43 protein-coding genes, 1 tRNA gene and 1 pseudogene are annotated in these 53,873 nt (G+C 43.3%); 29 read left to right on the forward strand and 16 right to left on the reverse strand.

Annotated elements, in window-relative coordinates; genetic code table 11:
* Both BLS65_RS18185 and BLS65_RS19000 read left to right on the forward strand, forming a co-directional pair.
* Positions 1–309, forward strand: a pseudogene (locus tag BLS65_RS18185) (transposase); the annotation flags it as partial.
* Entirely contained in the window at positions 310–486 is a 177-nt protein-coding gene (locus tag BLS65_RS19000) for a DUF6252 domain-containing protein (protein ID WP_394331452.1), read from the forward strand.
* A gap of 31 nt (positions 487–517) precedes the next feature.
* Here BLS65_RS19000 and BLS65_RS06200 read toward each other — a convergent pair whose 3' ends face one another.
* Entirely contained in the window at positions 518–1,486 is a 969-nt protein-coding gene (locus BLS65_RS06200) for an IS30 family transposase (protein WP_092437017.1), read from the reverse strand.
* A gap of 396 nt (positions 1,487–1,882) precedes the next feature.
* Between BLS65_RS06200 and BLS65_RS06205 the strand changes: the two genes are divergently transcribed.
* The 6 genes from BLS65_RS06205 to BLS65_RS06230 all read left to right on the forward strand — a co-directional run bounded on the left by BLS65_RS06205 (position 1,883) and on the right by BLS65_RS06230 (position 10,369).
* On the forward strand, positions 1,883–3,793 hold the full coding sequence (locus tag BLS65_RS06205; RefSeq protein WP_092437021.1) for a methyl-accepting chemotaxis protein: 1,911 nt from the start codon (positions 1,883–1,885) through the stop codon (positions 3,791–3,793).
* A 409-nt stretch (positions 3,794–4,202) separates the two neighbouring features.
* Entirely contained in the window at positions 4,203–5,090 is an 888-nt protein-coding gene (gene era / locus BLS65_RS06210; RefSeq protein WP_092437122.1) for a GTPase Era, read from the forward strand.
* A gap of 21 nt (positions 5,091–5,111) precedes the next feature.
* A complete protein-coding gene (der, locus tag BLS65_RS06215; RefSeq protein ID WP_092437023.1) occupies positions 5,112–6,425 on the forward strand; it encodes a ribosome biogenesis GTPase Der in 1,314 nt (437 codons plus the stop codon).
* Positions 6,426–6,437: 12 nt separating this feature from the next.
* A complete protein-coding gene (locus tag BLS65_RS06220) occupies positions 6,438–7,025 on the forward strand; it encodes a hypothetical protein (protein ID WP_092437026.1) in 588 nt (195 codons plus the stop codon).
* Positions 7,026–7,086: 61 nt separating this feature from the next.
* Positions 7,087–7,596, forward strand: coding sequence for a YfiR family protein (locus tag BLS65_RS06225; RefSeq protein ID WP_092437029.1), 510 nt, complete (start codon positions 7,087–7,089; stop codon positions 7,594–7,596).
* A 145-nt stretch (positions 7,597–7,741) separates the two neighbouring features.
* Positions 7,742–10,369 (forward strand): valine--tRNA ligase, encoded by a 2,628-nt coding sequence (locus BLS65_RS06230; RefSeq protein ID WP_092437031.1) that lies wholly within the window; start codon positions 7,742–7,744, stop codon positions 10,367–10,369.
* A 575-nt stretch (positions 10,370–10,944) separates the two neighbouring features.
* On the opposite strand, the gene BLS65_RS06240 is transcribed toward BLS65_RS06230, so the two are convergent.
* Positions 10,945–11,259 carry a hypothetical protein gene (locus BLS65_RS06240; RefSeq protein WP_092437035.1) on the reverse strand — a complete coding sequence of 105 codons (315 nt, stop codon included), beginning with the start codon at positions 11,257–11,259 and terminating at the stop codon, positions 10,945–10,947.
* A gap of 77 nt (positions 11,260–11,336) precedes the next feature.
* Between BLS65_RS06240 and BLS65_RS06245 the strand changes: the two genes are divergently transcribed.
* Positions 11,337–12,842, forward strand: a complete 1,506-nt coding sequence (locus BLS65_RS06245; RefSeq protein ID WP_092437037.1) for a glutamine synthetase family protein — start codon at positions 11,337–11,339, stop codon at positions 12,840–12,842.
* A gap of 35 nt (positions 12,843–12,877) precedes the next feature.
* Here BLS65_RS06245 and pdxH read toward each other — a convergent pair whose 3' ends face one another.
* From pdxH to nadC, 3 genes are all read right to left on the reverse strand, one after another.
* Positions 12,878–13,519 carry a pyridoxamine 5'-phosphate oxidase gene (pdxH, locus tag BLS65_RS06250; protein WP_092437039.1) on the reverse strand — a complete coding sequence of 214 codons (642 nt, stop codon included), beginning with the start codon at positions 13,517–13,519 and terminating at the stop codon, positions 12,878–12,880.
* Positions 13,520–13,695: 176 nt separating this feature from the next.
* Complete coding sequence (locus BLS65_RS06255) at positions 13,696–14,649, reverse strand: YihY/virulence factor BrkB family protein (RefSeq protein ID WP_092437041.1); 954 nt, start codon at positions 14,647–14,649, stop codon at positions 13,696–13,698.
* Positions 14,650–14,651: 2 nt separating this feature from the next.
* Positions 14,652–15,500 (reverse strand): carboxylating nicotinate-nucleotide diphosphorylase, encoded by an 849-nt coding sequence (gene nadC, locus BLS65_RS06260; protein ID WP_092437043.1) that lies wholly within the window; start codon positions 15,498–15,500, stop codon positions 14,652–14,654.
* Positions 15,501–15,783: 283 nt separating this feature from the next.
* Here nadC and rlmH point away from each other — a divergent pair, with 283 nt between their 5' ends.
* Both rlmH and BLS65_RS06270 read left to right on the forward strand, forming a co-directional pair.
* Complete coding sequence (gene rlmH, locus BLS65_RS06265; RefSeq protein WP_092437045.1) at positions 15,784–16,257, forward strand: 23S rRNA (pseudouridine(1915)-N(3))-methyltransferase RlmH; 474 nt, start codon at positions 15,784–15,786, stop codon at positions 16,255–16,257.
* A gap of 2 nt (positions 16,258–16,259) precedes the next feature.
* Positions 16,260–19,892 carry a sensor histidine kinase gene (locus BLS65_RS06270; protein ID WP_092437047.1) on the forward strand — a complete coding sequence of 1,211 codons (3,633 nt, stop codon included), beginning with the start codon at positions 16,260–16,262 and terminating at the stop codon, positions 19,890–19,892.
* A 115-nt stretch (positions 19,893–20,007) separates the two neighbouring features.
* Here BLS65_RS06270 and BLS65_RS06275 read toward each other — a convergent pair whose 3' ends face one another.
* From BLS65_RS06275 to BLS65_RS06295, 5 genes are all read right to left on the reverse strand, one after another.
* Entirely contained in the window at positions 20,008–20,577 is a 570-nt protein-coding gene (locus BLS65_RS06275; protein ID WP_092437049.1) for a hypothetical protein, read from the reverse strand.
* A 207-nt stretch (positions 20,578–20,784) separates the two neighbouring features.
* A complete protein-coding gene (locus BLS65_RS06280) occupies positions 20,785–21,288 on the reverse strand; it encodes an RNA polymerase sigma factor (RefSeq protein WP_092437051.1) in 504 nt (167 codons plus the stop codon).
* Between the two features lie 264 nt (positions 21,289–21,552).
* The gene (locus tag BLS65_RS06285) at positions 21,553–22,422 is read right to left on the reverse strand and encodes a MerR family transcriptional regulator (protein ID WP_092437053.1); all 870 of its coding nucleotides are present in this window, start codon (positions 22,420–22,422) and stop codon (positions 21,553–21,555) included.
* A 57-nt stretch (positions 22,423–22,479) separates the two neighbouring features.
* Complete coding sequence (locus tag BLS65_RS06290; RefSeq protein WP_092437055.1) at positions 22,480–23,121, reverse strand: O-methyltransferase; 642 nt, start codon at positions 23,119–23,121, stop codon at positions 22,480–22,482.
* 5 nt (positions 23,122–23,126) lie between these two features.
* On the reverse strand, positions 23,127–24,350 hold the full coding sequence (locus BLS65_RS06295) for a M16 family metallopeptidase (RefSeq protein ID WP_092437057.1): 1,224 nt from the start codon (positions 24,348–24,350) through the stop codon (positions 23,127–23,129).
* Between the two features lie 243 nt (positions 24,351–24,593).
* Here BLS65_RS06295 and BLS65_RS06300 point away from each other — a divergent pair.
* The 9 genes from BLS65_RS06300 (at position 24,594) to pyrF (ending at position 36,241) form a co-directional block, all read left to right on the forward strand.
* Positions 24,594–24,666: transfer RNA gene (locus BLS65_RS06300), tRNA-Phe, on the forward strand.
* A gap of 189 nt (positions 24,667–24,855) precedes the next feature.
* Positions 24,856–26,379, forward strand: a complete 1,524-nt coding sequence (gene gpmI, locus BLS65_RS06305; RefSeq protein WP_092437059.1) for a 2,3-bisphosphoglycerate-independent phosphoglycerate mutase — start codon at positions 24,856–24,858, stop codon at positions 26,377–26,379.
* On the forward strand, positions 26,380–26,973 hold the full coding sequence (locus BLS65_RS06310) for a DUF3109 family protein (RefSeq protein ID WP_092437061.1): 594 nt from the start codon (positions 26,380–26,382) through the stop codon (positions 26,971–26,973). It abuts the gene before it with no gap.
* A gap of 4 nt (positions 26,974–26,977) precedes the next feature.
* Positions 26,978–28,348: a dipeptidase gene (locus BLS65_RS06315; RefSeq protein ID WP_092437063.1), complete on the forward strand. Its 1,371-nt coding sequence runs from the start codon at positions 26,978–26,980 to the stop codon at positions 28,346–28,348.
* A 184-nt stretch (positions 28,349–28,532) separates the two neighbouring features.
* On the forward strand, positions 28,533–30,722 hold the full coding sequence (locus BLS65_RS06320; protein ID WP_092437065.1) for a glutamine synthetase III family protein: 2,190 nt from the start codon (positions 28,533–28,535) through the stop codon (positions 30,720–30,722).
* Positions 30,723–31,001: 279 nt separating this feature from the next.
* Positions 31,002–33,011, forward strand: coding sequence for a PorE family type IX secretion system protein (gene porE, locus BLS65_RS06325; protein ID WP_092437067.1), 2,010 nt, complete (start codon positions 31,002–31,004; stop codon positions 33,009–33,011).
* A 69-nt stretch (positions 33,012–33,080) separates the two neighbouring features.
* The gene (locus BLS65_RS06330; protein WP_092437070.1) at positions 33,081–34,253 is read left to right on the forward strand and encodes an AIR synthase related protein; all 1,173 of its coding nucleotides are present in this window, start codon (positions 33,081–33,083) and stop codon (positions 34,251–34,253) included.
* A gap of 53 nt (positions 34,254–34,306) precedes the next feature.
* Positions 34,307–35,392: a peptide chain release factor 1 gene (prfA, locus tag BLS65_RS06335; protein WP_092437072.1), complete on the forward strand. Its 1,086-nt coding sequence runs from the start codon at positions 34,307–34,309 to the stop codon at positions 35,390–35,392.
* Between the two features lie 15 nt (positions 35,393–35,407).
* Positions 35,408–36,241 (forward strand): orotidine-5'-phosphate decarboxylase, encoded by an 834-nt coding sequence (gene pyrF, locus BLS65_RS06340; protein WP_092437075.1) that lies wholly within the window; start codon positions 35,408–35,410, stop codon positions 36,239–36,241.
* 171 nt (positions 36,242–36,412) lie between these two features.
* Here pyrF and BLS65_RS06345 read toward each other — a convergent pair whose 3' ends face one another.
* From BLS65_RS06345 to BLS65_RS06360, 4 genes are all read right to left on the reverse strand, one after another.
* Positions 36,413–38,392 carry a caspase family protein gene (locus BLS65_RS06345; RefSeq protein WP_092437078.1) on the reverse strand — a complete coding sequence of 660 codons (1,980 nt, stop codon included), beginning with the start codon at positions 38,390–38,392 and terminating at the stop codon, positions 36,413–36,415.
* 11 nt (positions 38,393–38,403) lie between these two features.
* Entirely contained in the window at positions 38,404–39,468 is a 1,065-nt protein-coding gene (locus BLS65_RS06350) for a hypothetical protein (protein WP_125869790.1), read from the reverse strand.
* Positions 39,469–39,588: 120 nt separating this feature from the next.
* Positions 39,589–40,185, reverse strand: coding sequence for a response regulator transcription factor (locus BLS65_RS06355; RefSeq protein WP_092437082.1), 597 nt, complete (start codon positions 40,183–40,185; stop codon positions 39,589–39,591).
* Positions 40,182–40,919, reverse strand: a complete 738-nt coding sequence (locus BLS65_RS06360) for a hemerythrin domain-containing protein (protein WP_092437084.1) — start codon at positions 40,917–40,919, stop codon at positions 40,182–40,184. Before BLS65_RS06360 ends, BLS65_RS06355 begins: the two co-directional genes overlap by 4 nt.
* A 327-nt stretch (positions 40,920–41,246) precedes the next feature.
* Here BLS65_RS06360 and BLS65_RS06365 point away from each other — a divergent pair, with 327 nt between their 5' ends.
* The 4 genes from BLS65_RS06365 to BLS65_RS06380 all read left to right on the forward strand — a co-directional run bounded on the left by BLS65_RS06365 (position 41,247) and on the right by BLS65_RS06380 (position 45,585).
* Positions 41,247–41,654 carry a DUF1573 domain-containing protein gene (locus tag BLS65_RS06365; protein WP_092437087.1) on the forward strand — a complete coding sequence of 136 codons (408 nt, stop codon included), beginning with the start codon at positions 41,247–41,249 and terminating at the stop codon, positions 41,652–41,654.
* Positions 41,655–41,688: 34 nt separating this feature from the next.
* A complete protein-coding gene (locus BLS65_RS06370) occupies positions 41,689–42,888 on the forward strand; it encodes a pyridoxal phosphate-dependent aminotransferase (RefSeq protein ID WP_092437089.1) in 1,200 nt (399 codons plus the stop codon).
* A gap of 81 nt (positions 42,889–42,969) precedes the next feature.
* On the forward strand, positions 42,970–43,245 hold the full coding sequence (locus BLS65_RS06375) for an SDR family NAD(P)-dependent oxidoreductase (RefSeq protein WP_092437091.1): 276 nt from the start codon (positions 42,970–42,972) through the stop codon (positions 43,243–43,245).
* A gap of 267 nt (positions 43,246–43,512) precedes the next feature.
* Positions 43,513–45,585 carry a M3 family metallopeptidase gene (locus BLS65_RS06380; RefSeq protein WP_092437124.1) on the forward strand — a complete coding sequence of 691 codons (2,073 nt, stop codon included), beginning with the start codon at positions 43,513–43,515 and terminating at the stop codon, positions 45,583–45,585.
* 65 nt (positions 45,586–45,650) lie between these two features.
* On the opposite strand, the gene BLS65_RS06385 is transcribed toward BLS65_RS06380, so the two are convergent.
* The gene (locus BLS65_RS06385; RefSeq protein ID WP_170830016.1) at positions 45,651–47,816 is read right to left on the reverse strand and encodes a tetratricopeptide repeat protein; all 2,166 of its coding nucleotides are present in this window, start codon (positions 47,814–47,816) and stop codon (positions 45,651–45,653) included.
* 303 nt (positions 47,817–48,119) lie between these two features.
* Between BLS65_RS06385 and BLS65_RS06390 the strand changes: the two genes are divergently transcribed.
* The 4 genes from BLS65_RS06390 to BLS65_RS06405 all read left to right on the forward strand — a co-directional run bounded on the left by BLS65_RS06390 (position 48,120) and on the right by BLS65_RS06405 (position 51,417).
* Positions 48,120–48,812, forward strand: coding sequence for a uracil-DNA glycosylase family protein (locus BLS65_RS06390; RefSeq protein ID WP_092437096.1), 693 nt, complete (start codon positions 48,120–48,122; stop codon positions 48,810–48,812).
* 202 nt (positions 48,813–49,014) lie between these two features.
* Positions 49,015–49,623, forward strand: a complete 609-nt coding sequence (locus BLS65_RS06395) for a TetR/AcrR family transcriptional regulator (protein ID WP_092437099.1) — start codon at positions 49,015–49,017, stop codon at positions 49,621–49,623.
* Between the two features lie 139 nt (positions 49,624–49,762).
* Positions 49,763–50,410 carry an HAD family hydrolase gene (locus BLS65_RS06400; RefSeq protein ID WP_092437101.1) on the forward strand — a complete coding sequence of 216 codons (648 nt, stop codon included), beginning with the start codon at positions 49,763–49,765 and terminating at the stop codon, positions 50,408–50,410.
* A 188-nt stretch (positions 50,411–50,598) separates the two neighbouring features.
* Positions 50,599–51,417 (forward strand): hypothetical protein, encoded by an 819-nt coding sequence (locus BLS65_RS06405; RefSeq protein ID WP_092437103.1) that lies wholly within the window; start codon positions 50,599–50,601, stop codon positions 51,415–51,417.
* A 39-nt stretch (positions 51,418–51,456) separates the two neighbouring features.
* On the opposite strand, the gene BLS65_RS06410 is transcribed toward BLS65_RS06405, so the two are convergent.
* Positions 51,457–51,933 (reverse strand): CYTH domain-containing protein, encoded by a 477-nt coding sequence (locus tag BLS65_RS06410; protein WP_092437105.1) that lies wholly within the window; start codon positions 51,931–51,933, stop codon positions 51,457–51,459.
* A gap of 218 nt (positions 51,934–52,151) precedes the next feature.
* Between BLS65_RS06410 and BLS65_RS06415 the strand changes: the two genes are divergently transcribed.
* Positions 52,152–53,468: a S28 family serine protease gene (locus BLS65_RS06415; protein WP_092437107.1), complete on the forward strand. Its 1,317-nt coding sequence runs from the start codon at positions 52,152–52,154 to the stop codon at positions 53,466–53,468.
* Positions 53,469–53,873 lie beyond the last annotated feature (405 nt).

A 53,873-nucleotide genomic window follows, 5' to 3' on the forward strand; every position in this document is an offset into this window, starting at 1 on the left:
TTTCAAATAGAATTCCTCTACCGAGATGCCAAGCAGTTCACCGGGCTTACCACCTGTCAGGCTAGGAGCAAGAATAAGCTCGATTTCCACTTTAACGCGGCTCTAACAGCGGTAAATATCGCCAAGCAAGACTGGCTCTCAAACAAGGATAACCTCCAAAAAACGTTCTCAATGGCTAATTACAAAACTCTATATAACAACGCGTTGCTACTGGAACGATTTATGTGTATGTTTGCAATAAACCCAAACACCGCAAAAAATAAAAAAATCGTCAATGATTTGTTGGATTACGGTAAAATTGCGGCATAAATCTTACCGAACTATTGTTATAACACAGATAGTTTAAATGGCGGTATTGTCACAATTACATTAATCGATTCTATAAAAAACATTATTTCTGGAACATTTTATTTTACGGCAATGAACGAATACAGTAAAGTAGTTATTGAAGTTTCGAATGGACGATTTGACTTAAACAAACAATAAACACAATGAAAATATATTTTAATGGCAAGATTCAACTCACAAATGCAACTTGGGTTAACTGATTGTATGCCAAAGATGGTGAACGGTACCCTAGCCTTTTCCTAGGCCTGCTGTTAAGTATATCCTCCACCCACTGAACTTGCTCTTGCGTTATCGCTTTAAAGTCCGTTTTCTTAGGGAAATACTGCCTTACCAACCGGTTTGCATTCTCATTCGCACCGCGCTCCCAGCTGTGGTATGGCCGTGCAAAGCAAAAATTTATTTTCAGCTTCTGGGCAACAACCTGATGTTCGGCAAACTCTTTCCCATTATCTGCAGTAATGGTATGCATTTGGTGTGCCAGGGGCGATAGCGACTCTACGGCAGCGATGGTTACCACCCCGGCTTCCTTTGAACTTACCAGCCGCAGCCTAAGCAGCCCCGTTCTTCGGTCGTTCATGGTGACAATGGCCCCCTTGTGGTTCCTGCCGATGACCGTGTCGATCTCCCAATCGCCTACGCGCTCCTTTTGGTCGACAACCGCTGGGCGCAGGGAGATGTCCACCCTGCCAGGGATAATGCCCCGCTTATCCTTACTTGCCCCGCGTTTGCGGTAGCTTCGGCCCTTGTTTCGCAGGTGGGTGTGCAGGTCTCCACCTTGCTTTTTATCCCGCCAAACGAGCTGGTAAATCGCTTCGTGCGATGCGCAGGGAATGCCCAGAACCCGTGCCTCCCCCGCAATCTGCTCCGGGCGGAGGTCATCCTTGAGCCGATCCTTTACGTTGGCCAGAACGGTGCCCGTAAGCTTGCAGAACTTCGGCTTGGTCTTCAGCCGCCGCTCGTAAGCGCGCTGCGCCGCGCTGCTCTCGTAAGCACCCGTTTTGGGCTCCCTATTCCTTCGGATCTCCCGCGATATCACGGAAGGGCTCCGGTTTACAATTTGGGCAATTTCTTTTTGTAGCTTGCCTTGCCGTAGCATGATGGTAATTACATACCTTTGCTCTTGGTTGATGTGCGCCATTACAACTTATTTTTAGAGGACTTAGGGGGTAAAGAACCACATTTTTTCCATCGGAGCAGCGAAGGTGGGTAATCCTCATCTTCCTGTTCTGAAAAAAGTAATTCCTTTCTCTCTAATCTATCCTATAAGTTGCATTTGTTACTTGAATTTAGGCAAGCAAGATGCTGACTAAAAAGGCGTAGATATTCATTCATTTCTACAGGCTGTGCTTTTGAAATACACCGTTTTTAACTTCTAATAGTTGGCAAAATCGACCCAAACGGTGTGGTAAAGTATTGCATGTCGGTCGTTTGACAAACGTCCGTAACAATTGATTAACCATAAAACCATAACCAAAAACCAGGGTTTAATAGTTGTGAGTATTCATCAATGAAGTAAACCCAATATGTAAGTCTTATGGATTTTTCAAGCCACCGCTCATTGAAATATAGAATTCAGCTCATCATTACAGTTGGAATCTTGATTACCGTAGGAATTCTAATTGCCTACTCTACCATCACCCTTCGCAACAAACTATTGAGTTCCGAAGAGAAGTTGGTAGAAACCATTGCCAAGGAATACACCAACCAAGTGGATGCCTCCTTTGAATCGTCGCTCGAGGTAGTTCGAGCCATGGCAAATACCTTTTCATCTATAAAAGAGAATGGAAGCAAGTTCACCCTAGGTCGCGAGCAGAGCATCGAAATGCTTAGGAAAGTGCTTAACGGCCGTAGTTCCTTTGTAGGGATGTCTACATGCTGGGAACCCAACGCCTTCGATGGCAACGATGCCAAGTATGCAAACACTCCCGCCCACGATAAAACGGGTCGATTTATCCCCTACCTATACCGCAGCGGAGGTAGCGAGATCGGCCTAGACCCCTTGGTCGATTATGAGGTGGCTGGTGCCGGAGATTGGTACGTAATTCCCCGTCAAACCAAGAGTATTGCCATTATCGATCCCTATATTTACCCCGTACAAGGAAAAGATGTTTTAATGATGACCTTTTCGGCACCCATTATGGCCAACGGCACTTTTTATGGTGTTACGACTGCCGACATTCCACTGGAATGGCTTCAACAGCTCATCATGGGTGAAAAATCGCTAGGAGAGGGATCCCGAATTAGCTTGATCTCGAATAATGGCACCTACTGCGCCGACAACCAAAATCCGGACAATGTAGGCAAAAACATAAAGGATGTTGATAAGGAGAATAGCACTGAAAGATTGTCCAAGGTGCAGCGCGGGATTGCCGAGACCAAGTATTACAACAATAACCTCACCGTAACCGTTCCTTTGAAAATAGGGGAATCTACCACTCCTTGGCAACTTCAAATTGAGGTTCCCAAAGAACATATTGTGGCCGAGGCAACAAGTGCACTCTGGAGCGAAATCGGTATTGGTCTTGTGGTGTTTATTATCCTCTCATTCATTATAGGCATTTACCTAAACAAGGTAATAAGCCCAATCTTTGCCATAGTGGAAGTTACCAAGGCAATAGCCCAAGGCGATTTGAGTCACAAGGTAAGCTACTCCAATCACGATGAAATTGGCATCCTTTCGGAATCCATCAACAAGATGACAGAGGATATCTCCAAGGTAGTCACCCATATCCAAGACGGTGCATCCATTATAACAAACATCAGCCAACAAATAAACGAAGGTTCAGATAAACTTTCGGTGGGAGCCAACCAGCAGGCAAGTTCGGCCGAGGAGGTCTCATCCTCCATGGAGGAGATGGCAGCGAACATTCAGCAAAACTCCGACAATGCCAAGGAAACCGAGCGTATTGCGGTTCAAATTGCATCCAAAATGGAGGTAGTAGCCGATGCCTCTAAGCAGAGTTTGGAGTCGACCAAACTCATTGCCGAAAAGATTACGATAATTAACGATATTGCCTTTCAGACCAATATTCTGGCGCTAAATGCAGCAGTAGAGGCTGCGCGTGCAGGTGAACACGGTCGCGGATTTGCTGTTGTAGCGGCCGAAGTGCGCAAGTTAGCTGAGCGCAGCAAAACTTCCGCCGACGAAATTGGGGTACTCTCCCGATCGAGCCTTGCCGTTTCCGAAAACAGCACCAAACTGATGCAAGAACTCTCTCCAGAAGTAAAGCGTACAGCCCAGTTGGTTCAAGAGATTGCCGCAGCCAGCATGGAACAGAACTTAGGAGTAGAACAAATTAACACAGCACTGCAGCAACTAAGCCAAATTATTCAACAAAATGCAGCTGCCTCCGAAGAACTCTCGTCAGGTGCTGAGGAGCTGGCCGACCAAGCCGAATCGCTAAAGGATTCGGTTGCCTACTTCTTGCTCTCAAAAGAAAGGTAGCACTAATTCAAATTCAGAAAAGGGATAGTCCGAAATAAACTTCGGATTATCCCTTTCTTTTTTAATAGAGTCGCCTCCCCGCCCTTGTCGGTTTATTGCGGCTGCATCTAACATCCAATCACGTTTCATTATTCTACCCTAATGCTTATCGGAGAGGAGAACCCTTTGGTTACTATTTCAGTCAATTATAACTTGTCACCCGATAATTTGGGATATCGAGAGTAGTGAACCCGGCCACTTTGCTCCCCGCTGCCATTAGAAGCAGAAAACCATTATCAAAAAAATGGAATTGACTATAAATACCTACAAAACAAAAGATAACCATGCAATAATTTGCATTTATACCGTTTCGATAGCGCTCAACCAGCTTTTTCGTGCTATCTTTGTGCTCTTAAAAAAAAATTGTAGCATGGCGCACAAATCAGGTTTTGTGAACATTATAGGTTTTCCCAATGTAGGAAAGTCTACACTAATGAATTCATTGGTGGGAGAGAAACTTTCCATTATCACATCGAAAGCCCAAACCACACGACACCGCATCATGGGAATTGTCAATGGAGACGACTTCCAAATAGTTTACTCCGATACCCCTGGAGTGCTTAAACCCAACTACAAGCTGCAAGAGAGTATGATGCAGTTTGTTTACTCCGCTCTTTCCGATGCCGACATCATTCTGCTGGTTACCGAAATGGGCATGGCAATTGACCTACACGAAGATATTATTCAGAAGATTACCCGCATGAACGTGCCCGTAATCGTGGTTATAAATAAGGTGGATCTTGCCAAAAGCCAAGAGGCCGTTGTTGAAGCGATGGACGCATGGCAGGTGCGCATGCCCGAAGCCAAGATCATCCCGGTATCGGCACTACACAAGTTCAACCAAGAGGCACTCTTAACCGAGGTCCTCGAGAAATTACCTGAAAACCCGGAGTATTTCCCCAAGGATCAAATGAGCGACAAAACCATGCGCTTCTTTGTATCGGAAATTATTCGGGAGAAAATCCTGATTAGCTACAAGAAGGAGATCCCATACTCGGTAGAGGTGGTAGTAGATAGCTACAAGGAGGAGGAGAAAATAATCCACATTGAGGCCCTCATATACGTTGTTCGAGAATCCCAAAAAGGAATCCTCATAGGACATCAAGGAATAATGCTCAAGAGAATTGGCACCAAGGCACGTCACGATATTGAAGCCTTTGTGGACAAGAAGGTGTTTTTAAGCCTACAGGTTAAGGTGCTGGAAAACTGGCGCGACAGCGACCTGATGCTAAAACGATTTGGCTATAATCAAAACTAAAGTTCCAAGGAAGAGTTAAAAATGGGAAACATTATTGCTATTGTAGGTCGCCCAAACGTTGGTAAATCAACCCTTTTCAATAGGTTGGTTGGTGCACGGGAGGCCATTGTGGACGAAACAGCAGGGGTGACCCGCGACCGCCACTACGGAAAAACCGATTGGAACGGCAGAGAATTTTCAGTGATCGATACTGGTGGTTACATCAACGATTCCGACGATATTTTTGAGGAAGAGATTCGCAAGCAAGTTAAGTTGGCTATCGAAGAATCGGACCTCATCCTCTTTCTGGTTGATGTTGCTGAAGGCATTACCGACACCGACAGAGAGGTTTCGCACATGCTTCGAAAAGTTACCAATAAAAAGGTATTGCTTGTAGTTAACAAGGTGGATAACACCCAACGCTACATGGAAGCAAATGAGTTCTACGAGTTGGGATTGGGCAACTACTTTGCCATCTCATCCATGAACGGAAGCGGTACCGGCGACTTGCTCGATGCCGTAGTTACCGGACTTCCTGCTCTTGTTAATGAAGAAGAAGAGGAAGATACGCTTCCCAAGATTGCAATTGTAGGCAAGCCTAACGTAGGCAAGAGCAGCCTTGCAAATGCCCTTCTTGGTGAGGAGCGCAACATCGTTACGCCTATTGCAGGTACTACCCGCGATGCTATTCTTACCCGCTACAATAAGTTTGGTCACGACTTCTACCTTATCGATACTGCAGGTCTACGCAAAAAGGGTAAGGTAACCGAGGATTTAGAATTCTATTCGGTGCTCCGCTCTATCAGGGTTATCGAAAACTCCGATGTTTGCGTGCTTATGCTCGATGCAACCCTCGGAATAGAGGCTCAAGACATTAACATTTTCAACCTAATTTACCGTAACCGTAAGGGCGTGGTAATATTGGTAAACAAGTGGGATTTAGTAGAGAAGGAGAACAAAACGCTTGAAGATTACAAGGAAGCCATTCAACGCCGCCTTGCCCCTTTCAAGGATGTTCCCATTCTATTTGTATCCGCCCTTACCAAGCAGCGTATTTACAACGTGCTCGACGAGGTAGTTCGCGTGAACGAGAACCGTCGCCGACGTATCCCCACCTCAACGCTGAACGATGTAATGCTTCCACTTATCGAGGCCTATCCCCCTCCATCGGTTAAGGATAAGTTCGTTAGGATTAAGTTCGTTACACAACTCCCTACCTACGCGCCTAGTTTTGCATTCTTTTGTAACCTGCCGCAGTATGTGAAGGAGCCCTACAAGCGTTTCTTGGAGAATAAACTTCGGGAGCAATTCGAATTTACAGGAGTTCCCATTCAGATATTTATTAGACAAAAATAAAAGGAAGCACCAATGGCTACCTTAAAGATAATTACTCAAAACGGTCGAGGGAAGGGATATAGCGTGTCCTCTCTCGGCCGTTTTGCCTTTTTGGGTGCAATGGTTGCACTACTGCTCTCCTTTGGCTGTAAAAAGGAGGAAGTTTATTCCAACATTCCGTCCATTACCTACCTATCGTATAAGACCGAAAAGGGGTTTAGTAATGACAACAAGGTTTGGTTTTGCACTATCAAGTTTGAATTACGGGATGGAGATGGGGATTTTGGATTGGATACGCCCGATTCTACTACCGCTCCAGAATACCGAAACAACCTATTTCTTAAGCAATTTAACAAAATAAACGGTGTTTATATTCCAGTTCCCGATAATGCAGCAAGCCCACTTAGCAAACCCATCCTCTACTTTGAAGCCGAGGGAAATAATAAGCAACAAAAGGCAACGATAAGCGTGAGATTTGAACACTTCCCCAATGCCCATACCCTTCAACTACCATCAGATACTATAAAATATCGTTTCTACGTAAAGGATCGGGCGCTTCATAGTAGCGACACAATAGAAACCGCTGAGATTGTTTTTGATAAATCTCAGAATTTGTGGTAAAAAACACCTGAGTTTCTACCCTTTTTATAACTTACGGCCTCTACCATTCCACAATTGCTCAATGAAGAAGGTGTCACTCTTTCTTGCGTTGGCCCTTTGCGCCTCATCCCAAGCCTTTGCCCAGCTGGCTAAAGTGCAGGCTGGCTTCATTTATAATTTTACCAACTACACAGAGTGGCAAGAGGAAGACTTAGGCGATGCCTTTGTAATTGGCGTATTTGGTAACTCGAACACCACAGAAGCTCTCCGGCTGCTCGAAGGAAAGAGAACTATAAAAAACAAACCAGTCTTCATCAAGACATACGCAACCATAGGGCAAATAGGCAAATGTCATATCCTCTACATTCCTAGAGATAGGGCTGGCAGCCTCGATCTGGTTATTTCAAAAATTGGAACCAACGCAACACTCATCATTTCCGAAAAAGATGGACTCGCTGCCCTTGGAGCCGGTATTAGTTTCAGAATGGTGAATGGGAAGATTGCCTTCGACATAAACCCTACGGCTATTATAAAACAGAGAATTAGCGTGCTGCCTAAATTGGTTTCGCTTGCCAACAAATCCTATAAATAGGTTATAGAAAACCGATATACGTTGAAGGATTGATTCTCTAGCCTAATCCTATACGCCTAAATTCTTAAATATCGGTCTGGTTATCCAATAAATTCTTAAATTTGTCGCTTTGCCAAAATTCAACACGACATAACTACTGTTTCAGATGGAAGTCCCAACAAAGTATGACCCCTCTTCAATTGAGGATAAGTGGTATTCCTATTGGATGAACCAAGGCTTTTTCCGCTCAATACCCGACGAAAGGGAGCCTTATACCATTGTTATTCCTCCGCCAAACGTTACCGGCGTTTTGCACATGGGCCATATGCTCAACAATACCATTCAGGATGTTTTTGTGCGACGCGCAAGGATGTTGGGAAAGAATGCATGCTGGGTTCCCGGAACCGACCACGCCTCCATTGCTACCGAAGCAAAAGTGGTGAGCAAGCTGAAAGACCAAGGTATAGACAAGGCCTCATTGACTCGCGATGAGTTTCTGGAACATGCATGGGAGTGGACTCATAAGCATGGCGGGATCATCCTAGAGCAATTGAAGAAGTTGGGTGCTTCCTGCGACTGGGAGCGCACCGCATTTACCATGGATCCTGAACGTTCCGAAAGTGTAATAAAGGTTTTTGTCGACCTCCATAAAAAAGGGCTCGTTTACCGCGGAGTGCGCATGGTAAACTGGGATCCTCAAGCAAAGACAGCCCTCTCCGATGAGGAGGTAATATACAAAGAGGTTCAGAGCAAGCTATACTACCTTCGCTATAAAATTGAGGGTACCGGCGAATACATTGTGGTTGCCACCACTCGTCCCGAAACCATCTTGGGCGATACCGCCGTTTGTGTGAACCCCAACGATCCTCGCTTTGCACACCTTAAAGGTAAACGGGTAATCGTTCCGCTCATCAACCGTATTGTTCCCATCATCGAGGACGATTATGTAGACATTGAATTTGGAACCGGCGCACTTAAAGTTACTCCGGCCCACGATATCAACGACTACATGTTGGGCCAGAAATACAAGCTGGAATCCATCGATATCTTCAACGACAACGGAACCCTCAACGAGAAGGCACAGCTTTACGTTGGGAAAGATAGGTTTGCCGTAAGAGACGAGATTGTAAAAGACATGGATAAGGCCGGCCTTATCGAAAAGATTGAGAACTACGCGAATAAAGTTGGCTATTCCGAAAGAACCGATGCCGTTATTGAGCCCAAACTCTCTACCCAGTGGTTCCTGAAAATGGAGGATCTAGCAAAGCCTGCCCTCGATGCGGTTATGAACGACGAGATAAAGCTTTACCCATCCAAATTCAAGAACACCTACAAGCACTGGCTCGACAACATTAAGGACTGGTGTATTTCGCGCCAGCTGTGGTGGGGCCACCGCATTCCGGCCTACTACCTCAGCAACGGCACTTGCATTGTGGCCGAAACCGATGAGGAAGCACTAGCCCAAGCCAAGAAAGAAACGGGCAACAGCGCGCTCACCATGGCCGACCTAAGCCAGGATGTAGATGTGCTCGACACCTGGTTCTCCTCGTGGTTGTGGCCCATATCGGTGTTCGACGGTATTCGAAACCCCGAAAACGCTGAGATTAAATACTACTACCCAACCAACGATCTGGTTACCGCTCCCGAAATTCTATTCTTCTGGGTGGCCCGCATGATTATTGCCGGATACGAATACCAGGGCGCAAAACCTTTCACCAACGTATACCTAACCGGTATTGTGCGCGACCAGCTGCACCGCAAGATGTCGAAATCGCTAGGGAATTCCCCCGATCCGCTCGACCTTATTGCCAAGTATGGTGCCGATGGTGTTCGGGTGGGAATGCTCCTGTGCAGCCCTGCCGGAAACGACCTCCTCTTCGACGAAAACCTTACGGAGCAAGGCCGTAACTTCAGCAATAAAATTTGGAATGCCTTCCGCTTAGTAAAAGGATGGGAGGTTGATGCAACCATTCCACAGCCCGAACACACACGCCTTACGGTGGAATGGTTCGAGGCTAAGTTCAACCAAACCCTGGAGCAGGTAAACCAACAGTTTGACGCCTACAATATTTCAGAAGCGTTGATGGTGGTATATAAGCTATTCTGGGACGAGTTCTCCAGCTGGTATCTCGAGGCCATAAAGCCCGCGTTCAACCAGCCCATTGATGGAAAAACCCTCAACACCACAATAGAATTTTTTGAGCGACTGCTTAAGGTTCTTCACCCCTACATGCCATTCCTTACCGAGGAGATTTACCACCTTATTAAGGAGCGAGATGCCAAAGATTCCATTATGGTAAGCTTATGGCCAGTAGCCAAAGCTTTCGATTCTGCGATCCTCGAGGAGTTCGAAAACCTGAAGGAAACGGTTGCCAATGTTCGCTCGGTTCGTCAGGACAAGAATATCCCCCACAAGGAAACCTTGGAGCTGTTTGTGAAAAGAGAGGGTAGCCCTCTTGTAAACCTCAACTCGGTAATCATCAAAATGGCCAATCTCACGACCATCAACGATACCGATACAAAGGTGGAAGGTGCATCGTCGTTTATGGTAAAAACTACCGAGTACTACCTCCCGCTGGGTGGACTACTCAATGTTGAAGAAGAGTTAGAAAAACTTCAAGCCGAGGTGGTATACCTTCAGGGATTCTTGGAATCGGTTATGAAAAAGTTGAGCAATGAGAAATTTGTGAACAGCGCACCGGCAAAAGTTGTAGAGATGGAGCAAAACAAGAAGTCCGACGCCGAGACAAAGATCAAAGCCATTGAGGAGCAAATTGCACAATTAAAGAAGTAGCGCATCGCCACAAATACTACATATTAAGCGGAGGTTCTTGGAGCCTCCGCTTTTTTTATGGGTGAACTTTTCTGCCGAGCGAGAAGTCACCGCGAAAGCGGGAATCAGGGAATTCACGTTTAACATTTTCAAAACGCTTCACGATAAGAACCCACCTCACTAATCTTTTGGATTTATACTGCTTTGCATTAACTGCTCAGGGAATATGGTTTGATGCGTTGTGTGTATTTTCGGGGCGTTGCCCCAAACCCCACCCACTTTTTGTCTTGACACAAAAAGTAGGCAAAAAACTCAAGGCCTTGCCCGAAAAAACGCCGTCGGAGGCTCTTGGAGCCTCCGCTTTTCAGCTAGTCCAGGCGCGACTACTACGCTATAGCATACAAGTCGCACTCGGACTATGCACGGGCACTTTCAGGGTGACTTTTATTGTTAGCAAAGAGTCACCCCGAAAGTTGATGAACAATTACCTTCCAGCGTTCGAAGAACCCGTAAGCGTATAGGCAATGGCAGGCTGCCCCCAGTTAGCGCGGGAGTAGGCTCCCCATTTAGTAGCCCTAGTCTCCGATTTTAGAGTCCTAAACTCCTGTTTTGGAGTTCTGAACTTCGACGTTGAAGTTCAGAACGTCGGCTTCAATGCTTTTTACTTCGACGCCGATGCTTTTTACTCCGGTTTTGGAGTTCCGAACTTCGGCTTCAAAGCATTTTACTTCGACGCCGATGCTTTTTACTCCGGCCTTGGAGTTCCGAACTTCGACGCCGATGCTTTTTACTCCCAGGTTGAAGTTCCGAACTTCGATTTTAGAGTTTTTAATTACAAATAGGAACTCGATACGCCCAAACGGCTGCTTTCTGTTTTCATTTTGGTACCTTTCATCTATGTTTTCTAACATTGGTGCAAACGAGTGAACTCGTTGGAAATGTTATTGTAAAAGGGTAGTTTTGACATGTTTCCTTAAATCGAAAACAAATGAGAGATTCCGAAATTATAATGAGCCCCAACGAATTGGTGCAGTATCTCAAGAAACCAGCAGCAGAGTTTACGAAGCAGGACATCATCAACTTTGCCGAGGCGCACGAAATAGAAATGGTGAACTTTCGCTACGTGGCGGAGGATGGAAAGCTCAAAACCCTTAACTTTATTCTTTGGAGTAAAGACCATTTAGATATTATCCTTTCGGGTGGTGAGCGTGTAGATGGATCGAGCCTATTCTCCTTTATCGAGGCGGGTTCGAGCGATTTATACGTCATCCCTAAATTCCGCACTGCATTCGTTGACCCGTTTGCCGAAGTGCCAACACTCAATATCCTTTGCTCATTTTACAACAACGAAGGCAAGCCCCTTGATAGCTCTCCCGAGTTTGTTCTGCGCAAAGCTCATGAGGAATTCCGCCGCAAAACCGGCTACACCTTCATGGCCTTGGGCGAGTTGGAATACTATGTTATTGCCGAAGATCAAGAAGTGTATCCGGGCGTTGATCAAAAGGGTTACCACGCTTCGGAACCTTACTCCAAATGGGAAATTATACGGGTGGAAGCGCTTCGCTATATTGCCCGCGCCGGCGGTCACGTTAAGTATGGTCACTCCGAGGTGGGTTGCTTTACCCAAGATGGCATCCATTACGAGCAGCACGAAATTGAGTTTCTTCCCATGACTGCCGAAGAAGCCGTAGAGCAAATGGTTATTGCTAAGTGGATTCTTCGTATGCTTGGATACCGCTACGGTGTAAACATTAGCTTTGCACCAAAGATCACGGTAGGTAAGGCCGGAAGCGGACTTCATGTGCACATGATGCTGGTTAAGGATGGCAAAAATATGATGGTTTCCGAAGGTAAGTTGAGCGATACGGCCAAGAAGATGATTGCCGGGATACTCGATGTTGCTGATGCCCTCACTGCTTTTGGCAATACCATTCCTACCTCCTACCTACGCTTGGTTCCTCACCAAGAGGCACCAACCAGCATTTGCTGGGGCGATAGAAACCGTTCGGTGCTAATTCGTGTGCCGCTGGGATGGAACGGAGCCAATACCATGCTTCACGATGCCAACCCTCAAGACGATTCACTATTAACCCATACCGAAAGCAAACAAACGGTTGAGATCCGCACACCCGATGGTTCGGCCGATCTTTACTGTCTTCTTGCTGGACTTGTTGTGGGTGCAGAGCACGGTCTCACCATGCCAAATGCACTAGCGCGCGCCCAAGCCCAATACGTGGATTGCAACATCTTTAAGGAGGAGAATAAGCACATTCAAGAGAAGTTGGAGCAACTGCCTATCTCCTGCTCCGAATCGGCTGATCGGTTAAGCCAGAAGAGAGCAATCTTCGAGAACAACGGAATCTTCCCCAAGGGGATGATCGACAGCAAGATTAAAATCTTGAAATCTTACAAAGATGAAGGTCTAAGCGAAAAACTCTACGGCAAGCACGATGAGATAAAGGCTTTGGTTGACAAATACATTCACATTGCATAACACAGAAAAAGCCCCAGAAATGGGGCTTTTGTTTTTTATGGTGCTAATCGCTCAAGAATCCAACCTTCATTTTCCAATCGATACTGAAGCCTGTCGTGTAGCCTATCGGGCCTGCCCTGCCAAAACTCAATCAAGATTGGCTCTAACACATATCCACCCCAGTTATCGGGTCGAATAATCTCCCGCTTGGCAAACTCTTCCTGGAAGTCCATTTTCAAACTCTCAAGGTAACGACGATTAGGAATAACTTGGCTTTGCGGCGAAGCCCAAGCACCAATCCTGCTACCCACCGGACGACTTTTAAAGTATCGATCCGACTCCTTTGCGCTAACCTTCGAAATCTTACCCTCAATTCTTACTTGACGCTCGAGCAGGGGCCAAAAGAAAACCAGTGCTGCAAATGGATTCTGCGCCAACTGGCGCGCCTTACGGCTTTCGTAGTTGGTGAAGAATGAAAAACCATTCTCATCGGCACCCTTCAGAAGCATCATTCGAGCCGATGGCTTTCCCTCAAAGGTTGAAGTCGCTACCGTCATGGCCGTAGGCTCGGGCACATCAGCCTTTATTGCCTCCTGGAGCCATCCATTAAACACCACCATTGGATTAGTATCCACCTCTGTCTCTAGCAGCGATGCTAGCCTATACTCCTGTCGGATATTGGCAATGTCCTTCTTCATTATACATCTTTTTATGGTTCAAACACTGCTGTATGACGAATGCTATTCTGTTTCGAAATAATCACCATCGGGAATAACCCCAATTTCGCCAACCTACACATTACAATGCACAGCAATTCCACTCACACATCTCCTAATGCAAGCAAAAACAGCTATGAAATAAGAATGTTTAGCTTTTAATCTAACTTTTTTATCATTGCATCAACATTGTCGCCCCTATCATTTGAGGCGGAACTAATGCTGGCATTAAGTTCGAATCCGAGCAAAAGCGCAATAGCATTGAAATAAAGCCAGAGCATAAGGGCCATAAAACTCCCAATAGACCCATAGAGCTTATTATATTGACCAAAATTATTCACGTAGGCAGAGAAACCAACAGAGGTTACTATTATCAGGAATGTAGCCAACGAGGCCCCGGGCGAGAAGAAGCGAAACTTAATTCGGTCGGCAGGAGCAAAGTAGTAAAGCATAGCAATGGAGAAGAAGAAGAGTATTAGCACAATCAACCATTTGCTAATGATCAGTAGCCATATAACAATTCCGTCTTTAATAATATTATGAGCATCGAGGTAGGATAACGCTAATTGCCCGAATATAATAAGTGCAGTTGCTAACGAAATCAGGAAGGTGAGAAAAATGGTAAGCAAAATAGATACGATATATTGCGACCAGATATTACGAATAACGATTCGGTGGTAAGTAGCATTGAACGCGCCAAGAAGAGAGTTTACACCGTTGGTAGAGAAGAAGAGTGCGGCAACAAAACCAAATGAGAGCAGGCCACCACTCTTAAGGGTAATAACCTCAAGCAGTGTAGATTCAAGCGCGGCAAAAGCATTGCCGGGAATAAGTGCCTTAAGCATGGAAAAGAACTGCCCTTGGAAATTATCTACCGGGATGTAGGGTATTAGTGTAAACAAAAAGATGATAGAGGGAAAGATCGCCAAAAAAAAGCTGAAAGCAATGGCTGAGGCACGTGTAGTAAGCGAGCCCTGCATGATGCCCCTAAAGAAAAAGACAACGACATCGTATATTGGAGTTTTATAAAACCCAGGAAGCGAAACCTCCTTGGCCCATAGGGTAGAACGATAGTATATACCCAACAAATACCCAACAAATCGTTTATACATGTTTAAACAGCTTTTAAACTTAAATCAAGACTTTTAATCTGGTGCGTAAGCGCCCCCACCGAAATATAGTCTACCCCAGCTTCGGCGTAGCTCCGAATGGTATCCTTGTTAATTCCGCCCGACGATTCGGTTTCGAGTTTCCCCCCAACCAACGCAACCGCTTCAAATGTTTTCTCAACAGAGAAGTTATCGAACATTACCCGATGAACGCCATCAAGTCGCAAAAGTGTTTTAATATCCTCAAGAGAGCGAACCTCAACCTCAATCCTTAAACTTCTGTTCTCTGCTTTCAAATACGCTTTTACGCGTGCAACAGCCGCCTCAATTCCCCCGGCAAAATCGATGTGATTATCCTTCAGCATCACCATGTCGTATAACCCCATCCGGTGATTTTCGCCACCCCCAATTTTTACCGCCTGTTTGTCGAGCACGCGCATTCCCGGAGTAGTTTTTCGGGTATCAAGTATCTTCGCTCCTGTACCCTCTACCAGCTTCACATACTCGGCAGTTTGCGTAGCCACTCCGCTCATTCGCTGCATGATATTTAGCACCAAGCGCTCACTCTTAAGCAGAGATTGAACCCGTCCTACAGCGTAAAAGGCAATGTCGCCCGGCTTAATTATGGCTCCATCGTTTAGAATAATTTCCATTTCCGTAGCAGGGTCGATACGCAAGAATACTTTCTTTGCAATTGCTACCCCCGCAAGAACACCGGCTTGCTTAACCAACAGCTTCACCTTTCCCATCTTTTCGAAAGGGATACAGCTTAAGGAACTATGGTCGCCATCGCCAACATCTTCCCTAATTGCGATATCAATAAGCTCATCTACCAGAATTTCCGTAACTTCCATGCTGAAAAATATCTATTATGCGTTTCCTGTGTCTTTGGCACTTCGTTTGCTACGAGCCCCCTTATTGCTGGGGTTTGAATAAATTGTTCGTAGTGCAAATATAAGCTAACTTGGAAAATAAAGCATCAACATACGCCTTTGGGTTGCAAGGTCAATCAAAGTTAATAAATTTGACGGAATTACTGAATTGCAACCCGAAAAGGTTACTACCCTGCCACCAATTAAAAGGCAGTATAGCGACTGTGAGGAATAACTCCTTAGGCACATAGAAAAATAAGTTCACATGAAGATTCGATTTATAGCATTTGGCAAAACAACCCCTACCTTCTTGGCCGAGGGGGTAAAGGAGTATGAAAAACGATTAACACACTACATCTCCTTTGAGTTAAAGCTAATCCCAGATATTAAAAACGCGAAGAGTCTCTCCGAACTACAACAAAAAAAGATGGAAGGCGATCTTATCCTAAAGGCTTGTGCCGACGGCGACTATATCGTATTGCTCGATGAGCGGGGCAAAGAGATGAGTTCTCCCGGTTTTGCTGAATTTCTGGAAAAGAGAATCCTTGAGGGAACACGCTCCCTATGCTTTGTTTCCGGTGGACCATACGGCTTCTCCGATGAGGTTTACAAGACGGCATCGGGCAAGCTATCCCTCTCCCAAATGACCTTTTCTCATCAAATGGTAAAGGTTATCTTCTTGGAACAACTCTACCGAGCATTTACCATTCTGAAGGGCGAGCCTTATCATCACCAGTAACCATGAAAGCCAAAAACTGCAAAACAAAACAAATCCTTTGGACCTGCATACTCTTGTTGGTCGCCACGATTTTATTGGCTCTTTATGCATGGAGAGATAGCATCGCCTCCTCGATTTATTCCTACGAACAAAAGCGGATTGAGACATCGCTGAGCAACAGAATATCGATTACTGACGAAACCATTGATACAATTATTTCCGATTCACTATTTGTAAAGAGCCCAAGCCTATCCATGGCTCTTAACGAACGGCTGCAATCCTTGGTTAAAAATGATATCGCCCTTGCAATCTATAAAAACGGAAAGATCATTGCATGGAGCAACAGTTCACCGGGACCGGACGAATTCAACCCGTTTGCAAACTATGATAGTGAACCAGTTGCCTTAACTGGCGGGGTTTACCTCTGCAACACAAAAGATACGCTCGGACTACACTTTATCTCGGCAATAAAAGTATCCACAGGATTCATTATTAAAAACAAATATCTCCAAGCAAAAACAGTTCCGGAATCCATAGCCTTTAATAATATTTCTCTAGCAAAGCCTACCGAATTCCAAATAAAGAGTAAAGGCAAGACCGTATATTCGTTACTTCCAAACAAAGGCTCTGAAAAGAAACTGGGGTGGTTGGTGATTTTTTCTCTTTTGGCCATTTCCATTTCGGCAAATAATCTGCTGAGAGCATTCGATTGGTTAAAATTCTGGTGGCTAAAACTGCTTGCGGCTCCAGTAATTTTCTTCCTTATTGTAAATGCAACAATAATTAACTATCCTGAACTCGTAAAAGGTCTTCCACCTTGGCTGTTCAACCACGAACTTACTGACATAGGAAAACTGCTGCAAATCGCATTTATAACGGTTTTCTCGATTCCAGTTTTTGTCTCTGGATTAGAAGCCAAACGGCTAGCCCGATGGAACGACTCCAATAAAGGTATTGTTTTCCCAAGCCTGCTATTGTTGCTTGCTGCGTTCACGGCAGGACTATCGCAACTATTACTTAGCAATCTGCTCGCTCTTATGGGCCCAATTGGCGAAGGAAGCGCCATTGAATGGGCACCCAGCCTAATTGGACTATTGACCATTGTTTCCCTAGGATGGGTAATGCTTCTTCTGGTAAAAGTTGCGCTGCGATTGGTCATTCAGGCCAAAACCACAACCATTGTTCTGGGTGGTATTGCACTACTCTCGGCTCTGCTCATCTCGCTTCTACCGTATAATACACCCTTCGATAGGATGATTGGAGTTACGGGGGCCTTGCTTCTACCCCTTCTCATCGCATTAGGCTCCAAAAGTAATGCAACAACAAAATTAATCCCTACCTATCTTTCAATAGTGATCAGCGTAGTGCTTTCGCTACAACTGATCAACGATAACCATATTAATACCCAAAAGACCCTCGAGAATATTGCAAAAGAGTTGGCGGTTGACCAAGACTTAAATCTGGAGTCAAAGATCAAAAGACGTATAAGTGCCATCGAGAACGACTCCACCATCACGGTATTACTTAAAAAAGTTCCGCAATCCCTCAGCGAGATTAATCGATATGTAAGAAATACCTACTTCAAGGATTTCTCAGCCCAGTATGACCTCCAAATTACTGCTTGTCCACGAGGATCGAAGCTTATTGTTAACGATACACCCAAAAAAGTTGACTGCCAAAACTTTTTTGTAGAAATGGCCACACTCATTGGCCGGCCAATTGTAGCAGAGCAGTTCTACTTTTTAAATAACAACAATGGTCGCATTAGCTACCTATTCCTTGGTAGATATAACGATGGCAAGGGTGGCAGGAATTTTCTTGCCATTGAAATTGACTCTAAAGCAACACTAAACCTCCCTGGCTATCCCAGCCTATTATCCAACAAGGCAAAAGATTCCTCGACCGATTTACCCACGAATGTTTCTTATGCCAAATACCGCGATAGTAAGCTCGAAATGAAGGTAGGCAAATACCCATACCCACTCAAACGACCCGAATACTTCAAACGGAATAGCAATATAGATAATGGAAATTACAACCATGTAATCCAGCGCAATGATAACCAACAAATTGTTGTGGTGTCTGAAGAGAAATCCTCCCTTCTTTTCCTCCTTTCACCGTTGGTTTACATCTTTCTTGGCGCCTACATTCTTGTTAGAATTGTCTTTCGGCGCCGGAGTAAAAGCCAACGAAACATTTTTACCCTTCAAAAGCGCATCCAACGGTTGTCGGTGTCGCTAATGGTTATTTCCATGCTGGCCGTTGGCACAATTTCGTTGGGCTATGGTCTATCGCGCCAAGAAACAACAATTGAACAAGGAATTACAGAAAAGATGCGTTCGGCTGTCACGTTAACCGAACCAACAGCACAGCAAATTGAAGCCGTATGGAGCCCCGGCATGATTGATTCCAGCATGATTGCCACCTCAAATATTCTATATGCGGACCTTAACATATATTCCCCCACAGGTGATTTAATGGGAACGTCACGCCACGAGGTTTTCAGCAATAAGCTCCAGGGATATTGGATAAACCCAACCGCCTTCACAGCCATAATGGAAGAGAAGCGCGATTTTGTCCTAGTTACAGAGCAAATTGGCTTACTAAAATTCACCTCAGCGTACGCACCTTTGTTGAATAAGAGTGGTGATATAATTGCCATACTGAACCTGCCCTACTTTATTCGAGAAAATGAGATACGACAAGAGACACTGAACCTTGTGGGTCGAATTGCCAATACATATCTTTTACTTGCAATAATGGCAGGCTTGCTTGGCTACTTTGCCGCATTCAATATATCCAAGCCACTTCACGTATTGAAACTCGCGATGCGTAAGACTAGCATTGCCGGCCAACCCGAACTGCTGGAGTATCGCGATAACGATGAAATTGGATATCTTGTTAAGGAATACAATCGAATGGCCGCTGAACTATCCAATAGTGCCCAACTTTTGGCACAGAGCGAGAAAGAGAAAGTGTGGCGCGAGATGGCACGACAAATAGCGCATGAGATAAAAAATCCATTAACGCCAATAAAGTTGAGCCTTCAACAGCTTGTCCGCATTAAGAAAGACGGAGCACCCGATTGGGACCAACGTTTTTATGACTTTTCCAAGATGCTCCTCGAACAGGTAGATATTCTTGCCAAAACAGCCAGCCAATTCAGCGCCATAGCAACGGATGTGGGAAACAATTCTGAGGTGTTAAACATGGCTGAGTTTATTGAAAACACGATATCGCTCTTTGGTGGACAGCCACTCCAATTCGAAAATAATACTGAAAATACAACAATAAAGCCACTCGTATTTGCCGATAAGGAATTGATGCAAAAGGCACTCACAAACCTAGTGGCCAATGCACTGCAAGCATCCTCGGAAGTGAAAATTCAGAAAGTGACCATTTCGCTAATAATTGTCGACAACTTGGTTCAGATGAGTATAACCGATAATGGTTATGGCATTCCTACCAACCTCCAACCGCACATATTTGAGCCATACTTCACGACCAAGAGCAGTGGAACAGGATTAGGATTAGTCCTTGTTCGAAAAACTATTGAGGAATCAGGAGGTAAAATTTGGTTCGAAAGTAAAATGAACGCTGGAACGACGTTCTTTATACAGATACCGTTATTACCGCCTCACACCGATAAATTATAATCTAAAAGGCGAAAAAGTCAACCGTATCTCTAAGCAATTCAAGAATATGGCCATTCACGTGGAAATAAAAAAGCCATCCTTAAGGATGGCCTATTTCTAGGTTAGGTTCAGGTAATTATTTTCCTTTCATCGCTTTTTCAAGAGCTTTCTCTGCATCCTTATAGGCTGCATCAGCAAGTTTCTTCGCATCCTTCGCAACTTTCAACTTCTCCTTGCCCTTTTCCATCATCTTGGTTCCTGATTCTACCTTTTTTTGTGACTCCTTGAAGCGCGCATCAAGGGCCTTCACCTCCAATTTCATCTTACCACTTAACTCTTTCATATCGGCCTTTGCCTGCTTAACTTCATCCTTGTCCCTCGATCCCAGCGCCTTCTCAATTGGTTTCATCTCGTTTGAAAAGGACTTTTGAACATCCTTATCCTCTTTAGAGATTGTTTTTATATCCCCAGCGCCTTCTGCAATCAACTGCTCTCCAGCCTGGATTAGACTATCAGCAGAGAACATCTTGGCATCAGCCGCCTCAACTTTCAGTTTTGTTGCGTCCACTTTTGCCTCTAACTTTTGGATTTGCGGATCGGCTTGCGCCATAACAACTTGACATCCAATAACTATAATGGCAAGTGAAGTCAAAAAAGACTTACCTAACAGGCCAAACTTTACAGGAGAATTTGCTGAGATTTCCATGGGTCTAATTTTTTGTAAAAATTACAAACTTTTTCGATGAAAAAGCAACAAATGCGATAAAATAATTCATTCCCATATATTCCAATAGACCAGTATAATCGAACAGTTTTACTATTTGAAGACGAACTTTCCTCATTAAACGACTACGCACCGGCATAAAAAAGCCCCGATTTTAATCGAGGCTCTCAAAAAACAATTCGGTAAAAACTACCTGTCGTAATCCTTTAGTGTCTTCATCAACTTTTGTCGAGAAAAGAAAATTCGGCTCTTTACCGTGCCAATCTTTAGATTCAACTCCTCAGCAATCTCTTTATACTTAAAGCCAGAGGTGTGCATCTGAAAAGGAATTCGGAACTCGTCCTCCAGTTGGTCTACTTTCTTGCTGATCTCGTTGTGAGAATACTCCATTTCCGGGTTGGTGTAGTTATCGGGCCTGGAGTTCATGAGGTATTGGTTGTCGCTCGAATCGAACGTTGTGTTTTGCTTAACTGTCTTACGATAGTTGTTAATGAAGGTATTCTTCATTATCGTGAAGGTCCATGCCTTTAGGTTGGTGTTATCCTCAAATTTATCTTGATACATCAACGCCTTTAGGTATGTTTCCTGTAGCAAATCCTTTGCATCTTCTTTATTCATCGTTAGGCTGTATGCAAACCTCTCAAGGTTTGACTCTAAATCGATGAGCTGAGTGTGGAATTGTACTGCTGTCATAGCTATAGGATGTATTTGTTATTTATAAATAGTCTATCTTGATGTTGAAACAAATATACAACATGCATGAACACAAAAGCAAATCGACATCGCCAAATGAATGATAATCAACGAGCATTCTAAATAACAAACACGCAAAAGGCCCTAATACTAGGGCCCTCCATGTGTTCGTCTAAATTGATTCTAAATAAAAATAAGAGAGATAAAATGGACGCGTAAAAACCAGTATTATCGATTAAACTCGCTGGTTTTCTGCGACATCACCTAAATAGTGATTGTTTTTTGAAAATCGACAAAGGAGGTCAACTTTGCATAATTGCGCGGTTTTCGCTTCACCTCATCCAAAGCAGAACCACCTCCCACGAGCGTAGAAAGAGGGAAGTTAGTAGCCAGTTCCTTTAATAAAAGTTCTAACTTTTGAGGTTGAGGAAGTATTGCGGAGAACACAAACATTTTGGGCTTCAACTGCTTTCCAATAGTTATTACATCTTCAATTGGCACCGACTGCCCAAGGTAGAGAGTAGAAATCCCTTTGGCTCTCCCAAAATAGTTCAGCCCAAGTAGTACAATTTCATGAAACTCACCTTCGGGTAAAAAGTAAATAATCTGCGGTAGGTTATCCTTGTTTGGCCCCAGCAGTTCAGTTTCGTAAAACAATCTTTTTCGGATCAAACCAGTGGCAAAATGCTCATGTGCCGGAAGGATTTTGCTCGTTTGCCACATAATTCCAAGCTTATCGAGAAAGGGAAATATTACTTTTTGCAAAGTAAAATCAAAACCATTTACGGCAATACTCCCATTTAGCAACTCGGCACATCCCTTTTCATCAAAGTTCACCATGCATACAATGAGCTGATCGGTAAGCAAACCAGGGCTCTTGTGCTTATCCATCACCTCCGAGACGCTCTTAACCAACTCATCCAGCGAAAGCTTAGCAAGCATAGATATTTTCATCCCGCAACTGTTGAGAATGGAGATATTCAGCAACTTCTTCAAATTGTCGTCACTGTAATATCGTATATTGGTTGGTGTTCGTGCAGGCTCAACAATTGCATACCGTCTTTCCCACATACGAATAGTGTGGGCCTTAATGCCCGTAAGCAATTCAAGGTCTTTAATTGAGTATGTTGCCATGTTGCAGATAATTTGTTCGCTTATTAAACACTTCGAATAAAGCAATTGTTCAACCTTTTAATCAAGTTTCCTGAGCAGCATTAAACCATCCCGAAAAGGAAGCAGTACATTCTCAACAGCCGAATCGCAATTTACATATTGGTTGAAATCGACAATGCCCTTTGTTTGGGCATCTTTGGGATCTTTCTCCAAAACTTTTCCATCCCATAAAACGTTATCTGCAAGAATAAATCCACCAGTCTTTACAAAAGGTAAAACAGTATTATAGTATTCAATATACTCCCGCTTGTCTCCATCGATAAAAACCAAATCGAACTCCTCACCCAACATCGGAACAATGTGCAGTGCACTTCCTACATGCTGCTTGATGCAATTACGCCACTCCGACCGATCAAAATACTCTTGTGCAATGGGCACCATCTCGTCATCCACTTCGATGGTATGCAGTATCCCTCCGGTAGCTAGTCCCTTTGCAAGACAGATTGCCGAATATCCAGTGAATGTCCCTATCTCAAGAATTCTATAGGGTTTCACCATCTTGCTAATCATTTCTAGGACTACCCCTTGCAGATGGCCAGAAAGCATACGTGGTTGAACTGTACGTAGATGCGTTACATGATCCAACTCCACAAGCAAAGAATCTTCCGGCTTGGTGTGTTCCAAAATATAGCGTTCAAGGTCCCTATCCTTCTGAATCATTTGGCTTACCTAAATATAAGAGTTGCAAGTTGTGTCGGTGCAAAAATCTCATTGGCAGTAGTAATCAAATCCATAGCCGTAACCGTCTCTAACTTTTGAGCCACCTCTTCGAGGCTATCGACGGAATTGTACACCAGCAAACTCTTCCCGATCGACAGCATTTGCCCTTCATTACTCTCGGCAGCAATTGCCAACTGACCCACGAGTTGCTTTTTAGCCTTAAAGAGAAGCAAATCGCTAATACTTACCGTTCTTATTTTAGTAAGTTCCTTTTGGACAATGCTCATACTTCTATCGATGTTTTCTTTGTCCGTGCCAAAGTAAACAGAAACTATCCCTGTATCGGAATAAGGGGTATAAGATGCCTCCACATTATAAGCCAACCCATGTCGCTCGCGAAGCGAAAGATTTAACCGTGAATTCATTCCAGGACCACCAAGGATATTAATGAGTAGATGCAATGCAATTCTCTTTTCGTTTTTCAGATCGTAGGCTAAATTGCCAACAATACAATGGGCTTGGTAGGTCGATTTATGCTTCTCAATTACAGATGGAGAATATCCATTGAAAGGGGTGCGAGTAAACAATCTTGGATTGGCCGGAAAGCCCCCAAAATATTTCTCGGCCACCTTCTTTACCTTACTAAATGGAATATCCCCAACCGAGGAGAATACCATTTGATCGGTATTGTAGGTGCGCTGCATAAACGTTTGAATACTCTGCTTTGTAAACGTTTTAAGGTTCTTCTTGGTGCCTAAAATATTCCGACCAATAGGTGCATTTGCAAATACTTGCTCCTCAAAGTCATCAAAAATAAGTTCCGCAGGGCTATCCTTGTAAGAGTTAATTTCGTCAAATACAACCTCCTTCTCCTTGGCCAATTCCCGCTCGGGAAAGGTGGAATTAAACAGAATATCCGAGATCAACTCAGCCGATCGCTCAAAATCGTTGGCCAATACGGTTGCATAAATGCAGGTTTCCTCCTTGGCTGTATAGGCATTTAAATCGCCCCCAACATCCTCGAGGCGGCTAATTACGTGGTAGGCCTTTCGGTGAGTGGTGCCCTTGAAGATCACATGCTCAATGAAGTGGGCAAGCCCATGTTCATTTTCAAATTCATCTCGGGTACCTGTATTAATGGTAATACCGCAATGTATTATTTTCGATGCGTTGCGCCAGTGTATGAACCTAATGCCGTTACTCAGGGTCAGGATGTCAAATTCCTGCATGGATTATCGTTTAATTTTAGAAGAGCAAAGGTAGCAATGATTAATGAAATGGAAACCTGTTCTGATTTGGGAAATAAATTAAAAACACAACGTTTTTTTTACACACGCAACCATTTTTAAATAAGATGGTTAATCTCACAAACGACTCAGGCATCCCATTTTTATTGAGATTTTTCGAAAAATAAATAGACTGGAGTTTGGCTGTTATAAAATTTTGCATACTTTTGCATCGCAATTGAGAGCGGTGCCATAGCTCAGTTGGTAGAGCAAAGGACTGAAAATCCTTGTGTCCCCGGTTCGATTCCTGGTGGCACCACAGCCCGAAGACGTTTCTTCGGGCTCTTTCTTTTTTACCCCCTCCCACAATTCCATTTTGGTATCCCAACCTAAAAAAGTAATTTTGCACCTTGTCCTTAATATGGCAGTTATGCCTCTATGAATTAGATTCTACGGCAAAACAAAAGGAATGAACCACTGTTAATATCTCTCACATAAGTTATTTGTTATGAATCAGAAACTAGTTCTCATGATCCTCGACGGGTGGGGTATCGGAAAAAAAGACAATACCGACGCAATTTATAACGCCAAAACCCCCTATATGGATTATTTGGCAAAAACATACCCAACCGCTCAGCTGCTTACTAGCGGCGAAGACGTTGGTCTCCCCGATGGACAAATGGGTAATTCCGAGGTAGGTCACCTCAATATTGGAGCAGGAAGAGTTGTTTATCAAGATCTTGTTCGAATAAACAAAGCATGCAAAGAGAACACCATTGCCAAAAACGAGGCGCTGGTAGAGGCCTTCACCTACGCCAAGAATACAGGTGCGGCGGTTCATTTTCTTGGACTTGTTTCCGACGGCGGGGTGCACTCGCTCGACAAGCACCTCTATAAACTTTGCGACATCACCAAGGATTATGGATTAAAGGATGTTTTTATTCACGCATTTACCGATGGAAGGGATACTGACCCTGAGAGCGGACTTGGCTTTATTACCAGTCTGGAAAACCATCTAAAGGAATCAAACGGAACCATCGCCTCCTTGGTAGGACGATACTATTCCATGGACAGGGATAAACGTTGGGATCGAGTAAAAATCGCCTACGACCTTATGGTTGACGGCAAGGGCATAGCGTCCCACAGCATTATCCAATCGATGAAGGATTCCTATGCCGAAGGAGTAACCGATGAGTTTATTAAACCCGTAGTTCGCGTGAATGCAGCAGGCGAACCTATTGGGAAAATAAAGGCTGGCGACGTAGTGATTTGCTTCAACTACCGCACCGATCGCTTACGCGAAATGACCACCGTCCTAACCCAAAAGGATATGCCCGAGCATGGAATGCAAACAATTCCATTGCACTACGTGACTATGGCCAACTACGACGAGACATTTAAGGGCATTCACGTGATCTACGACAAGGACAACCTAATCAATACTCTTGGAGAGGTAGTATCCAACGCTGGTAAAAAACAACTTCGCATTGCCGAAACAGAAAAATACGCACACGTAACCTTCTTCTTCTCCGGCGGTCGCGAATTGCCCTACGAAAACGAAAACCGATTAATGGTGCAATCACCTAAAGTTGCCACCTACGACCTTCAACCCGAAATGAGCGCCATTGAGGTAAAGAACCTTCTTGTGGCTGAAATCAAAAAGGAAGATGTCGATTTTGTATGCCTTAACTTTGCCAACGGCGACATGGTAGGTCATACCGGGGTGTGGCCAGCAATCGTAAAGGCAGTGGAAACAGTTGATGCCTGCGTAAACGAGGTCGTTGAAACCGCAAAAGCTCACGGGTATTCGGTAATCATTATTGCTGATCACGGCAATGCCGACAATGCCGTTAATAGCGATGGATCGCCAAATACCGCTCACTCACTCAATCCTGTACCGTTTATCCTCGTTTCCGATAAATACAAAAAGGTTCAGAATGGCATTCTTGCCGACGTTGCCCCCACTATTATTAAAATATTGGGATTGAAACAACCGGCTGAGATGGATGGAAAAATTCTTATTACTGAATAGATGATTCAAATTGATGACAAGGTAGTAGGCACCTCCGTTTTGGATGAATGTTTTATATGCGATCTTCCAAAATGTCTTGGAGCCTGCTGCGTTCATGGAATATCAGGAGCACCACTCGAATTGGAAGAGATTGCAATCCTCGAAGAGGAGATAGAAAAAATTCTTCCATTCCTTAAACCAGAAGGCATTAAAGCTATCATAGAACAAGGTGTGGCGGTTGCCGATTTTGAAGGAGAGTTAACCACCCCTTTAATAGATGGAAAAGAGTGTGCCTTTTGTGTTGAAGAAAACGGTATTAGTTTTTGTGGGATTGAAAAGGCATTTAAGGCGAATAAAACCACTTATTTAAAACCGATATCGTGCCACTTATATCCAATTCGCATTAAAAAGTTTGCCGACATTATTGCCGTAAACTATGACCGATGGGATATTTGCAAGCAGGCTGTAATTCTAGGCAACAAGGAAGGAATCCCCGTATATAAGTTCCTAAAAGAACCTATTATTCGTAGATTTGGAGAAGAATTCTACACCCAACTTGAAGAGGCCGCTAGCATGCTAAAAGATCAAGAACGAAATAATACAACCAATAGATAACACTATGGAAAACATAAAAAACTACGTTGAGGCTAATAAGCAACGATTTCTAGACGAACTATTCGGGCTTTTGAGGATTCCATCCATCAGCTCCCTTTCGGAAAACAAACCCGATATGGAAAGAGCAGCACAATACTGGAAGGATGCAATCCTAGCTGCCGGAGCCGATAAAGCTCAGGTTATGCCCTCTAATGGGAATCCCGTGGTTTACGGAGAAAAGATAATTAATGCTGCACTTCCAACAGTTCTGGTCTATGGCCATTACGACGTCATGCCGGTAGACCCCATCGAAAAATGGAATACCAAACCTTTCGAACCCATTATTAAAGACGGAAAGATATGGGGACGTGGTGCCGATGACGATAAGGGCCAAGCATTCATGCATGCAAAGGCATTCGAACTTATGGTGAAAACCAACACCTTGCCTTGCAATGTAAAATTCATGATTGAGGGTGAAGAGGAGATTGGATCGCCCAGCCTAGCCAATTGGTGCGAAACCCATAAAGACATGCTAAAGGCCGATATCATCCTTGTTTCGGACACCGGCATGCTCTCCATCGATATGCCATCGATTACAACCGGCCTGCGAGGACTTGCCTACTGGCAGGTTGAAGTTACCGGACCAAATCGCGATCTACACTCCGGAATTTTTGGAGGTGCAGTTGCTAACCCAATAAACGTACTGGCAAAAATGATTGCCTCCATGACCGACCAAGATGGTAGAATAACCATGCCTGGATTCTACGACGACGTGGTAGAAATATCGAAAGAGGAGCGTGCGATGCTAGCCAAGGCACCTTTTGACGATCAACGCTACATGGAATCCATTGGAGTCACGGAACTAATGGGCGAAAAAGGCTACTCCACCACCGAGCGTACGGGCATTCGTCCCTCCTTCGATGTCTGCGGAATATGGGGTGGTTACGAAGGCGAAGGTGCAAAAACAGTGCTCCCTTCCAAGGCGTTTGCCAAGATATCAACACGATTGGTTCCCAACCAAGATCATGAGAAGATTGCGGTAATGTTTAAAAAGCATTTCGAAAGTATTGCCCCCGGTTCAGTTAAGGTTGAAGTAACCTCACTGCATGGAGGACAAGGCTACGGATGCCCAATTGATTTCCCTGCATACCAAGCAGCAGAAAAGGCATACATCGAATCATTCGGAAAAAAACCAATTCCTACCCGCAGCGGTGGCAGCATACCAATCATTTCTACTTTCGAACAAATCCTAGGAATTAAGTCTATACTGATGGGATTTGGACTCGAAAGCGATGCCATTCACTCACCAAATGAGAATTTCCCGATCGAAAATTTCTACAAGGGGATAGAAACCATTCCTCTTTTCTACAAATATTTTGCAGAAATAAAAAAATAGTATCACTACGATTTTTTTTGGGGGGGGGGGCGATTCGAAAGAATCGCCTTTTTTCGTAACACGCCCCACAAAAACATAGGGGTGTTTGAATTTTTTGCTACATTTTAACTTTTATAACACAAAACAGGGGGGTAGTGTCTGTTTTTTTACATATTTTTGTACCATAACCCCCAAAAAAACGCATATGGTTTCACTAAGAGAAAAAGCACTGGAAGAGTTGCTTCGCAGAGAACCATCAAGGTTGAGTCCTACTGAAGGCAAAATCTCTGATATCTTTGGAATTAATGTTTTCGATCGTATTAAGATGAAGCAGTATCTTTCGGAGGAAGCCTTCGAAAGCGTAATTGCTGCAGTTGATGAAGGTCGTAGGATTGACCGTAAAATTGCGAATCAGGTGGCGGCAGGTATGAAGGTGTGGGCACTCGAGCGCGGAGCGTCTCACTACACCCACTGGTTTCATCCACTTACCGATTCCACTGCGGAGAAACACGATGCGTTTTTTGAGTTGCAGCAAGGGGGTGGCGCAATTGAACGATTCCGAGGTGAGCTGCTCGTTCAGCAAGAACCAGATGCGTCATCATTTCCAAGTGGTGGATTAAGAAATACGTTTGAGGCACGCGGCTATACTGCGTGGGATCCCTCCTCGCCTGCATTTGTGTTAGACGGAACACTCTGTATTCCCACCGTATTTATCTCCTACACCGGAGAAGCGCTCGATCTTAAAACACCCCATTTGCGCTCCCTGTTGGCCCTTGATACAGAGGCAGCCCAAGTTTGCCAACTCTTCGACAAAGACGTAAAAAAAGTGAACGTGACCCTTGGCTGGGAGCAAGAGTATTTCTTAGTGGACGAAGGTTTGTTTATTGCCCGTCCCGATCTACTGCTTACCGGACGCACCCTAATGGGACATGTCGCAGCAAAAGACCAGCAGCTAGAGGATCACTATTTTGGTTCCATCCCAGACAGGATTGGGGCATTCATGAAGGAGATGGAACTTGAATCTTACAAGCTATCCATTCCCGTAAAAACACGCCACAACGAAGTGGCTCCGCACCAATTTGAATGTGCACCAATATTTGAAGAAGCCAACCTAGCCGTGGACCACAACCTCCTCCTAATGTCAGTAATGGATAAGGTGGCCCGCAGGCACAAGCTGCGCGTACTCTTTCATGAAAAACCATTCAAGGGAGTTAACGGATCGGGAAAGCACTGCAACTGGTCCATGGCCACCCATACCGGCGTAAACCTTCTGTCGCCTGGTAAAAATCCCCGTTCAAACATCCAATTCCTCACTTTCCTAGTGAACACTATGAAAGCTGTTGATACGCATGGTATGTTACTTTTGGCCAGCGTTGCCAGTCAATCGAACTCGCACCGCCTTGGAGCCAATGAAGCACCTCCCGCCATTATGTCTGTATTTATTGGCACCACCCTTTCGGCTATGCTCGACTCGCTCGAGGAGCGTGTAAGCGATAAAAAGATGACGCCAGGTGAAAAAACCGAGATCAAACTAGATATTGGAAAAATACCGGAAATTCTTTTAGATAATACCGATCGCAACCGCACATCTCCATTTGCCTTTACCGGAAATAGATTCGAATTACGAGCAATGGGTTCCTCTGGAAGTGCTGCAGCGCCATTAATAGCGCTAAATACAGCAGTTGCCGAACAACTCCACAATTTTAGGCTCCAAGTTGAGGCCTTGATTGAAAAGGGTGTTAAGAAGGACGAGGCAATTCTTCAGGTATTACGAACCGTGATTGCGGAGTGCAAAAAAATCAGATTCGAGGGCAATGGCTACAGCCAAGAATGGCAAGACGAAGCCACAAAACGTGGATTACCAATGATTAATGACGTCCCAACGGCTTTTAAATCATTCCTATCGCCCGGTTCGGTAAAGATGTTCAACGATTATTCAGTCCTATCGGAGCGCGAACTTGAATCCCGATTTGAGATACGCAACGAAACATTTGTCAAGAAACTCCAAATTGAAGCACGGGTATTGGGCGACTTGGCCATAAACCATGTTGTTCCTACAGCACTCGAGTACCAAAACGTATTAATCGAAAACGTTAAGGGATTAAAAGAGTTGTTCCCAACTGGAGATTATCTGAAATTAGCCGAGACACAACTGCTAAGTATCAGGAAAATATCAGAGCATATTCGTCAAATCCGAGAGTCCACCATCAATTTAGTGGAAAAACGAAAGGAGATTAATCAAAATAACGACGTGTTCGAACGGGCAACGCTATATTCAAAGGAGATAAATCCAGTTATAGAAGATATTCGCTACCACATCGACAAGCTAGAACTGATTGTGGATGATAAAATTTGGCCATTGCCAAAGTATCGCGAATTGCTTTTTCTACACTAGCCCACTACCAAATAATTATTTACCCCGAAAGGTTTCATTGCGTATTCAATGCAATAAAACCTTTCGGGGTTTGGTTCTTTTAGGCTTCAAAATCGCACAATAAAAAACTTCCTTTTTTCTGAGCATAACTTCCATTTTAGAATCATTGAAATTTTGTTTACTTTTATGGCTTAATGAATGGGAGTTAAAAATTAATTCGACTTTTCTATCTGCCAAAACAATAACTCTTTCAGGTTATTAGTTTTCAGCAAAAAAGTAATTGAAAGAAAACGCAACGCAATGGTTAAGAAAACCTTTCCCTTCCTGATAAAAGGCGTATTCGCCTTGTGCATTGGTTTGTTTTTATTGCCAGCAACAACCCTTGGGCAAAGCAAACTCGAAAGAGCCAATAGGGTATTTGAGGCTGGCGGTTATTACGAAGCCATTGATATCTATCGCAATATTTACAACGACCTTGCAGATGCGAGCAAGAAACCTTTTGTTCTTTTTCGTATTGGTGAGGCTTACAGAGTCATTGGCAACAATAGACAAGCCGAAATTTGGTTTGAAAAGGCAATCAAGAAAGAGTACGGCGATCCGGTGGTCTACCTGAAATTTGGCGATGTGCTTATGATCCAAGAAAATTACGACAAAGCCCTTGCTCAATTCGAAGAGTATAAAAAGTTGGTTCCGGCCGATCCTATTGTAAACGACAGAATAAAGAGTTGTGAACTTGCCCGACAATGGACTGCCAATCCATCGGGGTATATTGTTGAATCGGTGGATTTCACCAATTCAAAATTCAACGATTTTTCTCCAGCCTTTGGCTCCGAAGACTACGGAATTCTCTATTTTACCTCATCCCGACCTGGCACTGTTGGAAACAAAACTCACTCGGCCACCGGCGAATCATTTACCGACATCTTTGTTACTGAGCGCGACAGGAAAAACACTTGGAGCACCCCAAAACCCATTCAAGGTGAAGTCAATACCGAATTCGAAGAAGGTTCATGCTCACTCTCATCCGATTACAAAACAATGTTCTTTACTCGCTGCAGAGTAAATAAGCGTGATAAACTGGGATGCGAAATTCTATTCGCACAAAACCAAGAAGGCACGTGGATTAAACCAGAAAGGATTCCCATTTCGGGCGATAGTATCGTAGTTGCCCACCCTTCCATTTCGGACGATGGACTAACACTTCTTTTTGTCTCGGATATGCCCGGTGGGTTTGGTCAGACTGACATTTGGAAAATAACCCGAAATAGCATAAGCGATAGTTGGGGCGAACCAATCAATCTTGGAGCAGCAATAAATACTCCCGGACGAGAAATGTTCCCCTATGCACACCCCGATGGCTCCATCTATTATTCCTCCGATGGGAAGTTAGGTATGGGCGGGTTAGATATTTATAAAGCAACACAAAAGAAAGACGGTAGTTGGGAGTCCGCAAACATGCGCTACCCTGTAAACTCTTCCGCCGACGACTTTGGTGTAGTATTTCAGAAAGAAAAAGAGATGGGTTATGTTACTTCACGCCGCAAGAGTGGCCGAGGTGGCGATGATATATACCAATTCTACCTTCCACCCATTCTTTTCAATATTACAGGTATTGTTAAGGACGACAAAACAGATAAACCACTCGCCCAATCTACCGTTAAGTTGATTGGCTCCGATGGAACAAATCTCAGTATCGAAACTGGTAAGGACGGTGTATTTAAGTTTGTACTGTCGCCCAGCACCGATTTCGTGATGGTTTCGCAACGTGTTGGTTATCTTAATGGAAAGGGAAAGGAGACCACTCGAGGAATCACAGCTAGTAAGGATTTTACTGCAACTCTCTATATGGCATCAACCGCGAAACCAATTGAGTTACCTAATATTTTCTACGATTATGGCCGATGGGAACTTCGACCAGAATCAATGGTTTCGCTCGACAAACTAGTGGAAACACTAAACGATAACCCCAATATTACGATTGAATTGGGATCGCATACCGATAGTCGGGGAACCGATGCCTTCAACTATGAATTATCTCAAAAAAGGGCGCAGAGTGTAGTCGATTATCTCATTGAAAAGGGTATTGCAACGGATAGGCTTAAGGCAAAGGGGTATGCCGCCTCCAATCCTAAGGTTATTGATGCACGAATTGAACAGTCATACCCTTACTTAAAAGAGGGCAGTATTTTAAACGAAGTTTTCATAACTGGTTTGGGAATTGAGGAACAGCGAGAGGTTTGCCATCAATTAAACCGTCGAACCGAGTTCAGGGTACTCTCAACGACCTACAAACCTGCAGATATTAAATAGAAAAGCAAAAAAAGCGCTCTGGCAACAGAGACGCTTTTTTTATTTGCTTCAGAAAAGATACCGCTAGCAATGGAAAAACAGTCAAGATACGAGAGAAGAGGAGTATCGGCATCGAAAGAGGATGTCCATAATGCAATAAAGAATCTCGACAAAGGGCTATACCCAAAAGCCTTTTGTAAGGTAGTTCCCGATATCCTCGGAGGAGATCCCGATTACTGCAATATAATGCATGCCGATGGGGCCGGAACAAAATCGGCACTAGCCTACGCCTACTGGCGTGAAACTGGCGACATGTCCGTATGGAAAGGGATTGCTCAGGACGCCATTGTAATGAATACAGATGATCTACTCTGCATTGGAGCCTACAATAACATTTTACTCTCCTCTACGATTGGCCGTAACAAGCGGTTGATTCCGGGCGAAGTAATTACAGCCATAATTGAAGGCACCGAGGAATTTATTCAGCAAATGCGCGACTTGGGTATCGACATTCACCTAACGGGTGGCGAAACTGCCGACGTTGGCGATTTGGTAAGGACAATTATTGTCGATTCCACCGTAACAGCCCGGATGAAGCGCTCTCGCGTGATCACCAATGCAAGTATTCAAGATGGAGATATAATTGTAGGTCTCTGCAGTTATGGGCAAGCTACCTATGAAAAAGAGTACAATGGAGGAATGGGCTCAAATGGGCTAACGTCTGCTCGGCACGATGTTTTCAACAAACTCGTTGGAGAGAAATATCCAGAGAGTTTCGATACCGGAATCCCCAGTGATGTGGCCTACTCAGGCAAGTTCAACCTTACCGAAATGGTGGATAGCGTTGGAATGACTGTGGGCAAACTGGTCCTCTCTCCCACCAGAACCTACGCACCCATTATTAGAGAAATTCTAAACAACTACTGGCCCGTGGTGCACGGCCTTATACACTGCTCCGGTGGTGCGCAAACAAAGGTCTTGAACTTTGTAGATAACCTCCACATTATTAAGGATAATATGTTTCCAGTGCCACCCCTATTTAACCTAATACAGCACTACTCCCAAACCGATTGGAAAGAGATGTATAAGGTGTTTAATATGGGTCATCGGTTCGAAGTTTATGTATATCCTGAGTTTGCCGATGACATTGTTGCAATTTCCCGAGAGTTTGGAGTTGACGCGCAAATCATTGGCAGGGTTGAATCCCATAAAGGAAAAATGGTAACGGTGAAAAGTGATTTGGGAACATTCCAATACCGCTAATTGTCGTCGAAAAAATTGCTAAATTTGCATCCAATTTTAAGTAGGGAATTTAGATGAGTGAGAATTCTATTTTGAGCAAACTTCAGGGATTAAACCTCAAGTTTGAAGAGATTGGCCAGCAATTAACCAACCCAGAGATTACGTCTGATCAGAAGAGGTATGTGGCCTTGAATAAGGAATATAGGGAATTGAAGCCTCTCGTTGAGGCCTATGATACTTACAAAGATGTAATTAGCAATATTAATTTTTCAAAAGAGCTGCTTGCAACCGAGAAGGACGAGGAAATGCGTGAACTAGCTAAGGGTGAACTAGAATCCTTATCTATTCAACGCGATAGCCTTGAGGAAGAGATCAAAATGCTATTGATTCCGTCCGATCCCGAAGATAGCAAGAATGCCATTCTCGAGATTCGGGGTGGTACAGGAGGCGACGAAGCGGCGATCTTTGCTGGCGATCTTTTCCGCATGTACACCAAGTATATCGACGCAAAGGGATGGAAATACGAAATAAACGATTTTTCGCCCGGTTCATCTGGAGGCTATAAAGATGTTATCCTCAAGGTAACAGGCAATGGCGTATATGGCATTCTAAAATACGAATCGGGGGTTCACCGTGTTCAACGAGTACCTCAAACCGAAACGCAAGGACGGGTGCACACATCAGCGGCAACTGTGGCAGTATTGCCCGAGGCAGAGGAGTTCGATGTGGAAATCAACATGAGCGATGTGCGCAAGGATACCTTCTGTTCTTCCGGTCCCGGTGGTCAGTCTGTAAATACAACCTATTCGGCTATTCGATTAACGCACATCCCATCAGGAATTGTGGTTCAGTGCCAAGATCAGAAGTCACAGATTAAGAACTTCGATAAGGCCTTTGCTGAATTGCGGACCCGTATCTACAATCTTGAATACCAAAAATATATGGATGCCATTGCGCATAAGCGTAAAACGTTGGTATCGACAGGCGACCGATCTGCCAAAATCAGAACCTACAACTATCCTCAAGGAAGAGTTACCGATCACCGAATTAACTTTACCATGTATAACCTTGCTTCAGTGATCGATGGAGACATTCAGGAACTGATAGAAAAGCTTCAAATGGCAGAGAATACCGAAAGATTAAAGGAGAGCGAAATCTAGATAATTGCCTAGCCTATGACCTCACGGGAACTTTTCGAAAATATAAAAAAGAAGCAGAGTTTTCTTTGTGTCGGACTCGACAGCGATTTGAATAAAATCCCTGAGTTTCTGCTTGCAAAGGAAGATCCTATTTTTGAGTTTAATAAGCGCATTGTGGATGCAACAGTCCCATATGCGGTCGCATTTAAACCCAACTTAGCATTCTATGAGGTCTTGGGCTCTCAAGGTTGGATAAGCCTTCAGCGAATTGTGAAATACATCAAAGAGAACTATCCCGACATATTTCTAATTGCCGATGCAAAGCGCGGGGATATTGGTAACACCTCAAAGATGTATGCAAAGGTTTTCTTCAAACACTTTCAGTTTGATGCCGTAACTCTTTCACCCTACATGGGACAGGATACAGTAACCCCCTTTATTGGAAACGAGGGAAAATGGGTTATACTCCTAGCACTTACATCAAACGATTCGGCTGCTGAATTGCAAATGCTACCTGTTGGCGATGGATCACAACGTCTTTTTGAAAAGGTAATTGACGCCTCCATGCACTGGGGTAGCGAAAATAACTTGATGTACGTGGTTGGGGCAACAAAAGCCAATATGCTTGCCGATGTAAGAAAGTTAGTTCCTCACCACTTTCTACTGATTCCTGGTGTAGGCGAGCAAGGAGGAAGTCTTCAGGAGGTGGTTCAATATGGAATGAACTCCCAGTGTGGATTGTTAGTCAACTCTTCCCGCGCAATTATCTATGCCGATAGAACTCAGAAATTTGCAGAGGTTGCAGGCCAGAAGGCCAAAGAGTTGCAGATGCAAATGGCCGGTTTTTTAAAAACATCAAACCTGCTATAATCGTTTGCTAAAAATATTTACTAAAAAGGCAAGGTGCAACTCCTTGCCTTTTTACTTCTCATCCATCTCCTTCAACATCGAATTGCATTAACAAAAAACCACCAAAGCCAAAGCCTTGATGGTTAGTTTGTTTATTGCTTCTTTTATCTCGCCATACCGGCAAGGGAAAACCTATTTCAATACGAACACAAAGTCGCCACCCTCATCTCCAGTATCCTTAATATCACCAAACTGAGGCACCGTTTCGGTATTGTTTATAACGGCAGGTTTAATACTTGCAAAAAGTTCTTCAGTACTAATATACTTTTGAGTATTCGAATCCAACCGTTTAACTAGCGTTTCCATGAAGATGCTCTTGTCTGGCACTTCGGTTAGGGTTCCACTAGTCATTGCCTTGCGGCTAGGTAGTTCATAGAGTTTATTTATGCTGTTTGGCGCATCACTAAACGCTTTTCTGGTTTTAAATATTCCACCGCTAAAGCATGCATCAGCTATAAGTAGCGTGTGCCGCGATTTTATAGCACCAATATAATCACGCAGAGTGCTATTGGCGAGCCAGTTTGCGGAACTCGACGATTTGGAATCGGACGGTAACCAGTAACCCAATTCTGTTTCTGGATTCCAGTAACCATGACCGGCATAAAAAATCACTATGTTATCCTTTTTAGTAACCTTTTTGGTGAGCATATCAAATGCATCGATTATATTCTCGCGCGTTGCATTTTTTAAGAAATATACATTGTTTGCATCAAAGGTGTATTTTCCAACTAAAAGTTTCGCCAAGGTTGCAGCGTCATTTACAGGCTCATCAAGATTATTAATTACCGAATCGGGGTATTCGTTAACGCCAATAATAAGAGCAAAATTCCTTTCTACCTGCTTGTCAAATACAAGATCGAGTTCTTCTGTCTCATTTGTTTCCTCTCGAGATGCTTGAGCATCCTTTCGTATAACGATGAACTTACGTTCAGAGGTAGATCCATTTACGTCGGTAGCACGGATTACGATCTCATTCTTTCCCGGAACCAACTTTACGTTGGCCTCAAATGTACCACCCTCGGCAAGGATTGCGTCGGCATTACCAACTTTTACCTCAAAAATTCCGGTAACCGATTTGGCAACACCCTTTACCATAATGGTCTTGGAAAGAACTACAATGCCCTTATCTGGTTCAATGGACCGCATTCGTTTATCCTTCATCTGCATTGAAGGCTGCGCCAGGTAGCCACCTCTAGTCGTGCCATTTCCACCGACTAATGTTATACCGGTAGGTTCATTGACAATAATCTCCGGTGGATTTATCGCCACAGGAACTGGTGCTGGTTTCTCAAATGCAACAGCCAATGGACCAACAACAGAATTAACGGTTTTTACCACAGCATTTCCTTGCATGGTTTGTGGTTTATCCGTAACAGGTAGATCCCTAAACTGAAACTTCCCCTTCTTGTAGTCGAGCGAGTAACTGTCGTAAGTAAGTATTTCAAAACCAAGATCAAGGGCCTTTGCGCGATCGAGATATTCCGGCACGCGTTCAAATACGAAACTAGCCTTTACCTTATCGCCTGCATTAAATGTCAATGTTGGGGTAGAATAGCGTTCTGGACCCTTAACTGTTCCAAGCTCACCCGTTTGAGCATCAATCTTACGATTCTTGAAATCCGTGATGGTAACAAGTCCATTGAACATCTTGAGGTCGCGTTTACCGCCTGTATTCTCAATGGTCATGTCGAGCTGCATTTTGTTGTCGGGTAGCCGATGCAAACTCTCAAGTTTAAAAACAAACTTTAGAAAATCATCGGAATTAGGCACCATAGATTGACTTGTAGCTGTCAACTTTACGGTAAGACTACCTTTGACAAAACCTGCGTCTTTTTCGGCATCCCAAACCATCAAGCGCTCTACACCTCCAGCTAAACCTTTACCATAGTCGCCTGAAACGGTTTTCATGGGTAAAAATGCCTTCCCATCGAAAGAGTAGTAACCTGCAACTTCAAATTGTTGACCAAGTTTTTCACCTAAAATATCATATTCGAGGTTAATCTTGTTCCCCAGTTGCTTAACTTTAACAACTTTAATTTCTTGAGCCGTTACACCCTCAAGAGCCAATAAGGAAATCATTAGCAGTGCCAGATTTCGGACAAAGTTTTTCATGATTCTGGTCTTTATTTATTATTAATGTATATATCACCAAATTTTTCAAAGGCATCAAGAAACAGCAAATTCACTTGAATTTTATCATCCCGAAGCCTTGCCCCCTGAAACCCAAAACTCCCACGGATTCGAGAGGTTTCCCTAACGATATTCTCGGATTTAGGGCTGTAAGAATCCCCAATGCTGCGAACGAACTTCCGTCCAGCCTCAGCATGAGTTGTCATTTCGCGCATCCAACCACGAGTAAGGCCTGCCCATAAACCCGGGTAGGAAGTAAAGATTATGGTTGAATCATACTCATTAGGTCCATAGTACTTGTAAGAGTAACTCGGGTAAGTATGCACCTTTGATTGTGTAGTAGAAGTAAAGTTATAGTGCCAATCGCGAAGGCGATAATTATAGCTAGTTTGTACATTTTTAGCAGGGTCGTTATAATCGGCAAAAAAGTAAACATCGTACTCTTCCTGCAACTCAAATACGTTATTCAAGTTGAATTCCAATCTAACAATAGACGCTTTTGCTTCAACTGCATCTTGAACTTCTGTTTTATTTGGCAGTGAATATTTTACAAGAACAATTTGCTCATTGTAACGGGTAAAGTGCGAATCTAGAACCGCCAGTGAAGGCACATAAAAAGGAATATTTGAGCTAATCTTATAGTACGTATCATATTTCTGCCCTTGAAGGGTATACTTTCCCGAAACGCGCTCTATATTGTAAATATCTCTAAAATACTGGATTTTTGAATCAAACTGAAGTGCGATCATTCCCTTGGCACGCTCTATGGCTTGCACCATGGCTGAATCCCGAGTCATATCTGGATCGCTTACACCCACTGCAAAATATTCATCGCTGCTCGATAGAGGCGGATTGAAAAACCAACTGGGTATCGTATCGGGGTAGTAACTTATGCGTTTAATGTGTGTAAAGTGGGGCGACAAAACTTCATTGTTTTTTTGCCGCATAATCTCATACAGCAATTTCGCCTCCTGCGAATAGGCAGCACTTGCACCTACCACACAAACAATCAATATATTAATTACAAGAGCATATAAATATCGAACAGGGAACATCATACCCACATTTTTTTCCAATAAGCCCCACCAAGATAAGCGAAAAATGTAGAAATGTTTTGGGTTGTTGTTACTTCGTAGGAGATTTTTGTTTTTGCGTATGGAGTTGTTGAGCATTGTTGCTCAAGGGACATCCTCAATATCGATCAACTTGTTTAGAATGGCATAAACGGTGAGGCCCGATGCCGACTTTATTCCTAACTTTCGGGTGATGTTTTTGCGATGAGTGATTACTGTGTGAATTGAAATGAAGTTTTTATCGGCAATTTCCTTATTAGGCAAACCCAGCGAAACATCCCGAACAATCATCAACTCTTTTGGAGTGAGTTCGCCTATGGGTAGTTCTACGTCCATCTCTTTATAATGAATTCCGATCATACCCTTAACAATTTGTATTATAGAACTTTTACCGTCATGTAGATGAACAATACAAGACACCTGGCTCGCGTATTCAAAGTCGTGATTACCGCTCAAGAGGGCAACAAATCGTGTTTCGCAACTTTGGCCAAATAGACATCGTAAGCTAACGGCACCAGTAGGCAAAAGACTCGGATTAAAAATGAGATAATCGGGACGAAGATCCACCACAGCCTTTACGATTCGTTCGCAATCGTCCACCTCCCTTAACACGGATGTATTTCCAATTTCTTCAATAGTGCTAACAAGCCCACGCCTAATCAGGTATGAGGGATCGGCAACCACAAAGGTTACCCGTTTCATACAGCATACCCTCCCGGCCTTTTAAGGGCAATTTCCATGGCCAAAACTTTGGGGACAAGAATCCTCTCTTCAATTACGGTATGGTCCTCGAGTTCCTTCTCCATACTTGAGAGTTCCAGTAGAATGGCCGTTACCACCTTGCCATTATCGATTGGCGGTAAATACTTTATAAGAATATTGCGCAAATCAGAGAGTTTTTCCTCAATATCTTCATGCTGCTGGTTGAACACCGACATGGAGTAATTTTCCATCCTGTTTTTTAAATCGGGCGTGATCACACCCGACACAAAACAATCGGAAATCATAATGGAATAAGGAAAAACAACACTATCCTCAAACCGAATATGTTCCATAAATTCAGCCACATAGTTGCTAAAAAACTTATCAATAAGCCCAACATGAGCCTCACCACCATGATATTGCGCCAATAGTTGGATCTTCTCCCGAATGGAAATAAACTTCTCCTCATAGAAGTATGCATGGGACTTCAGTAGATAGTTGACTACAACTTCCACCCCATACTTTGAAGCCTTTTTTGAAGGAGTATACAATTCATCGCAGAAAAGATTGGTCGTCTCCAGAAAAAAGTCAACATCAACGCTATAGCTATCGCAGACTTGGGCCACCGTTTTCTCACCAAACCCAAGCCTGATTCCAAATCGATGAATTATGGGAAGCAGCTGAATGTGGTCATGAATAACCTCAGCCATTTTAGTGGAATGAGTAATAATCATAGTTAATCGTTTTACATTTCAGAAACAGAGACCTCAAAAATATGTTCGCCACCTCAGGGCTGGAAAAAGAAAAGCATCGGCCACGCCTATGTGATTATAATAATGGATTAACTCAATATAGATTAAACCTTTCTCCAGAATAGAGTCTACAATTGACTGATATCAAATACAACGACAAAAATTAGATACCCAAAAAACTAGTGATATGTTTTTTGAAGAAAAACAAATTCTGTTAAAAGCCGTGTTAAATATATTGTTTAGCATAAAATATTTAGCCGAATGGAGTTACATTTGCCTAGTATCTAAATCTTAGAAATTTACACTACAATGAAAAAGAACTTAATAATCACAGCCTTGGTTTGCCTTCTGGGCACAGTATCGGTTAATGCTCAAGTTGCTGACACATCCAAAGTGAACGCCGCAACTCCTGAAATTAGTTTCGCTAACACGGAACATGACTACCAAACCATTGAGCAAGGTGGTAACGGAACCTACAAATTTACATTTACCAATACAGGGAAGACACCGCTTATCCTAACCAATGTTGTATCCTCTTGCGGATGCACAACACCTATCTGGCCCAAAGAACCCATTAAACCAAGTGGAAAAGCAGAAATTGAAGTAGGCTATAATACTAATATTGTTGGACCATTCAGCAAGTCGATAACCGTGTTTTCCAATGGAAAAACATCTCCCGTTGTGCTACACATCAAAGGCGAGGTGAAGTCCAAATAATCCTTACGAGAATCTTACCATTAACAACATCGTCATGCCCAAAATTTCTGAAAAGGGGAAGGCAATGCCCTCCTCTCCAATACGTAAATTAGTTCCTTTTGCCGAAGCGGCGAAAAAAAGAGGAGTGAAAGTTTACCACCTCAACATTGGTCAACCAGATATTCCTACACCACAAATTGCGTTGGATGCTGTTCGCAATTGCACAGATAAAGTTATTGAATACAGCCACTCTGCCGGGAATGAATCTTACCGCAAGGGGCTTGCCAAATACTATAAAAGCATCGGCGTTGAGATTGACCATACGCAAATGCTTATAACAACAGGCGGTTCGGAGGCAATCACCATTGCTCTTATGACTTGCCTCGATCCTGGTGATGAGGTTATCATTCCAGAACCATTTTATGCCAATTACAATGGGTTTGCCACCCAAGCAGGTATTGTGGTTAAACCAATAACCTCAAGCATTTCGAATGACTTTGCTCTTCCAGCAATTTCGGAGTTCGAAAAGCTCATTACCCCAAAAACTAAGGGTATTGTTATTTGCAACCCCAACAATCCAACGGGTTACCTCTACACCAAATCGGAGTTGGAACAACTGGCAATGCTCATAAAAAAGTATGACCTCTATCTTTTCTCCGATGAGGTATACCGTGAGTTCTGCTACGATGGCAACGAACATTTCTCCGCCATGAACCTACCTGGTCTTGACCAGAATGTTATCCTGATGGATTCTGTTTCGAAACGATACTCCATGTGTGGCGTTAGAATTGGCGCTCTTATTACCCGAAATAAAGAGGTGATAGATGCAGCCATGAAATTTGCTCAAGCAAGGTTATGCCCACCATCGTATGGACAAATTGCCGCTGAAGCTGCTCTGGAAACCCCTGCCGACTATTTTGTAGGAGTTTACAATGAGTATATTGCCCGAAGAAATTTCATGGTAGAAGCCCTTAATAAGATGGAAGGCGTATACTGCCCTCGTCCAAAGGGTGCATTTTATACTGTTGTAAAACTTCCCATCGACGATTCCGATAAGTTTTCGCAATGGTTACTTGATGATTTCCAATACAATGGCCACACCGTAATGCTTGCTCCTGCAACAGGTTTTTATGCAACATGTGGCTTAGGGAAAAATGAGGTTCGCATCGCTTACGTTCTCAAAATTGAGGACCTTAAGGGGGCTATGGAATGCCTCGATGTTGCGCTGAAGCAATATCCGGGTAGAACCATCTAGAATTAAAAATTGAAAGAGCTCCTTCCGGGGCTCTTTTTTTTAAACCAATGTGGCATTGAGTTGTTGGTGAAATAAAAACCAATGGACTTAGGTTTACAAGATCAACTCTTTGTTGTAATTGGTGCCTGTTCCGGATTAGGCCGTGCAGTTGCCGAAAATTTATTACACGAAGGTGCTCGTGTTATTGTGATCGGCCGACGTGCCAAACTTCAAAAATCCATAGAAGAATCATTCCACGGCAACGTTGAAACCCTAGTGGCCACCATAACCACCCTTCCACTCTCACCAATCTCCAGTTTTATCACTGGACAAACCATATCCGTTGACGGAGGAGCTAGTAAAGGAATATTTGGGTGATCACATTATCGATATCGGATCCCTTTACTTAATCCAATAAATGCTCAACATTTCCAAAGGAGGAATCTACTGTTTATCAATTTTCTGCACTAAATTGGTGCTGCAAAAATAGTTTCTTACGGATTAAACATATTCAGACTTAGATTGTCGAATAGAATTGCGCCAAGACAGTTAATAATCAGCTATTTTTGCTGCATACATTCAACTTACAAACCATAATAAACACAAACCGTGAAAAAAAATCTAATTTTGGCCTTACTTGCAGGAATGGCACTTACCTCCTGCAACAAGGGAGGCGGGGACTCCGAAAACCCATTCTTTAGCGAGTATGAAACTCCATTCGGAGTTCCGGCATTCGATAAAATAAAGACAGAGCATTATCTTCCAGCCTTTAAGGAAGGAATCAAACAGCAGCAGGCTGAGATTGCAAGTATTGTTAAGAATACCGAAGCACCTACCTTCGAAAATACTATTCTTGCGATGGAGAATAGTGGTGGACTGCTCGATAGAGTAAGTGGCGTATTCTTAAATATCACCGAATCCAACAGCACTGATACCATTCAGGCTATTGCCGATTCAGTTGCCCCACTTCTCTCCAAGAATAACGACGACATTTATCTCAATGCAGAACTTTTTCAGAAAGTAAAAGTCATCAACGACCAAAAAGCGCAACTCTCCCTCAATCAAGAGCAGAAAATGCTGCTGGACAAAATCTACAAAAATTTCGTTAGAGGTGGAGCAAATCTTGACTCAAGTAAGCAAGCACGCTTCCGTGAGGTAAATGGAAAGTTGGCACTGCTCGAACTTCAATTCAGCAAGAATCAACTTAAAGAAAATGATGGGTTCAAACTTGTAATTGACAATAAGGATGACCTAATTGGACTTCCTGAATCTATTATTATGGCGGCAGCGGAACAGGCCAAAGCGGATAAAATGGATGGAAAATGGGTGTTCACACTTTCAAAACCCAGCCTTATTCCTTTTATTACCTATTCGCAGAAACGCGAGTTGAGAGAAAAAATCTATATGGCATATGCCAATAGAGCCAACAATAAAAACGATTATAACAACAACCCCGTAATTGCAAAAATCCTTCCCCTAACCTTAGAGAAAGCACAACTCTTAGGGTTTTCATCCTTCGCCCACTTTATGTTGGATAATACTATGGCTAAAACGCCAGAAAACGTTTATAACCTTTTGAACCAAATTTGGACCCCTGCCATAAAAAAGGCAAACGAAGAGGTTGCAGATATGCAACAAATGATTGCTAAAGAGGGTGGTAAGTTTAAACTAGCATCTTGGGATTGGTGGTATTATTCGGAAAAGGTAAGGAAAGAGAAATACGCCCTCGACGAGGAGATGCTTCGTCCCTACTTTAAGCTGGAGAACGTTAGAGAAGGAATTTTCTATATGGCAAAAAAGCTTTATGGACTAACCTTTGAAGGAAACAAAACACTTCCAAAGTATGATCCATCGGCAGTAAGCTTCGAGGTAAAAGATTCAACAGGCAACCTTCTAGCCATCCTCTACATGGATTACTTCCCACGTCCAAGCAAGCGTGGTGGTGCATGGTGTACCAACTTCCGCAACGAAAAGATAGTTGATGGAAAGCGTATTGCACCTGTAGTATCGATTGTGACTAACTTTACTAAACCTGTTGGAGACCAACCAGCCCTGCTAAACTACGACGAGGTTTCGACACTATTCCATGAATTTGGGCACGCACTACATGCTATGCAAACAAAGGTAACCTACGGTAGCCTTTCTGGGACATCAGTTGCTCGCGACTTTGTTGAACTCCCATCGCAGATTTCTGAAAACTGGGCATCAGAGCCAGAAATGCTTCAGGTATATGCAAAGCACTACAAGACTGGTGAGGTTATTCCTGCTGAATTGATCGAGAAAATGAAAAAGAGCGGAACGTTCAACCAAGGGTTTGTCACCACGGAATATCTTGCCGCCTCATACCTCGATTTAGGTCTTTATGCCGACACTATGCTTGCCGGATTCGATGCTCAAAAGTTTGAAAAAACCACCATGGACAAGCTAGGCTTAATTCCTGAAATTCTGCCTCGCTACCGGAGTACCTACTTCGGCCACATCTTTGGAGGTGGATATGCTACTGGATACTACAGCTACATTTGGGCTGAAGTGCTTGATGCCGATGCTTTCAATGCATTTAAGGAAACTGGAAACATTTTCGACAAGAAAACAGCAACATCATTCCTTCAAAATGTTCTCGAAAAAGGCGGTACCGAAGAAGCCATGGACCTCTATAAAGCATTTAGAGGCAAAGAACCAAACATCGATCCATTGCTTATCCGTCGTGGATTGAAGTAAATGGTTTGATTATACTAATTACAAAACGCCATCCTAGTAAGGATGGCGTTTTTGCATTTAGGCTACTAGATTGCAAATCCAATCATGGTAATGTCGTCTATTTGTTCACGCCCGCCCTTATGTGCCTGGTGAGCCATCAGCAATCGCTGCTTCTGTTTCGCCATGGGTAGCCGGTATATTTCGGATAATAAACTCTTTAATGTGGCAACTCCAAACTTCCTATCATCCTCATTTAACTGATCCGAAAACCCATCTGAAAAGAGGTAAACCACGGTTGGTTCGTCTAACGTAATTTTATTTAGCGTAAATTTCCGAGTCGCCTCCAGCTGGTAACCGCCAATGGATCGAGAATCGCCGGCTATCTTTATAAATTCATTCCCCTTAAACATATAAAGTGGACGTTTGGCCCCAGAAAAAGTGAGTGTTCCTTCAAGTTTATCGTATAGAACAATAGCAATATCCATACCCGAATGAGAATGTGGAGAATCCGCATCCTGTTTAAGCGCTTCCCGCACCATTATATTCAATTTCTCCAGCACCAGAGCTGGGTCTGTAATTTCACTTTCTACTACAATTTGATTTAGAAGCGTATTGCCAATCATCGACATGAATCCCCCTGCCACACCATGTCCAGTACAGTCTGCTAAAGCAAACAGTGTGCATTCATTCGTTTTGTAGGTCCAATAAAAGTCGCCAGAAACCACATCTTTGGGCTGATATAGAATAAAATAATCCCTGAAAATGGCTGAGAACACATGGTCTTCAGGTAGAATAGCTTCTTGAATAGTTTTAGCATATTCGAGACTACTCATAATTCGCTCATTTTGCTGTTCAATCTGGCGTTGACGCTCTTTTAAAACCTCATTTGCATGCTCAATTTCATCGCGCTGAGCCAATATCTCCTCTTGCTGCTGCATCAATTCTTCGTTCTTTTCGAGAATCTCATTCTGATGCTCCTCTAGTTTCACAAATAGAAGTTGCTTATTTCGGTAGTTTCGGTATAGAACAGCCAATAATGCCAATAGCACAACAACAATTATAGAAAGCATTACTCTGATAGCCAGTTGCCATCGACTCTTTTCTCCAGCAATAACAGAACGCTTCTCTTGTTCCACCTCGATATTATGCTGTTCCTTTTCGAAATCAAATCGCATTTGAGCACGAATTAGTTGCTCCGTTTTTTCCTTCGAAAATGAGCTATCACGAGCGGCAGTGTAACCTTGATGGTATGTCAGGGCTTGCTTATAGTTGCCGTTCTTCTGATAGTATTGACTAAGCTCAGCAGATACATCGCGTATTAACTCCCATGAACCAATGGCTTTTGAAAGAGACAACGCTCTTAAAAGCAGGCGATGGCCCTCTTCTTTACGATTCAGTTCAATACAACAACTGCCCAAATTAGTCAGTACTTGGGCAATGCGGTAATTGTCTTTTAACTGTTCGAATACAAGCAACGACTTTGCATAAAATTCATACGCATAACTGCAGTCGCCTTTGCTTTTATAGATATTCCCAAGTTCATTTGAAATAACGGCTTGATTATCGCGGTCACCAATTTGCTCGCTCAACTCGAGCCCCTTCATGTAGAAAACAATCGCATCGGAATTATTCCCTTTCTTTTGGTATGCCTCGCCAATATTAATGTAGGAAATGGCTTGTCCGGGAATATCCTTAATCTTTTGGGAGATAACCTGAGATCGACCGTAGTAATCCAACGCCTTATCGTAATCTTCTTGATAGAGATAAACTATCCCAATATTATTGAGTACAGCGGCCATCCCATCTAGGTCATGTAATTCATCCTTAATCTTTAGCGATTTGAGGTAACAGCGGAGCGCCAACGGATAATTTCCTAACATTCGGTTGACTGCCCCAATGTTGTTATAATTATTTGAGATGAGATCTTGGTTATGAAGTGAATCCGCAATGCCAAGGCTTTGGTTCAGGATGATAAGTGAATGACTTAAATCGCCTTTACATCGCAAAACAACTCCCATCCGATTCAAGGCTAACCCTTGGGTGTTTGCCAAACCCGCCTTCTTTGCCACCGCATACAAACTATCCGCCAGTTGAAAGGCTAAATCGTAAGCCCCTGTTGAAATAAGGTGATCAGTTCTCTTAAGGGCCGCACGTAGTTTAACGGTATCAACACTTTCAGCCGCACGACAAGTTAACCCTCCGAATAAAAGGATTTGAAGCGAAAATAAAATCAGGACACTCAATCGAACCATTAATCGCACAATATTTTGAGGATCAATTATACAAAAAAATAATGGGTAATGACAGCAAGATCGAACTGTAAATAGCATAGACCAAATAGTTTTTGTGTCTTCGAAAATGCAATAGCATAAATGTTTATAGGTGTAATACTAACCCCAGTGTAATATCTCCGTATAAATTAAAGATTTTAAAATCCATCGTAGCCATTAGATTGGTTGATCATATATGCGAAATATTTGCATCCATCACAAAAATATATATATTTCAAAACTAAATATAAAGAAAAGTCAGCCTTACCCCAAAAACCTAACCGTATGACATTTGCCGCAAAAATTGTCGAACAGAACCTAACCCTAGTACGACCATCGGGATTACCTCTTGGATTCAAAACGCTGAACCCGGCAGAGCAGAAAGAGGTACAACAGTTGATCATTCAGTTTTACACGAAATACTTCAGCGACAACAACGAAAGAGTGCTTATCCTAGGAATCAACCCAGGTAGATATGGCGCTGGTATCACCGGCATCCCATTTACGGACCCAATCCGGTTGGCCGAAGATTGCAGCATTCCAAACGCATTTACTCCTAGGCCAGAACTCTCCTCCGTATTTATCTACGAAATGATTGCCGCCTTTGGTGGGCCCGAAAAGTTTTATGAGCAGTTCTATTTCAATTCGGTATGTCCGCTTGGGTTTACCCTCGATGGGAAGAATATTAATTACTACGATAACCGTGCCTTACAGAATGCACTAGACCCTTATATCGAGGAGCATATGAAAAGTCTAATCTCCTTGGGCCTTCGAACCGATGTTTGTTACTGTCTTGGAGAGGGGAAAAACTACCAGTATCTGAATAAACTGAATGAAACAAAGGGTTTCTTCCGGGAAATTATACCACTTTCGCATCCTCGGTTTATTATGCAGTATAAGCTGAAGACCAGAAATGACTATGTGGATCAATACATTAAATCGTTTGAAGAGCATCGATTTAAGATATTATCCCAATAAACCATAGTGAGTTATTGGTGTATAATGGGAAACTCAGAGGGAAATACCCATTTGTTTTCTCATATTGCAATGAGAAAAACAATCCGTTTCAGTCAGAAAAGCATCCTTTTGTCAAAAAAAATAAAAAAAACAGCGCAGTCTGCTTGTGTTAAACTTTGGTGTCAATATATTTGTAACGAACACACCCTAAACTATCAAATCTATGGTAAAGCGACACAAAGACAAACTGACTGAAAAACTTATCAAGGAAACCGCTAAGGAGGTATTCTTTGCAGAAGGAAAGTTTCATGCCACAACCCAGGAGATTGCCACTAAAGCCGGGGTTAATAGAGCTCTCATCCATTACTACTTCCGTACTAGGGAGCAACTTTTCGAGTTGGTGCTACAAGATGCACTCAACAACTTTGCCTCGCGCCTTACCGATGTAGTATCATCGGACGCACCCTTTAAAGAAAAGGTATCGTCATTTATTGAGATGTTCACCGAGGCCACAATGAAATATCCTTACGTGGATGTATTTATTGTTACCGAGATTAACCGCAATGAGAATCCTAAGTTTAGGATACTCTCCCCAGAACTCGAGAACCTCATGAAAGAGAAGTTTGTGCCTGAACTGAAGAAGGAAATTGCAAATGGTACTATTGATGAGATTTCCACAAGCCAATTTATTGTGAACCTTCTCTCTCTTTGCTCTTACCCGCTCATTGCAAAACCAATCATTGCAAACATGTTTAGTCTTAAACAACGAGAGTATAAGGCGTTTCTTAAGGAGAGAAAAAATATTATTTTAAACCTGATTTTTAAAGCTTAGCGCTGCGGTTACTGCAAAGCGACAATTACACATAGCAACAACACAATCCGGATAAATCATCGGAGTTGGGTTGTTGCTATTTTTGTCTGATTCTGGTTACCGTCAAAAAGGCGTTAATCTTAAGCAATAGTTTTATTCAATGCCATACAAAGGTTTTATTTTTGATTTTAATGGCACTCTCTTTTGGGATACTCCTCTGCACGATAAAGCATGGGGATTATTTCTGGAAAGGCATGGTTACTCACTCACCCATGAAGAGATGGCCCATGTAATTCATGGGAAAATGAATAAGGATATACTGCCTGCAATTTCCCAGAACCAACTAACACAGGAAAACATCGCCATGTATGCCGATGAAAAGGAACTCATATACAGAGAACTTTGCCTGCAGCACGGGATGACCCTTGCCCCTGGAGCTATAAATCTGCTGAACAATCTAGTAACCATGGGTGTGAGATGTGCCATAGCAACGGCTTCTCCTGCGGTTAATGTGCATTTCTATATTGAGCAATTTGGCCTGCATAAATGGTTTCGGTCCAACACCATAATATGCGACAATGGAGAATACCGTAGTAAACCCTTCCCCGATCTATTTATTGAAGCAGCAAAACAGATTAACCTTCCTCCCGATTTGTGCATAGTAGCAGAAGACTCGTTGGCAGGTCTTAAGGCAGCTATAAATGCACGCGCAGGTAAGATTTACTGTGTAGGACCTGCATCCATTATTACCGATTCGAGCGTTGAAACAATCTCCCACTTCGACCAAGTTGACCTTTCCCTTTTCTAAAGGATTAGCAAAGAATCCTTCGCTAATCCTTATCGAATATCCAAGAATGACCCACCCAACTATCAAAAGCATAAACACTAGAGGATGAATATCCATCCAAAAAATTGACTTTCTATTGTTATTGTTGTAAATTTACTGAATGGGGAAAATATTTTATCCCCACAACATTAACCCTAATTGCATACACCATGAAAAAAATTATGCTACTGCTGCTTTGCACTGCAATGCTTTTTACTGGATGCAAGAAGCATGAACCGACCGAAAAAACAATTTTAGGCTGGTGGACCCCCTACTACTTTATGCCCGAAAAACTAAATGGAAAAGTGAAAGTGGTAAAGGAACAAAACTACTGGGCTGTTTACGAAAATGGACAGATCATCAAAGGCGAACTGATTGCCGCATCTGAGAAAAAAAACATAGGATGGACCGACGACTTCGATGCCCTTTTCGACGAACAGGGGCAGATACTCAAATGTGACCTCTTAAATACTCAAGGAATCACAAGCGGAAGTTGGTTAATAACGCTCGATGAGGGTATCCCAACCATCGCCACCTGGCAAGAGCACGATTCAGTTACAACAACGGTTGCCATTAAGACGGACAAAAAAGGGAACATTGTGGAGACCAATTTTTATAGCGGCACTTCTAAAGAGTTGCTATACCGAACCGACTGGGTGTATGCAAAAAACAATGAATTCATTAGGGCAATTTGGTACGATACTCAGGGGAAACTTACGAAAAACAACCGATATACCTGGAACAGCGACGAACAAGTTACCGAAATAGAATCTTACACAGGAGCAGATTCCCTAGTCGTTAAATTTTCCATTGCTTATAACAAAAAAGGCTTCTCCAAAAAGCAGGAACGCATTGCCCCAAATGGACAGGCACTGAAAAAGGTTATGATAAAGTATGAATACGATGAGAATCTCAACTGGATTAGAGCCGTATTCTTCGAGGATGAAAAACCATTGGCCGTAGCCGAAAGAACCTACGAGTACTACTAATTGCCTTCCGAATAAAAAAAGTCCTCCTAAGGGGGACTTTTATTTTTCTACCCAACAATTGTAAGGGGTTTGTGCAATATTAGAGTTGTAATAGCGAATATCACTCGTTACCTCCTTCTCGACCCAGGTTGGCGATACAAAAGATTCGAGTTCACTGTCTAGCTCAATTTCAGCAATTATCAATCCTTCATTAGCACCAAGGAATTCGTCCACCTCCCAAGTTTTACCATAGACCTCAACTTTGTAGCGCACTTTTGACACTTCATTTGCCGAAAAGTTGTTTAATAGTTCTTCCGCCTCTTCCTGTGGAATTAAGTACTCATACTCCTGCCTTGTAGCTCCTCGACTAATCCCCTTAATGGTAAGATAACCATCGGTGTCGGTAAGCCTTACTCGGATAGTCTTTTCAGGATCGGAGAGGATGTAGCCCTGCCGAAGCAACTTTCCCGGACCCTTGTCAGCCTGATTCCACTTTTCCTTTATCACTAAAAACTTCCGTTCGATTTCTATTCCCATCGCGAGCAATCACTTATTTCATTCAACATAACGGCTTATAATACATACCAAATGTAAGTATTTATAACCAATATCAGAAAGAGGCAACTAAAACCAGTGGCCTCTTTTTTATGCTACTAGTTGGCAACATGATATCATTCGAATAGATGATCGTTCTCACTAAAAATACACTTTTAAAACCATACATTTAAGACCTTGAAATAGTAAACTAAACGCAAATGAAGAAGATAATCGCACCATTCCTACTGCTTGGCCTATTCGTAATTCTAATTTCGGCCAAGCCCATTCCCCAAACACCCGAGGAGATACTCTCCCAAATTTCGTTTGTGGATAGCTTTTCTCGGATCAAAAACGATAGCACTATGTTCGCCTCAACCTACGTGGTGTGGTTTAAGATGCCTATTGATCATAACGATCCCAACAGCCCCACATTCCCGCTCAAGGGTTACTATTCGCACCGCGATTTCAATAAGCCAATGGTGGTGGTAATTGATGGGTATGCCATGTATACCTCCCGCCCCAATGAGTTATCGCGTATTCTTGGCTCGAACCAGCTAACCATTGAGCACCGATTCTTCGACCAAAGCCGACCAAAAGATTCAATCCCCTGGTCGAAGCTCACCATTCGCCAGGCGGCAGCCGATGAGCACCAGATAATACAAGCCTTTAAGCAATACTACCATAAAAAATGGGCGTCTACCGGCATAAGCAAGAGCGGGCAAACCACTATCTTCCACCGAAGGTTTTATCCAAACGATGTAGACGTAAGCGTACCATACGTTGCACCGTTAAACCAATCGAATGAGGAACCACGGGTTTACTCCTTTCTGCAAAAAGTTGGAACAGCCGAAACACGAGCAAAGATTTACCAATACCAGCTCGAACTTTTTAAGAACAAGGCAACAATTCTACCCCTATTTAAGAAGTTAGCCGAGACCAAAGGATGGAAATTTTCCATGGGAATCGAAAGAGCGTATGACCTAAGCGTGCTCGAATATTCCTTTGCCTTTTGGCAATGGGGTACGCCAGTGGATAGCATTCCGGCCAAAGGATCATCGGCCAAAATTCTCTTTAAACACTTCGCAGATGTTAACCCATTTACCTTCTTTGAGGATGGAGAGGTGGAAACATCGCGCCCATTCTTTTACCAAGCCATGACCGAAATGGGAATGTATGGCTACGACATTAAGCCATTTAATCAATACTTAAAGGATACCGCAAATATCACCTTTGGATTTACCATGCCTAAAGGATATGCACCCGTTTTCCGTCCCGAATCGATGCGCGACATCGACCGCTGGGTAAAAGATTCCGGAAACTACATGCTATACATCTATGGCCAAAACGATGCTTGGAGCTCAACGGCCGTTGAGCCCGGAACAAAAACCAACGCCGTAAAGATGGTGAACCCCGGCGGAAGCCATGGCACCCGAATCAGAAGTTTCCCACAACCAATGCAGGATAGCATCTACACGGTATTGGGAAAATGGATGGATGTAGATCTATCGACATTTAAAAAAACAAATACTAAATAACCACGGAGACACAGGATAATGTGCCAATGAGACAATATGCCAATGAGACGATGAGGCAATTAAAAAAAGTAAATGCTTTATCCGCTACGCGGAAATTTCTCCGTATTCTCCGTGCCTCTGTGTAACATTTCATTTTGCTTACTATCAAACATCCTTAATCATGGAATATGCACATCCAAAACTCTTCTGTGAATGCGGCGCAAATAGATTCAGCTCATTTGATGCCGGTGGTGCGCGCCGCTACGTGGATTTTTATTCGTTAACCGAGGGCTTTCCCGCTTCGCGGTTCGCCCCCGGCTATTATATTACGGCCCTTCAGGCCTAAAAAGAAAAAACATTATGCTATCTCCGTGTTCTCCGTGCCTCTGTGTAACATTTCATTTTGCTTACTATCAAACATCCTTA

Origin of the sequence: Williamwhitmania taraxaci (assembly GCF_900096565.1) — a bacterium.
GTDB classification, from domain to species: domain Bacteria; phylum Bacteroidota; class Bacteroidia; order Bacteroidales; family Williamwhitmaniaceae; genus Williamwhitmania; species Williamwhitmania taraxaci.

Excerpts from the sequence above, each read along its gene's own strand:
- gpmI (WP_092437059.1), top strand. The coding sequence starts at position 24,856 with ATGAATCAGAAACTAGTTCTCATGATCCTCGACGGGTGGGGTATCGGA.
- porE (WP_092437067.1), top strand. The coding sequence starts at position 31,002 with ATGGTTAAGAAAACCTTTCCCTTCCTGATAAAAGGCGTATTCGCCTTG.
- BLS65_RS06200 (WP_092437017.1), bottom strand. The coding sequence starts at position 1,486 with ATGGCGCACATCAACCAAGAGCAAAGGTATGTAATTACCATCATGCTA.
- BLS65_RS06245 (WP_092437037.1), top strand. The coding sequence starts at position 11,337 with ATGAGAGATTCCGAAATTATAATGAGCCCCAACGAATTGGTGCAGTAT.
- prfA (WP_092437072.1), top strand. The coding sequence starts at position 34,307 with ATGAGTGAGAATTCTATTTTGAGCAAACTTCAGGGATTAAACCTCAAG.
- BLS65_RS06355 (WP_092437082.1), bottom strand. The coding sequence starts at position 40,185 with ATGAAACGGGTAACCTTTGTGGTTGCCGATCCCTCATACCTGATTAGG.
- BLS65_RS06375 (WP_092437091.1), top strand. The coding sequence starts at position 42,970 with ATGGACTTAGGTTTACAAGATCAACTCTTTGTTGTAATTGGTGCCTGT.
- BLS65_RS06350 (WP_125869790.1), bottom strand. The coding sequence starts at position 39,468 with ATGATGTTCCCTGTTCGATATTTATATGCTCTTGTAATTAATATATTG.
- era (WP_092437122.1), top strand. The coding sequence starts at position 4,203 with ATGGCGCACAAATCAGGTTTTGTGAACATTATAGGTTTTCCCAATGTA.
- BLS65_RS06225 (WP_092437029.1), top strand. The coding sequence starts at position 7,087 with ATGAAGAAGGTGTCACTCTTTCTTGCGTTGGCCCTTTGCGCCTCATCC.
- BLS65_RS06345 (WP_092437078.1), bottom strand. The coding sequence starts at position 38,392 with ATGAAAAACTTTGTCCGAAATCTGGCACTGCTAATGATTTCCTTATTG.
- BLS65_RS06380 (WP_092437124.1), top strand. The coding sequence starts at position 43,513 with ATGGCACTTACCTCCTGCAACAAGGGAGGCGGGGACTCCGAAAACCCA.
- BLS65_RS06280 (WP_092437051.1), bottom strand. The coding sequence starts at position 21,288 with ATGACAGCAGTACAATTCCACACTCAGCTCATCGATTTAGAGTCAAAC.
- BLS65_RS06295 (WP_092437057.1), bottom strand. The coding sequence starts at position 24,350 with ATGCAGGAATTTGACATCCTGACCCTGAGTAACGGCATTAGGTTCATA.
- pyrF (WP_092437075.1), top strand. The coding sequence starts at position 35,408 with ATGACCTCACGGGAACTTTTCGAAAATATAAAAAAGAAGCAGAGTTTT.
- BLS65_RS06285 (WP_092437053.1), bottom strand. The coding sequence starts at position 22,422 with ATGGCAACATACTCAATTAAAGACCTTGAATTGCTTACGGGCATTAAG.
- BLS65_RS06370 (WP_092437089.1), top strand. The coding sequence starts at position 41,689 with ATGCCCAAAATTTCTGAAAAGGGGAAGGCAATGCCCTCCTCTCCAATA.
- BLS65_RS06385 (WP_170830016.1), bottom strand. The coding sequence starts at position 47,816 with ATGGTTCGATTGAGTGTCCTGATTTTATTTTCGCTTCAAATCCTTTTA.
- BLS65_RS06365 (WP_092437087.1), top strand. The coding sequence starts at position 41,247 with ATGAAAAAGAACTTAATAATCACAGCCTTGGTTTGCCTTCTGGGCACA.
- BLS65_RS06275 (WP_092437049.1), bottom strand. The coding sequence starts at position 20,577 with ATGGAAATCTCAGCAAATTCTCCTGTAAAGTTTGGCCTGTTAGGTAAG.
- BLS65_RS06230 (WP_092437031.1), top strand. The coding sequence starts at position 7,742 with ATGGAAGTCCCAACAAAGTATGACCCCTCTTCAATTGAGGATAAGTGG.
- BLS65_RS06400 (WP_092437101.1), top strand. The coding sequence starts at position 49,763 with ATGCCATACAAAGGTTTTATTTTTGATTTTAATGGCACTCTCTTTTGG.
- BLS65_RS06270 (WP_092437047.1), top strand. The coding sequence starts at position 16,260 with ATGAAAGCCAAAAACTGCAAAACAAAACAAATCCTTTGGACCTGCATA.
- BLS65_RS06205 (WP_092437021.1), top strand. The coding sequence starts at position 1,883 with ATGGATTTTTCAAGCCACCGCTCATTGAAATATAGAATTCAGCTCATC.
- BLS65_RS06310 (WP_092437061.1), top strand. The coding sequence starts at position 26,380 with ATGATTCAAATTGATGACAAGGTAGTAGGCACCTCCGTTTTGGATGAA.
- BLS65_RS06395 (WP_092437099.1), top strand. The coding sequence starts at position 49,015 with ATGGTAAAGCGACACAAAGACAAACTGACTGAAAAACTTATCAAGGAA.
- BLS65_RS06255 (WP_092437041.1), bottom strand. The coding sequence starts at position 14,649 with ATGTATAAACGATTTGTTGGGTATTTGTTGGGTATATACTATCGTTCT.
- BLS65_RS06330 (WP_092437070.1), top strand. The coding sequence starts at position 33,081 with ATGGAAAAACAGTCAAGATACGAGAGAAGAGGAGTATCGGCATCGAAA.
- BLS65_RS06220 (WP_092437026.1), top strand. The coding sequence starts at position 6,438 with ATGGCTACCTTAAAGATAATTACTCAAAACGGTCGAGGGAAGGGATAT.
- BLS65_RS06390 (WP_092437096.1), top strand. The coding sequence starts at position 48,120 with ATGACATTTGCCGCAAAAATTGTCGAACAGAACCTAACCCTAGTACGA.
- BLS65_RS06290 (WP_092437055.1), bottom strand. The coding sequence starts at position 23,121 with ATGATTCAGAAGGATAGGGACCTTGAACGCTATATTTTGGAACACACC.
- BLS65_RS06410 (WP_092437105.1), bottom strand. The coding sequence starts at position 51,933 with ATGGGAATAGAAATCGAACGGAAGTTTTTAGTGATAAAGGAAAAGTGG.
- pdxH (WP_092437039.1), bottom strand. The coding sequence starts at position 13,519 with ATGAAGAAGGACATTGCCAATATCCGACAGGAGTATAGGCTAGCATCG.
- rlmH (WP_092437045.1), top strand. The coding sequence starts at position 15,784 with ATGAAGATTCGATTTATAGCATTTGGCAAAACAACCCCTACCTTCTTG.
- BLS65_RS06240 (WP_092437035.1), bottom strand. The coding sequence starts at position 11,259 with ATGTTAGAAAACATAGATGAAAGGTACCAAAATGAAAACAGAAAGCAG.
- nadC (WP_092437043.1), bottom strand. The coding sequence starts at position 15,500 with ATGGAAGTTACGGAAATTCTGGTAGATGAGCTTATTGATATCGCAATT.
- BLS65_RS06360 (WP_092437084.1), bottom strand. The coding sequence starts at position 40,919 with ATGATTATTACTCATTCCACTAAAATGGCTGAGGTTATTCATGACCAC.
- BLS65_RS06320 (WP_092437065.1), top strand. The coding sequence starts at position 28,533 with ATGGTTTCACTAAGAGAAAAAGCACTGGAAGAGTTGCTTCGCAGAGAA.
- BLS65_RS06415 (WP_092437107.1), top strand. The coding sequence starts at position 52,152 with ATGAAGAAGATAATCGCACCATTCCTACTGCTTGGCCTATTCGTAATT.
- der (WP_092437023.1), top strand. The coding sequence starts at position 5,112 with ATGGGAAACATTATTGCTATTGTAGGTCGCCCAAACGTTGGTAAATCA.
- BLS65_RS06315 (WP_092437063.1), top strand. The coding sequence starts at position 26,978 with ATGGAAAACATAAAAAACTACGTTGAGGCTAATAAGCAACGATTTCTA.
- BLS65_RS06405 (WP_092437103.1), top strand. The coding sequence starts at position 50,599 with ATGAAAAAAATTATGCTACTGCTGCTTTGCACTGCAATGCTTTTTACT.